Source organism: Mesorhizobium sp. DxT, assembly GCF_058448885.1.
The window spans coordinates 110325-164937 of the sequence record NZ_JBZFLJ010000011.1; the positions used below are offsets into that span (position 1 = coordinate 110325).

At 64.1% G+C, this 54613-nt stretch carries 57 protein-coding genes and 1 tRNA gene (2 of these 58 only partly in view); 15 read left to right on the top strand and 43 right to left on the bottom strand.

All coding sequences use genetic code 11. The features are described 5' to 3' along the window. The 3 genes from ACVJNE_RS19645 to ACVJNE_RS19655 form a co-directional block, all read right to left on the bottom strand. Nucleotides 1–1133 carry the 5' portion of a PepSY-associated TM helix domain-containing protein gene (locus ACVJNE_RS19645; RefSeq protein ID WP_499568320.1) on the bottom strand. It extends 247 nt beyond the left edge of the window, so only the first 1133 of its 1380 coding nucleotides appear in the window; the start codon lies at nucleotides 1131–1133; its stop codon lies off the left edge, out of view. 66 nt (nucleotides 1134–1199) lie between these two features. Then, nucleotides 1200–1598 carry a hypothetical protein gene (locus tag ACVJNE_RS19650; protein WP_173191727.1) on the bottom strand — a complete coding sequence of 133 codons (399 nt, stop codon included), beginning with the start codon at nucleotides 1596–1598 and terminating at the stop codon, nucleotides 1200–1202. Between the two features lie 76 nt (nucleotides 1599–1674). Then, nucleotides 1675–2817: a DUF2336 domain-containing protein gene (locus ACVJNE_RS19655; protein WP_499568322.1), complete on the bottom strand. Its 1143-nt coding sequence runs from the start codon at nucleotides 2815–2817 to the stop codon at nucleotides 1675–1677. Between the two features lie 117 nt (nucleotides 2818–2934). On the opposite strand from ACVJNE_RS19655, the gene ACVJNE_RS19660 reads away from it, so the two are divergent. The 3 genes from ACVJNE_RS19660 to ACVJNE_RS19670 all read left to right on the top strand — a co-directional run bounded on the left by ACVJNE_RS19660 (nucleotide 2935) and on the right by ACVJNE_RS19670 (nucleotide 5486). After that, nucleotides 2935–3387: a MaoC family dehydratase gene (locus tag ACVJNE_RS19660; RefSeq protein ID WP_499568324.1), complete on the top strand. Its 453-nt coding sequence runs from the start codon at nucleotides 2935–2937 to the stop codon at nucleotides 3385–3387. Further along, nucleotides 3387–4244, top strand: a complete 858-nt coding sequence (locus ACVJNE_RS19665) for an HpcH/HpaI aldolase/citrate lyase family protein (protein WP_499568326.1) — start codon at nucleotides 3387–3389, stop codon at nucleotides 4242–4244. Before ACVJNE_RS19660 ends, ACVJNE_RS19665 begins: the two co-directional genes overlap by 1 nt. Before the next feature lie 135 nt (nucleotides 4245–4379). Then, the gene (locus tag ACVJNE_RS19670) at nucleotides 4380–5486 is read left to right on the top strand and encodes a transporter substrate-binding domain-containing protein (RefSeq protein ID WP_499568328.1); all 1107 of its coding nucleotides are present in this window, start codon (nucleotides 4380–4382) and stop codon (nucleotides 5484–5486) included. 18 nt (nucleotides 5487–5504) lie between these two features. Here ACVJNE_RS19670 and ACVJNE_RS19675 read toward each other — a convergent pair whose 3' ends face one another. Then, nucleotides 5505–6125 (bottom strand): TetR/AcrR family transcriptional regulator, encoded by a 621-nt coding sequence (locus ACVJNE_RS19675; RefSeq protein ID WP_499568330.1) that lies wholly within the window; start codon nucleotides 6123–6125, stop codon nucleotides 5505–5507. Between the two features lie 80 nt (nucleotides 6126–6205). On the opposite strand from ACVJNE_RS19675, the gene ACVJNE_RS19680 reads away from it, so the two are divergent. Further along, a complete protein-coding gene (locus tag ACVJNE_RS19680) occupies nucleotides 6206–6826 on the top strand; it encodes an NAD(P)H-dependent oxidoreductase (RefSeq protein ID WP_499568332.1) in 621 nt (206 codons plus the stop codon). 74 nt (nucleotides 6827–6900) lie between these two features. On the opposite strand, the gene ACVJNE_RS19685 is transcribed toward ACVJNE_RS19680, so the two are convergent. Continuing rightward, on the bottom strand, nucleotides 6901–7506 hold the full coding sequence (locus ACVJNE_RS19685) for a flavin reductase family protein (RefSeq protein ID WP_499568333.1): 606 nt from the start codon (nucleotides 7504–7506) through the stop codon (nucleotides 6901–6903). 2 nt (nucleotides 7507–7508) lie between these two features. Then, on the bottom strand, nucleotides 7509–8093 hold the full coding sequence (locus tag ACVJNE_RS19690; protein WP_499568335.1) for a nitroreductase family protein: 585 nt from the start codon (nucleotides 8091–8093) through the stop codon (nucleotides 7509–7511). A 129-nt stretch (nucleotides 8094–8222) separates the two neighbouring features. On the opposite strand from ACVJNE_RS19690, the gene ACVJNE_RS19695 reads away from it, so the two are divergent. Further along, nucleotides 8223–9173, top strand: coding sequence for an RgsD C-terminal domain-containing protein (locus ACVJNE_RS19695; RefSeq protein ID WP_173191738.1), 951 nt, complete (start codon nucleotides 8223–8225; stop codon nucleotides 9171–9173). A gap of 38 nt (nucleotides 9174–9211) precedes the next feature. On the opposite strand, the gene thrS is transcribed toward ACVJNE_RS19695, so the two are convergent. From thrS to ACVJNE_RS19715, 4 genes are all read right to left on the bottom strand, one after another. Further along, complete coding sequence (gene thrS, locus ACVJNE_RS19700) at nucleotides 9212–11209, bottom strand: threonine--tRNA ligase (RefSeq protein WP_499568337.1); 1998 nt, start codon at nucleotides 11207–11209, stop codon at nucleotides 9212–9214. 182 nt (nucleotides 11210–11391) lie between these two features. Then, entirely contained in the window at nucleotides 11392–11577 is a 186-nt protein-coding gene (locus ACVJNE_RS19705) for a YegP family protein (protein ID WP_173191742.1), read from the bottom strand. A gap of 112 nt (nucleotides 11578–11689) precedes the next feature. Further along, nucleotides 11690–12037 (bottom strand): membrane protein insertion efficiency factor YidD, encoded by a 348-nt coding sequence (gene yidD / locus ACVJNE_RS19710; protein ID WP_499568339.1) that lies wholly within the window; start codon nucleotides 12035–12037, stop codon nucleotides 11690–11692. A gap of 9 nt (nucleotides 12038–12046) precedes the next feature. Next, nucleotides 12047–12493, bottom strand: a complete 447-nt coding sequence (locus tag ACVJNE_RS19715; RefSeq protein WP_499568341.1) for an iron-sulfur cluster assembly scaffold protein — start codon at nucleotides 12491–12493, stop codon at nucleotides 12047–12049. 236 nt (nucleotides 12494–12729) lie between these two features. Here ACVJNE_RS19715 and folE point away from each other — a divergent pair, with 236 nt between their 5' ends. From folE to ACVJNE_RS19730, 3 genes are all read left to right on the top strand, one after another. Beyond that, nucleotides 12730–13383, top strand: coding sequence for a GTP cyclohydrolase I FolE (gene folE, locus ACVJNE_RS19720; protein ID WP_499568343.1), 654 nt, complete (start codon nucleotides 12730–12732; stop codon nucleotides 13381–13383). A 19-nt stretch (nucleotides 13384–13402) separates the two neighbouring features. Next, nucleotides 13403–13852, top strand: a complete 450-nt coding sequence (gene hisI, locus ACVJNE_RS19725) for a phosphoribosyl-AMP cyclohydrolase (protein WP_499568345.1) — start codon at nucleotides 13403–13405, stop codon at nucleotides 13850–13852. Between the two features lie 84 nt (nucleotides 13853–13936). Continuing rightward, the gene (locus tag ACVJNE_RS19730; RefSeq protein ID WP_368803202.1) at nucleotides 13937–14902 is read left to right on the top strand and encodes a patatin family protein; all 966 of its coding nucleotides are present in this window, start codon (nucleotides 13937–13939) and stop codon (nucleotides 14900–14902) included. 18 nt (nucleotides 14903–14920) lie between these two features. On the opposite strand, the gene ACVJNE_RS19735 is transcribed toward ACVJNE_RS19730, so the two are convergent. The 5 genes from ACVJNE_RS19735 to ACVJNE_RS19755 all read right to left on the bottom strand — a co-directional run bounded on the left by ACVJNE_RS19735 (nucleotide 14921) and on the right by ACVJNE_RS19755 (nucleotide 19055). Further along, nucleotides 14921–15178 (bottom strand): CopG family antitoxin, encoded by a 258-nt coding sequence (locus ACVJNE_RS19735; protein WP_499568347.1) that lies wholly within the window; start codon nucleotides 15176–15178, stop codon nucleotides 14921–14923. Then, nucleotides 15156–15452 carry a BrnT family toxin gene (locus ACVJNE_RS19740; RefSeq protein ID WP_499568349.1) on the bottom strand — a complete coding sequence of 99 codons (297 nt, stop codon included), beginning with the start codon at nucleotides 15450–15452 and terminating at the stop codon, nucleotides 15156–15158. The genes ACVJNE_RS19735 and ACVJNE_RS19740 overlap by 23 nt, the downstream gene beginning before the upstream one ends. A gap of 59 nt (nucleotides 15453–15511) precedes the next feature. Beyond that, entirely contained in the window at nucleotides 15512–17293 is a 1782-nt protein-coding gene (gene recJ / locus ACVJNE_RS19745; RefSeq protein ID WP_499568350.1) for a single-stranded-DNA-specific exonuclease RecJ, read from the bottom strand. A 117-nt stretch (nucleotides 17294–17410) separates the two neighbouring features. Beyond that, nucleotides 17411–18388 (bottom strand): class II fructose-bisphosphatase, encoded by a 978-nt coding sequence (glpX, locus tag ACVJNE_RS19750; RefSeq protein ID WP_421925444.1) that lies wholly within the window; start codon nucleotides 18386–18388, stop codon nucleotides 17411–17413. Nucleotides 18389–18560: 172 nt separating this feature from the next. Beyond that, nucleotides 18561–19055: a DUF2306 domain-containing protein gene (locus tag ACVJNE_RS19755; RefSeq protein WP_499568352.1), complete on the bottom strand. Its 495-nt coding sequence runs from the start codon at nucleotides 19053–19055 to the stop codon at nucleotides 18561–18563. 113 nt (nucleotides 19056–19168) lie between these two features. On the opposite strand from ACVJNE_RS19755, the gene ACVJNE_RS19760 reads away from it, so the two are divergent. Then, nucleotides 19169–19939, top strand: coding sequence for a LytTR family DNA-binding domain-containing protein (locus ACVJNE_RS19760; protein ID WP_499568354.1), 771 nt, complete (start codon nucleotides 19169–19171; stop codon nucleotides 19937–19939). Nucleotides 19940–19948: 9 nt separating this feature from the next. Here ACVJNE_RS19760 and ACVJNE_RS19765 read toward each other — a convergent pair whose 3' ends face one another. From ACVJNE_RS19765 to ACVJNE_RS19775, 3 genes are all read right to left on the bottom strand, one after another. Then, nucleotides 19949–21262, bottom strand: a complete 1314-nt coding sequence (locus ACVJNE_RS19765; RefSeq protein ID WP_499568356.1) for a homoserine dehydrogenase — start codon at nucleotides 21260–21262, stop codon at nucleotides 19949–19951. Between the two features lie 49 nt (nucleotides 21263–21311). Then, on the bottom strand, nucleotides 21312–22529 hold the full coding sequence (locus ACVJNE_RS19770; RefSeq protein ID WP_499568358.1) for an LL-diaminopimelate aminotransferase: 1218 nt from the start codon (nucleotides 22527–22529) through the stop codon (nucleotides 21312–21314). A 71-nt stretch (nucleotides 22530–22600) separates the two neighbouring features. Next, on the bottom strand, nucleotides 22601–23005 hold the full coding sequence (locus tag ACVJNE_RS19775) for a hypothetical protein (RefSeq protein ID WP_499568360.1): 405 nt from the start codon (nucleotides 23003–23005) through the stop codon (nucleotides 22601–22603). 115 nt (nucleotides 23006–23120) lie between these two features. Between ACVJNE_RS19775 and phaC the strand changes: the two genes are divergently transcribed. After that, entirely contained in the window at nucleotides 23121–24953 is a 1833-nt protein-coding gene (gene phaC / locus ACVJNE_RS19780) for a class I poly(R)-hydroxyalkanoic acid synthase (RefSeq protein ID WP_499568362.1), read from the top strand. Between the two features lie 462 nt (nucleotides 24954–25415). Here the strand turns inward: phaC and tig are convergent, their stop codons facing one another. From tig to ACVJNE_RS19800, 4 genes are all read right to left on the bottom strand, one after another. Then, on the bottom strand, nucleotides 25416–26900 hold the full coding sequence (gene tig, locus ACVJNE_RS19785) for a trigger factor (RefSeq protein ID WP_499568363.1): 1485 nt from the start codon (nucleotides 26898–26900) through the stop codon (nucleotides 25416–25418). Between the two features lie 84 nt (nucleotides 26901–26984). Beyond that, a tRNA-Leu gene (locus ACVJNE_RS19790) sits at nucleotides 26985–27069 on the bottom strand. A 157-nt stretch (nucleotides 27070–27226) separates the two neighbouring features. Next, a complete protein-coding gene (locus ACVJNE_RS19795) occupies nucleotides 27227–27805 on the bottom strand; it encodes a GDYXXLXY domain-containing protein (protein ID WP_499568365.1) in 579 nt (192 codons plus the stop codon). Continuing rightward, nucleotides 27802–28908, bottom strand: coding sequence for a DUF2157 domain-containing protein (locus tag ACVJNE_RS19800; RefSeq protein WP_499568367.1), 1107 nt, complete (start codon nucleotides 28906–28908; stop codon nucleotides 27802–27804). Before ACVJNE_RS19800 ends, ACVJNE_RS19795 begins: the two co-directional genes overlap by 4 nt. Before the next feature lie 250 nt (nucleotides 28909–29158). On the opposite strand from ACVJNE_RS19800, the gene ACVJNE_RS19805 reads away from it, so the two are divergent. The 3 genes from ACVJNE_RS19805 (at nucleotide 29159) to ACVJNE_RS19815 (ending at nucleotide 31571) form a co-directional block, all read left to right on the top strand. After that, on the top strand, nucleotides 29159–29299 hold the full coding sequence (locus tag ACVJNE_RS19805; RefSeq protein WP_173191768.1) for a DUF1127 domain-containing protein: 141 nt from the start codon (nucleotides 29159–29161) through the stop codon (nucleotides 29297–29299). 197 nt (nucleotides 29300–29496) lie between these two features. After that, nucleotides 29497–30921, top strand: a complete 1425-nt coding sequence (trmFO, locus tag ACVJNE_RS19810; RefSeq protein WP_499568368.1) for a methylenetetrahydrofolate--tRNA-(uracil(54)-C(5))-methyltransferase (FADH(2)-oxidizing) TrmFO — start codon at nucleotides 29497–29499, stop codon at nucleotides 30919–30921. A gap of 227 nt (nucleotides 30922–31148) precedes the next feature. Beyond that, the gene (locus ACVJNE_RS19815; RefSeq protein ID WP_499568369.1) at nucleotides 31149–31571 is read left to right on the top strand and encodes a VOC family protein; all 423 of its coding nucleotides are present in this window, start codon (nucleotides 31149–31151) and stop codon (nucleotides 31569–31571) included. Between the two features lie 146 nt (nucleotides 31572–31717). Here ACVJNE_RS19815 and ACVJNE_RS19820 read toward each other — a convergent pair whose 3' ends face one another. The 7 genes from ACVJNE_RS19820 to yajC all read right to left on the bottom strand — a co-directional run bounded on the left by ACVJNE_RS19820 (nucleotide 31718) and on the right by yajC (nucleotide 40032). Then, on the bottom strand, nucleotides 31718–34228 hold the full coding sequence (locus tag ACVJNE_RS19820; protein ID WP_499568371.1) for a membrane-bound PQQ-dependent dehydrogenase, glucose/quinate/shikimate family: 2511 nt from the start codon (nucleotides 34226–34228) through the stop codon (nucleotides 31718–31720). A 131-nt stretch (nucleotides 34229–34359) separates the two neighbouring features. Beyond that, nucleotides 34360–35319, bottom strand: a complete 960-nt coding sequence (locus tag ACVJNE_RS19825; protein WP_499568372.1) for a sterol desaturase family protein — start codon at nucleotides 35317–35319, stop codon at nucleotides 34360–34362. Then, complete coding sequence (locus ACVJNE_RS19830; protein ID WP_499568373.1) at nucleotides 35316–35753, bottom strand: hypothetical protein; 438 nt, start codon at nucleotides 35751–35753, stop codon at nucleotides 35316–35318. The genes ACVJNE_RS19825 and ACVJNE_RS19830 overlap by 4 nt, the downstream gene beginning before the upstream one ends. Nucleotides 35754–35835: 82 nt before the next feature. Beyond that, nucleotides 35836–36681 (bottom strand): phytoene/squalene synthase family protein, encoded by an 846-nt coding sequence (locus tag ACVJNE_RS19835; RefSeq protein WP_499568375.1) that lies wholly within the window; start codon nucleotides 36679–36681, stop codon nucleotides 35836–35838. 1 nt (nucleotide 36682) lies between these two features. Continuing rightward, nucleotides 36683–37072: an Mth938-like domain-containing protein gene (locus tag ACVJNE_RS19840; RefSeq protein WP_499568377.1), complete on the bottom strand. Its 390-nt coding sequence runs from the start codon at nucleotides 37070–37072 to the stop codon at nucleotides 36683–36685. 10 nt (nucleotides 37073–37082) lie between these two features. Beyond that, nucleotides 37083–39641, bottom strand: coding sequence for a protein translocase subunit SecDF (gene secDF, locus ACVJNE_RS19845; RefSeq protein ID WP_499568379.1), 2559 nt, complete (start codon nucleotides 39639–39641; stop codon nucleotides 37083–37085). Nucleotides 39642–39693: 52 nt separating this feature from the next. Then, entirely contained in the window at nucleotides 39694–40032 is a 339-nt protein-coding gene (gene yajC / locus ACVJNE_RS19850; RefSeq protein WP_173191781.1) for a preprotein translocase subunit YajC, read from the bottom strand. A gap of 181 nt (nucleotides 40033–40213) precedes the next feature. On the opposite strand from yajC, the gene ACVJNE_RS19855 reads away from it, so the two are divergent. Beyond that, entirely contained in the window at nucleotides 40214–41089 is an 876-nt protein-coding gene (locus tag ACVJNE_RS19855; RefSeq protein WP_499568380.1) for an ATP-binding protein, read from the top strand. A gap of 92 nt (nucleotides 41090–41181) precedes the next feature. Here ACVJNE_RS19855 and ACVJNE_RS19860 read toward each other — a convergent pair whose 3' ends face one another. The 14 genes from ACVJNE_RS19860 to ACVJNE_RS19925 all read right to left on the bottom strand — a co-directional run bounded on the left by ACVJNE_RS19860 (nucleotide 41182) and on the right by ACVJNE_RS19925 (nucleotide 54422). Continuing rightward, nucleotides 41182–42822: a peptidoglycan DD-metalloendopeptidase family protein gene (locus tag ACVJNE_RS19860; RefSeq protein ID WP_499568382.1), complete on the bottom strand. Its 1641-nt coding sequence runs from the start codon at nucleotides 42820–42822 to the stop codon at nucleotides 41182–41184. A 113-nt stretch (nucleotides 42823–42935) separates the two neighbouring features. After that, nucleotides 42936–43583, bottom strand: coding sequence for a protein-L-isoaspartate(D-aspartate) O-methyltransferase (locus ACVJNE_RS19865; RefSeq protein ID WP_499568384.1), 648 nt, complete (start codon nucleotides 43581–43583; stop codon nucleotides 42936–42938). Nucleotides 43584–43588: 5 nt separating this feature from the next. Further along, nucleotides 43589–44356 (bottom strand): 5'/3'-nucleotidase SurE, encoded by a 768-nt coding sequence (surE, locus tag ACVJNE_RS19870; protein ID WP_499568386.1) that lies wholly within the window; start codon nucleotides 44354–44356, stop codon nucleotides 43589–43591. 2 nt (nucleotides 44357–44358) lie between these two features. Further along, the gene (serS, locus tag ACVJNE_RS19875; protein ID WP_499568388.1) at nucleotides 44359–45660 is read right to left on the bottom strand and encodes a serine--tRNA ligase; all 1302 of its coding nucleotides are present in this window, start codon (nucleotides 45658–45660) and stop codon (nucleotides 44359–44361) included. 100 nt (nucleotides 45661–45760) lie between these two features. Next, nucleotides 45761–46603, bottom strand: coding sequence for a twin-arginine translocase subunit TatC (tatC, locus tag ACVJNE_RS19880; RefSeq protein WP_499568390.1), 843 nt, complete (start codon nucleotides 46601–46603; stop codon nucleotides 45761–45763). Further along, on the bottom strand, nucleotides 46600–47205 hold the full coding sequence (gene tatB, locus ACVJNE_RS19885; RefSeq protein WP_499568392.1) for a Sec-independent protein translocase protein TatB: 606 nt from the start codon (nucleotides 47203–47205) through the stop codon (nucleotides 46600–46602). The genes tatC and tatB overlap by 4 nt, the downstream gene beginning before the upstream one ends. Before the next feature lie 47 nt (nucleotides 47206–47252). Next, nucleotides 47253–47477: a twin-arginine translocase TatA/TatE family subunit gene (locus ACVJNE_RS19890; protein ID WP_499568394.1), complete on the bottom strand. Its 225-nt coding sequence runs from the start codon at nucleotides 47475–47477 to the stop codon at nucleotides 47253–47255. Between the two features lie 59 nt (nucleotides 47478–47536). Continuing rightward, complete coding sequence (locus tag ACVJNE_RS19895) at nucleotides 47537–48631, bottom strand: ABC transporter ATP-binding protein (protein ID WP_499568396.1); 1095 nt, start codon at nucleotides 48629–48631, stop codon at nucleotides 47537–47539. Between the two features lie 139 nt (nucleotides 48632–48770). Continuing rightward, nucleotides 48771–49505, bottom strand: a complete 735-nt coding sequence (gene scpB, locus ACVJNE_RS19900; protein WP_499568398.1) for an SMC-Scp complex subunit ScpB — start codon at nucleotides 49503–49505, stop codon at nucleotides 48771–48773. Beyond that, nucleotides 49498–50310 carry a segregation and condensation protein A gene (locus tag ACVJNE_RS19905; protein ID WP_499568490.1) on the bottom strand — a complete coding sequence of 271 codons (813 nt, stop codon included), beginning with the start codon at nucleotides 50308–50310 and terminating at the stop codon, nucleotides 49498–49500. The genes scpB and ACVJNE_RS19905 overlap by 8 nt, the downstream gene beginning before the upstream one ends. A 42-nt stretch (nucleotides 50311–50352) precedes the next feature. Beyond that, nucleotides 50353–51372: a beta-N-acetylhexosaminidase gene (gene nagZ / locus ACVJNE_RS19910; protein WP_499568400.1), complete on the bottom strand. Its 1020-nt coding sequence runs from the start codon at nucleotides 51370–51372 to the stop codon at nucleotides 50353–50355. 27 nt (nucleotides 51373–51399) lie between these two features. Continuing rightward, a complete protein-coding gene (gene pip, locus ACVJNE_RS19915; RefSeq protein ID WP_499568402.1) occupies nucleotides 51400–52329 on the bottom strand; it encodes a prolyl aminopeptidase in 930 nt (309 codons plus the stop codon). Between the two features lie 112 nt (nucleotides 52330–52441). Continuing rightward, nucleotides 52442–53644: a CmlA/FloR family chloramphenicol efflux MFS transporter gene (cml, locus tag ACVJNE_RS19920; protein WP_499568404.1), complete on the bottom strand. Its 1203-nt coding sequence runs from the start codon at nucleotides 53642–53644 to the stop codon at nucleotides 52442–52444. A gap of 217 nt (nucleotides 53645–53861) precedes the next feature. After that, nucleotides 53862–54422: a TetR/AcrR family transcriptional regulator gene (locus ACVJNE_RS19925; protein WP_499568406.1), complete on the bottom strand. Its 561-nt coding sequence runs from the start codon at nucleotides 54420–54422 to the stop codon at nucleotides 53862–53864. Nucleotides 54423–54512: 90 nt separating this feature from the next. Between ACVJNE_RS19925 and ACVJNE_RS19930 the strand changes: the two genes are divergently transcribed. Continuing rightward, nucleotides 54513–54613: the beginning of an SDR family oxidoreductase gene (locus tag ACVJNE_RS19930; RefSeq protein ID WP_499568408.1), read on the top strand. Its footprint extends 808 nt past the window's final position; only the first 101 of its 909 coding nucleotides appear in the window; its start codon is at nucleotides 54513–54515; its stop codon lies beyond the right edge, outside the window.

Below are 54613 nucleotides of genomic sequence, written 5' to 3' on the forward strand. Positions count from 1 at the left end.
ACGACGAGCAGGAAGAGCTGGTTCGCGAGACCGAACTGCTGGCCCATATGAACGTTGATGCCGAACTCCAGCCATTTGCCGAGCGGGCCGTAGTCGGCGTAGCTCATGTCGATCAGGGGTTCACCGTTATATCGGTCGAGGTGGACGACCCGCTGCTGCGCGAGATCGTCGGGATAGACCGAGCCGGTGAACACGCCGGTCGGCGTCGTCGGGATGTTGACGGCATAGCCGCGATGCAGCCCGAGCCGGTCGAAAGTCGCAACCGCCTGATCGAGACCGATCCCGGCGCCAGCGTCGGGAGCCGGGGATGATTCCGGCACACGAGCCTGCTCAAGCGACCAACTCGTCTGCCCGAGATGATGGAGATGTTCGTCCGACATCGGCACAGCCACGCGCACGCCTGCGGGGTAGCCGAAATTGTTCCCGTTCGCCCATTCGTTGACCTTGCCGCCCCAGACATTGGACCACGGCATACCGGTGATCGCGAGAAACACGATGAAGAATCCGACCAGAATCCCGGTAACTGCATGGGTATCGCGCCAGAACATCCGGTTGCCCGGCCTGCCCCGCACCGTGAGCACGCCGCCCCTGCCCTGCCTTCGCGGCCACCAGAGATAGATGCCGGTGCCGACCAGAAGGATCGCCCATCCGCCGGCAATCTCGATGACGCCGCGTGCGACAGGCCCGAAATAGCGCAGACTGTGAAGATAGCGCACCGTCCACATTACGGTTCCGCGATCGGCAAGCGAGCCGAGCACTTCGCCGCTATAGGGGTCGACATAAACGGCCAGCCGCTCGCCGCCGTCTGTATTGATGGTTATCTCGGCTGAGAGATCCGCGCGGGGCGGATCGGTATACTTGACCGCGGTGCCCGGATGGGCCGCCACAGCGGCGGCCACCATCGCCGACGGCGCAACGGATTCGACGCCCTGCTGAATTTCGACCCTCTTGAGATCGGCATGAAGGATGGCATCGAGCTCATCGCGGAACAGATAGAGCGCGCCGGTAACGGCAAGCGTGATCATGAAGGGCAGAACCAGAAGGCCCGCATAGAAATGCCAGCGCCAAACGGCGCGATACAGATCGGTGGACGAGCGCGCGGCCGTCCCCGTCTCGCTAGATGAAAGTGTCATTGTGGTCTCCAGATGTGCGCAAACGCCGCTGCGTGCCCGATCTGGTCGCAGCGGCCGGTTTGTTCGTCACTGGGAGACGGCAGGAGGTCCGCGCGCTTCTGCGGTCAGTCCGGCCTCGGCCGAAGAGACGACGGTCGACCGAAGCGGAAAGGGTGCCGCAAGACAGAGGTCGCGCGCGTAAGGGAAGGCTTCGGCGATGCCGGCCACGACCGGCCCCGTCGCACAAGCTACCTGGCAAAGGGTCGAACAACAGTCTCGGGCGAGGTTATTGAGAGGATGATCGGTGTCGCCTTCGACCGCCCCGTCCACCGAACAGATCACGAATGCCGGGCCGAATGAATCGGCTGCCATCGTGCTCTTTGCATAGACCGAGACGAGGCCTTGCAGCAGGATCAGATAGACGAGCAGGCCGGTGGCAAGCCATGCCACCAGACGATCGCGCCAGATTGTCCTGATACCCCTCATCAAGGCCGCATGACAGAAAACCGTAGCTGTGTCACTGCGACATCTGTTCAATCGGCGGCGTGGAGCATCCGTCTATTCAGGCTGCCGCGATCGCCAGTGCGTGAGAACGCGCATTCTCGCGCAGAACCTCAAGGTGAATTGCCTTGATCAGGGCGGCCGTTTCGCGGTCGCGCTCGCTCGGGCCCGGCTGCCCTGGCGCTGCGTTGACCTCGCGCAGCATCAGCCAGGTCACCTCCTGCGCCCCGGCGACGCGTTTTCCGGTGGCGACCTCTCGCCATACCTTGAGCGCGCGCAGGAAGACCGCGTGCAGCGTTTCGACAAGGCCGGCCGAGCGAAAGAGCGCCGTCACTGCGACATCCCTGCCCGAGGCCAGGATAGCCCGCACACGTTCCTCGGACTGGCCGGTCAGCGCCATCAGTACGGAACCGAAGAAATCCACCTTGCCATGCGCAATCGCGCGGATGAGAAAGCTGGCCGTGAGCTCGCCGCGAAGACGCAGATGCTCGATGAGCGCGGCATGCTCGCCGCGCGCGGTCTTGTCGAGCAGCGTCAGCGAAGCGCGCTGACACGCCTCGCGGGTAACGCGCTCGGCACGCGCCTGCCCCATTAGCGCAATCACCAGCGGCGACGTCTTCAATGCCTCGCCAAGTTTGACGAGCAGCATGTGCCTGCAATCACCCGGCAGACGCCGGTCGTTCAAAAGTGCTTCGCGCAGCGCGGCCTGATGGCCATGGCGCTCCGCCATCCGGCGGAACGAGAGCGAAGCGATGTCCGCCCCGCCGTTGCGGGCAAGAGCAACACAGGCCTCCAGTTCGCCCACTTCGGCTATCGCCGCCGCCAGGCTCATGGAAACCGACGCACGTCCCGCAATCAGGCTCTGGATCGGGCCGTCGGACGCTGCGACCCGGTCGATCAGATCCGCATCGGTAAGCAACGGCGAACGTACCAGAACCGGGGCCGCAACCTCCTTCTGGTCCGAAGCCAGCGCGGCGATGATCTGCGGCGGCGCGTAGCGGCTCATCGACAACGCGTCGGCCAATGCGGCGCGCACCTTGGGCGACGGGTCGTCGAGCAGGAGCGTCAGCGCCGCCTCTGCCTCGCACCTGTCTTCAAAGGGAAGCTGATGATCGACAAAGGCACGCGCCAGCGCGGCTGCGGCCGCCTCTCGCTCTGCAACCCGCGCACTGCCGACCCATCTGAGAAACTGTCTGATGACCATTTACGCCTGCGCCCGACCTCGCTCAACTCCCGGTGGACGCTAGAGAAAAATGGTTTACGAACGGTTCACCATGCCTTTTAACCGACCGGAAACCATAGCCGCAGGGAGGGAATTTCCATGGCTGGGCTTTATCTGGAGGAGTTCGAGGTCGGGCAGGTCATCCGCCACGCTCTGACCCGTTCGGTGACGGAAAGCGACAATGTGCTGTTCTCGGTCATGACCATGAACCCGCAGCCGCTCCACATCGATTTCGACTACGCGGCGAAGTCGGAATGGGGCCAGCCGCTCGTCAATTCGCTGTTCACGCTCGGCCTGATGATCGGTATCTCCGTTCACGATACCACGCTCGGCACGATCGTCGCCAATCTCGGGATGACGGATACATCGTTCCCGCATCCGGTTTTCCACGGCGACACGATCCGGGTCGAAACGGAAATCCGCTCGGTGCGGGAATCAAAGTCGAAGCCCGACCGTGGCGTGGTCGAGATGGAACACCGCGCCTACAACCAGCATGGCGATCTCGTCGCCCGCTGCCTGCGGCAGACGATGGTGCAGAAGAGGCCTGCCTGATGCGTTCGCTATTGTTCGTCCCCGGCGATTCGGAGCGCAAGCTCGCAAAGGGCCTGTCATCCGGCGCGGATGTGCTGATCGTCGACCTGGAAGATTCCGTTTCAGCCGACAACAAGCAGGCCGCGCGCGAGACTGCGACGGCGTTCATCGCATCGGAAAGAAACGGACCGTCGATCTATGTCCGCGTCAACGATCTGTCGACGGGCCTGACCGACGACGACCTCGCCGCTGTCATGAAGGCCGCGCCCGCGGGCGTCATGCTGCCTAAATCGAACAGCGCCGACGATGTCGGGCGCCTCGCGGTTCGCCTGCGCGTTCACGAAGCCGAAAACGGGCTCGCCGACGGTGTCACGAAGATCATCCCGATCATAACCGAGACGCCGCTGGGCACACTGAACGCCGCGACCTACCGGCAGGCCGGCGCGCGGCTCGCGGGCCTGACGTGGGGCGCGGAAGATTTGTCCGCTGAGATCGGCGCGGCCGACACGCGAAACGACGAAGGCGCCTATACCGACGTGTTCCGCTTCGCACGCGTCTCCACCATTCTGGCCGCGGGCGCGGCGGAAGTGGCGGCGATCGACACCGTGTTCCCCGATTTCCGCAACGAAGAAGCATTCCGGCGCGACTGCCTCGAAGGTATGCGCGATGGCTTCACCGGTCGCATGGCGATCCATCCTGCACAGGTTCCGATCATCAACGAGGTCTTCACCCCGTCGCAGGAGGCGGTCGCTCATGCCCGTGCCGTGGTCGCAGCCTTCGCGGCGGCGGGCAGCCCGGGCGTCGTGGGCATAGACGGCAAGATGTACGACCGCCCTCACCTCAAGCGAGCGGAACGGCTTCTGGCACGGGTGCTCTGACGGGTGACGGCAATCTTCCTGCCGGAAGCCAGGCCCGGTCCATTCGAGCGCGCGGGTTTTATCCGCCCGAGGGTTGGCCCGCCGCAACCTGCCCGTTAGAAAGGCGCGCGAGTCAACCTGCCCGGAGGTATACCGATGAGGCATGAATGTCGCCGCCCGGCCCTCGTCGCGCTTTTTTCGGCCCTGCTCGCATTGGCTTTCGCAAGCATTGCGGCAGCCCAGGAGAGCGAACAATCAAAGCCGCAGACAGGCAGGCTCACCGTCGGCGTCTATGAGAGCCCGCCTTTCGTGATGAAGGATGGCGAGCGTTTCAAGGGCATGTCCATCGACCTTTGGGAGAGACTGGCCGCCGATCTCGACATCGAGGCCGATTACGTCGAACTCGACACCTTGCGCGAATTGGTGTCCGCCACCGCGAACGGTCTGATCGACGTAGCCGTTACCAATCTGACGATCACCCGCGACCGCGCTGAAAGCATCGACTTCACCCATCCCTGGTTCGACGCCGGGCTCCGTATCATGGTCAACGAGGAGCGCACCGCCGGATTCTGGGATATCATCGGCGGGCTTCAGGCATCGGGACACCTACGCGCCTATGGCTGGATCGCCGCGATCATCGTTGTCTCGACCATCCTCCTCACATTCTTCGACCGTCATTTCGACAAGAACTTCCCCCGCCGATGGCGCGAGGGAATCGCCGAAAGCTTCTACACGGTTATGTCGGTGGCAACCTCCGGCAAGCCGCCCTCGCGCAGCAATCTCTTCGGGTGGGTCGGGCGCATATGGCAGGGGCTGTGGCTGGTCTGCGGCGTCGCCGTTCTGGCCTATGTTACGTCGTCGGTCACGAGCGTGATGACGACGCTTTCACTGACGAACCAGATCAACTCGGTCGAGGATTTGCCCGGCCGTCCCGTCGCGGTTTTCTCCGGTTCGGTCGCCGAAACATATGCGCGCCGAGCCGGCATGGATGCGCGCACCTTCGCGCACCTCGGCGAGGCCGTCGATGCGCTGGTGCAAGGGCGTGTCGTGGCCGTCATCGCCGACGCGCCGGTGCTGGAATACTACGCGCACAGCAACCCCCAGCAGCCGGTCACCGTCGTCGGCCCCATCTTTGAGCCGGACAAATACGGCTTCGGCCTGCCGCACGACAGCGACCTTACGCGGCCGCTGACGGTCGAGCTGATCGGAGCCCACGAGCGCGGTGCGATCGAGGAGATCAGGGCGCGTTATTTCGGCGACTGACGCAGATCGGCCATGCTGTCAGTTGCGTTCACGGTTTACGACTCCGTCGATGATCGCAACGAGTTCCTCCTTGGCCTGCGCAGACGAGATCTCGCCCATCGCCGCTGCATGCGACAAGGAATCGGCGGCGCCAAGCATTGCCCATAGCCCAGCCTGACCTAATTCGCCTCCGCTGGTAAACGGGGCAAGCAGGCGCCTGCATTTTTCGATGAAGGCCAGCCGATAGTCATGCTTGACGGCCTCGAGCTCCGGCGAGCCGGCAAGGGCGGCGATCACATCGGGAATCTCGCGTCCCTGCGCCAGCACGCAATCGACGTAAGAGGAGGCGATGACGCCTGCCCTGCCTTCCAGCGTCGCCTCACAATCCCGGAGGGCCACATCCATCAGCACCGTCTGGCGCGCATCGAATTCCTGGTAGAGTGCCGACAGCAAGCCCGCCCTTGTGCCGAAATGGTCATAGACGACAGGCTTCGTCACACCCGCCTGCTCGGCAAGCCGCCCGAGCGACAACGCCTCGGTTCCCTCGTGGCGGATAACCTGCCACGCGGAATCGAGAAGTTGGCGGTGGCGTTCCTCCCGCGAGAGCCTGCGCCGTACCGTGCGCTGTATTTGTCGATTGTCGGTTTCCACACTTGACATCGCTATATACCAAAAGTAACTTACTAAAAGTATATAAGAACACGGAACCTTCCGCAATCACCGCAGCAGGAGTTTCAGCCATGCACGCGCTCGTCGTCGTTGCCCATCCCAAGTCCGTTTCATTCGTTCACACCGTTGCTGCAAAAATTGCCGAAGGTTTCGCACAATCCGACCCGAACAATTCCTGGGAAATCGCCGATCTTGCTGCCGAAGGGTTCGATCCGCGTTTCACGACAAATGACATATGCGTGCATCTGCGCACTGCGCAGCCGTCAGCGGACGTGCTTGCAGAACAGACGCGTATCGACCGCGCCGATGCGCTGATCCTCGTCTATCCGGTCTACTGGTGGTCGATGCCGGGCCTGCTCAAAGGCTGGATAGACCGTGTATTCGCAAATGGATGGGCCTACGACGAAGGCGAGGACGGCCGGCTCGTAAAGCGCCTACGGCACCTGCCGGTGCATCTCGTTGCAATTGGTGGCGCGTCGCAGCGCACCTATGCCCGCCACGGCTATTTCGGTGCGATGAAGACCCAGATAGATCACGGAATCTTCGGCTATTGCGGCGCACCCGTCAAAACGTCCGAATTGCTGCTCCGATCGGATGTCGACAACCTGGCCGAACACCTCGAGAAAGCCCGCACGATCGGCATTAACGCATCCCGGCATCCGGAAGCGGAGACAATGACGCGGGCAGCGTGAAGCCTTGCCCGCAACCAGGCTACCCTCATTGCCAAATCAGCCGAAGACTACCCCGGCAGCCGAAGTCACCACGTTCATTCCTGCCAACGCGGCCGGCGCATCTGGAACGTTTCGGACACGGCGGTGTAATCCATGTAGCCGAGACGGGCCACGGTGCCGGCCTTGACGATGTCGAACAAGCCGTCAGTCAGCGCGGCATCGTCGATATGGACGCCGACAACCTCGCCGAAGACAATGATGTTGCCGGCCGGGCGGCCGTCCAGCCCCTTCGGCTCAAGGATGTCAGTGACCTTGCACTCGAGTGCGGCGAGCGCCTCGCCGACTCGCGGCGGAGCCACCAGTGATGACGGCACCGGAGTGAGGCCCGCATAGTCGAACTCCGAAACGCCGCGCGGCGCATCGACGGCGCTGGCATTCATCTTTTCCGCCAGGTCGCGGCTGACAAGATTGGCAACGAATTCGCGGGTTTCGGCGGCAAAGCTGACGCTGTCCTTCTGCCCTTCAGAGGAAAACATCACGAGATGCGGATGCGTGCCGAGCGCGTTGAAGAAGGAATAGGGCGCGAGATTGAGGGAGCCATCGGCTCCGAGCGACGAAATCCAGCCGATCGGCCTCGGCGCGACGATTGCCTTGAACGGATCGTGCGGCAGGCCATGGCCCTTCGACGGTTCGTAAAACATGCTCACGCCTCCCAGGGGCCGGACCATTCCGAATAAAGCGTGTCCACATCGGGGCGCGGCCGCTCGGGCGCGTCGCCCGAGAAGGTGCCGATATGCACGAAACCGACGACACGCTCCTGCGGCGCGAGGCCGAGAATGCGCCGGCCTTCCTCGTCATCGGAATACCAGTTGGTGATCCAGTTGGTGCCGTAACCGAGCGCGTTGGCCGCGATCACCAGGTTCATCGCCGCCGCGCCGCCCGACAGGAACATCTCCCATTGCGGGATCTTCGGGTTTTCCCGCGGCACCGACACGACCCCGATCACGAGCGGCGCTCGCGAGAAACGAGCAAGCTCCTGCTGGCGGCGGCCATCCGTCAGCGGTCCCTCGCGTTCTTCGGCGCGGGCGGCCAGCATCTCGCCGATGCGGTCCCGCGCCGCGCCGCGATAGAGTATGAAGCGCCATGGCGCCAGCCGGCCGTGGTCCGGCACCCGCGAAGCGATCGTCAGCATCGTCCTGATCTCTTCGTCGGACGGCGCAGGTTCGTTAAGTTCGGGGATCGGCGCGGATTTGCGCGCAAGCATGAAATCGATGACGGAGGAAGACAATCGGATGCTCCTGGAAACGGCTGCAGTGATGGGTACCGACCGGGAGCCGGATGCCTGGACCGGGTGCGGCCATGACGGCACGCAATTATGGCCTTGAAATTGCCATCGCCCTGGGCTTCAACGCAAGCCATGATAGGGGACGTTTCCAGACTGTTCACCAGAACGATTCTCGCCGGCGGCATTGCGCTTGTCGCGGTCTCTGCGGCGGCGCAGGACAATACGGACGTTCTCGATGGGCTGGAGGTTCCCGGCCTTTCAAGTTTCGCCCCGCCGACAACCCAGGGGCCGCTCGCCACCAGCGGCCAGGGAGAGGTGAAGCTTTCGGCCCATCTCACGGAGGGTGGGCCCGAGATCACACGCGGCCTCGTATGGCGCGTATTCCGCCCGCAGGCCGATAGCGAAGGCAAGCTGCCGCTCGTCGCCTCCTCGCAAGGCGGGTCCGGCGTGTTCTCGCTGGAGCCCGGCAGCTATCTCGTCCACGCATCCTTCGGACGCGCCGGCGCCACCAAGCGTATCACCGTCGCGCGCGATGCGGGGGTCGAATCGATCGTGCTCGATGCCGGCGGCCTCAAGCTCGACGCAGTTCTTTCCGGCGGCCTGCGCATCCCCGCCGGCAAGCTGAGGTTCTCGATCTATGACGAACAGCCCGACGCCACCGGCGAGCGTCCGCTGATTATCCCCGACGTCAAACCCAACACGGTCGTCAGGCTCAATTCCGGCACCTATCACGTGGTCTCGACCTACGGGAAGGTCAATGCCGTCATCCGCTCCGACATCCATGTCGAGGCAGGCCGGCTCACCGAAGCGACCGTCGAGCACAAGGCCGCCGAGCTGACCATGAAGCTTGTACGCGAGGAAGGCGGCGAAGCCATCGCCGATACATCGTGGGCGGTGCTGACCGATTCGGGCGACATCGTGCGCGAAAGCGTCGGTGCTTTCGCCTCGATGGTTCTTGCCGAGGGCGAGTACGCGGTTGTCGCCAAGAACCGCGACAGGATCTACCAGCGCGAATTCAAGGTTGTGGCCGGTCACAACCAGGACGTGGAAGTGCTTGCCGTCGAAGACGACGGAGACGGCTAGAAAAGAAGGCGGGCATTGCTGCCCGCCCCCAGCAGCTGTCAGGCGGCTGCCTCTGCAGCCAGCTTCTTGCGCTTCAGGTCCGGCGGCATCACCTCCTCCACCAGCATGGCGGTTGCCGCGTCCAGCGTCATCGATTCCTGATCGCGCGAGCCGAGACGCCGTACATTGACGCTTGCCTCCTCCGCCTCACGGCGGCCGCAGACGAGGATCACCGGAACCTTGGCCAGCGAGTGCTCGCGAACCTTGTAGTTGATCTTCTCGTTGCGCAGGTCGGCCTCGGCGGAAAGCCCAGCGGCCTTCAGCCGCGCCACCACGCGCTGGGCATACTCGTCCGCATCCGAGGTGATGGTGGCGACGACGACCTGCAGCGGCGCGAACCACAGCGGCATGTGCCCGCCACAGCTTTCGATGACGATGCCCAGGAAACGCTCGAGCGAACCGGCGATTGCCCGGTGCACCATGACCGGCTGCTTCTTCTCCGAATCCGCGCCGATATAGAATGCCCCGAACCGCTCCGGCAGGTTGAAGTCGACCTGGGTCGTGCCGCACTGCCACTCGCGGCCGATGGCATCCTTGAGCGTATATTCGAACTTGGGTCCGTAGAACGTGCCCTCGCCCTCGTTGATGCCGGTCTTGATGCGGTTGTCCTCGCGGGCGATCCGCGCGAGCGAGCGGCGCAGTATCTCCTCGGCATGATCCCACATCGCATCGGTGCCGACACGCTTCTCGGGCCGGGTCGCCAGCTTCACCTCGATCTCCTCGAAGCCGAAATCCGCATAGACCGACATCATGAGGTCGTTGATCTTGAGGATTTCCGCCTCGAGCTGTTCCTCTGTGCAGAAGACGTGCGCGTCGTCCTGGGTAAACCCGCGCACGCGCATCAGCCCGTGCAGTGCGCCCGAAGCCTCGTAGCGATGCACGTTTCCGAACTCGGCCAGCCGGATCGGCAGGTCGCGGTAGGACTTAAGGCCGTGCTTGAATATCTGCACGTGACCGGGGCAGTTCATCGGCTTCAGCGCGAAGATGCGCTGATCGGCTTCCGGATCGTTCGGGTGCGTAAAGGCATGCGCCGACTTCACCGCGAACATGTTCTCCTGGTACCAGCCCCAGTGTCCCGAGGTCTCCCACAGGCTCTTGTCGAGAATCTGCGGCGCGTTGACCTCCTGATAGTCATCGCCGAGCCGACGACGCATGTAGGAAATCAGGTTCTGGAACATCTTCCAGCCCTTGGCGTGCCAGAAGACGACACCCGGCCCCTCTTCCTGAAAATGGAACAGGTCCATTTCGCGCCCGAGGCGGCGATGGTCGCGCTTCTCGGCTTCTTCCAGCATGTGCAGATACTGGTCGAGCTGCGCCTGGTCGGCCCATGCCGTGCCGTAGATGCGGGTCAGCATCGGGTTGTTGGCGTCACCGCGCCAGTAGGCGCCGGCCACCTTCATCAGCTTGAAGGCGCTGCCGATCTGGCCGGTCGACGCCATGTGAGGCCCGCGGCACAGGTCGAACCAGTCGCCCTGGAAATAGATCTTCAGATCCTGGTCTTCGGGAATCGCGTCAATCAGCTCGACCTTGTAGGCCTCGCCCTTGTCGGCGAACACCTTGCGCGCGCGATCACGCTCCCACACTTCCTTTGTGAAGGGGCGGTTGCGCGCCACGATCTCGCGCATCTTCTTCTCGATGACGGGGAAATCGTCCGGCGTGAACGGCTCGTTGCGCGCGAAGTCGTAATAGAAGCCGTTCTCGATGACCGGGCCGATGGTCACCTGCGTCCCCGGCCACAGCTCCTGCACCGCCTCTGCCAGCACGTGCGCCGCATCGTGGCGGATAAGCTCGAGCGCGCGCGGATCGTCGCGGGTGACGATCTCGATGTTCCCGGCGGTCACCGGGTCGGCAAGATCGCGCAGCGTGCCGTCGATCGCAATCGCAACCGCCTTCTTGGCGAGCGACTTGGAAATCGACTCGGCAACGTCGCGGCCGGTGGTGCCGGCATCGAACTCGCGCACGGATTTGTCGGGGAATGTCAGGGAAACGGAAGCCATCGGTATTCTCCTATCCAGTCCTGCAAACGAGCGCAGGTGGTGTGGGTGATCAGCCGTGGCAGTCCGTGTCAGGCCAGCCGACGGCAGGCCCGCTACATAAGCGGCGCGCCGGCGCAGGTAAAGTCCCGCGATGCCGGCGCGCCTTGTTGTTGAGGCAGCCCGGTGTCGGGCGGCCGCAGGCGTCAAGCTTCCGCGCTGTTGTCCTCGACGGGCGCGCCGGGGCCATTCTTCTTGATCGAGTCGATCGCGTTCTGCGCACTTGCCTTGGACGTGTAGCCCTCGGTCGAGAACATGATCTCGCTGTTGTATTTGAAGCGGACGCGGAACTCGCCCTTCTTGTCCTTGTAGATTTCGAACTTGTGAGCCATGCAGGCCTCCCCTCTCTCGCTACGTCAATTAACACGCGCAAATTGCCAGCGGCAGGCGGCGACGGCAAGCCACCGGGCGCCTAAACCTTGATTACGGGGCCGTTTTTTCCATCTACTTCCGGCTTATCGCCCAATAGCGCCACGGCAGGTACCAGACGTAACGCCTCTCCAGCCGCTCGGGCACGGGGTCCAGGCCATGCGTTCCGCCAGGCCCGCAGCGCACGAAGCGGAACAGTCCCATCCAGCCGCCCGCCCACAATCCGTGGCGCGCAATCGCCTCGTACGCATATTCCGAGCATGTCGGCAGGTGACGGCACGAATTGCCGATAAAGCCTGAAAGCGTGAGCTGGTAGAATCGGACAAACCCGGTCCCGATCAGGCGACCGGGCGTACGTCGCCACGGACCCGCATAGTTGCGGCTTCGCCGTGCGTTTCCGGCTCCATGCCTGTGATCAGCCATGCAACCGCCTCAGGCGGCCTCGCCGGAGCGCTGCTTCTCGATCTGGCCGATCGCGTCGACCACGGCGTCGAAAGTGAGCATCGTCGATGCGTGGCGAGCCTTGTAGTCGCGCACCGGCTCCAGATATTTCAGGTCCTCGAAGCGGCCTTCAGGCGGGGCACCGTTTTCCTTCAGCATCTTCAGCATGGTCTCGCGCACGGCGCGCAGCTCGGCTGCGGTAGCACCCACCACATGCTGCGCCATGATCGAGGAGGACGCCTGTCCCAGCGCACAAGCCTTCACATCATGGGCGAAGTCCGTGACAGTGTCGCCGTCCATCGTCAGGTCGACCACCACTGTAGAGCCACACAGCTTGGAATGCGCCGTAGCTGTGGCATCGGGACGCTCCAACCTGCCGATGCGCGCGATATTTCCCGCAAAACCGAGAATTTTCGCGTTGTAGACGTCGTTTATCATGGTTTTCCAACCTGACGGCGCGGGGAGAGGATGGTTTGCCGCTTCCGCGTCTTCCATTCGTCGTATCGGCACATATATAATGGAGTGACCCTGCCGCCAACAAGTCGGATGAGCCCGACGGCTGCAGAAGGAATGCACGCCGCTTCCGGAACTTCGGACAGTCCGACTTTTCCGCGAAAGGCTGTGGTCCGTTCAACTCGTCCCTTCGTAGAAAGGGACTACGGGAGACGCCTTTCATGGATGCCATCGTCAAGAACTTCCCCCCTCGCCCGGAAACCTCCCAGCCCGACTACATGGACAAGCCGGTCACCGACCGCCCCTCGCAGGAAGAGGTCGAGGCCGCCGTTCGCACGCTGCTGCGCTGGACCGGCGACAACCCGGACCGCGAAGGCCTCGTCGATACGCCCAGGCGCGTGGCCAAGGCCTACCGCGAGATGTTCTCCGGCTACGACCAGTGCCCGGCCGACGAACTCGGCCGTACCTTCGAGGAGGTACAGGGCTATGACGATATGGTGCTGGTCCGGGACATCCAGTTCCATTCGCATTGCGAGCACCACATGGTGCCGATCATCGGCAAGGCGCATGTCGCCTATCTGCCCAACGGCAAGGTCGTCGGCCTGTCCAAGATCGCGCGCACGGTCGACATCTTCGCCCATCGCCTGCAGACGCAGGAAGCGATGACCGCGCAGGTTGCCGGTGTCATCCAGGATGTGCTGATGCCGCGCGGCGTTGCCGTGATGATCGAGGCCGAGCACATGTGCATGGCCATGCGCGGCATCCGCAAGCAGGGTTCGACCACGCTGACCACCACCTTCACCGGCGCCTTCAAAGAGCAGCCGGAGGAGCAGGCACGCTTCATCATGATGGTTCGCAACGGCCTGACGGCCTGAGCGGCCGGAAAGTCTCATCATGGATTTCCCAGCCCCGTCGGCCGACAAGGCCGAACTCGAGGAAGGCGTGGCCTTCACGCCGCGCTTCGACAGCAACGGCCTCGTAACGGCCGTCGTCACCGATTCTGGTGATGGCGCGCTGCTGATGGTCGCGTATATGAACGCAGAAGCGCTCGCCCTGACGCTGGAAACCGGCATTGCCCATTTCTGGTCGCGTTCGCGCGGCAGTCTGTGGAAGAAGGGCGAGACGTCGGGCAATGTCCAGCGGGTCGCGGAGATCAGAACCGACTGCGATCAGGACGTCGTCTGGCTGAAGGTGAAGGTCGGCGGCCACGATGCAACCTGTCACACGGGGCGGCGTTCCTGTTTCTACAGGACGGTGCAATTCGAGGATGGCAATGCAACGCTCGTCAGCGATGGCGATACGGCACGCTTCGATCCTGAGACGGTGTACGCCCACAAGGCGTAATCGTCCCGGCCTTCTACCGCTAAAAGATTCATCATTTTGATACGACCCGTTAGGTATAATCCACGCGGGATAGGGAGAAGTGCGATGCTCGAATGGGCGTCTTTGCGTAGCAGGCACGAAGGTGGGAACGGCGGAGACCTCCCTGCGGCTCCGATTCCGCCGGAACCGAAGCCGATCAGGAAATCAGGCATCTCGCTGGCGCTCGGCGGCGGTGCGGCACGCGGCTGGGCACATATCGGCGTGCTCCGCGCGCTCGACGAGGCCGGTATCCAGATCGACATGATCGCCGGCACCTCCATCGGCGCACTGGTCGGCGGTTGCTATCTGGCCGGCAAGCTCGACGAACTCGAGGAGTTCGCCCGCTCCCTGACAAAGCGGCGCATCTTCGGCCTTCTCGACATCCATCTGGGCGGCAGCGGCCTGTTTGGCGGCATGAAGCTGACCGCGCGCATGCAGGAACACATGTCCGGCATCACATTTGCCGACCTGCCGAAACCCTTCGTGTGCGTGGCAGCCGAGATCCGAACCGGCCACGAAATCTGGCTGTCGAGCGGCTCGCTGATCACCGCTATGCGCGCATCCTACGCCCTGCCCGGCGTCTTCGAACCCGTCGCCTGCAACAAGCGCGTGCTGGTCGACGGCGCATTGGTCAATCCCGTCCCGGTGTCGGTCTGCCGCGCGCACGAGCAGCCACTCGTCGTCGCGGTGAACCTCCACTACGATCTCTTCGGCCGCGCGGCCGTCATCAAGCACAGCGCCGACGCGCCGGATGGCGAAACGGATACGGCGCTTGTGGTCGACAAGGGGCCGAGCGAGCGGGAAGCGCGTCTTGGCATAACCGGCGTGATGGTCGAGGCCTTCAACATCATCCAGGACCGCATCTCGCGCGCGCGCATGGCCGGCGACCCGCCGGACCTCGCCTTGCTGCCAAAGCTCGGCCATATCGGCCTCACCGAATTCCACCGCGCCGACGAGGCTATCCGCCTCGGCTACGAAGTCACGAAGGCTCAGCTCGGCGAGCTGGAACGGCTGCAGACGGTGCTGGGCTGACGGGCCAGACACCAGCGATCAGACAGCTCGTTCAAGCACTTCCCGAATAAAACGCTGGTATGGGATGCCGCGGGCCTCCGCCTTCTCCTTGATCTTCGCAAGCAAGCCTGCAGACATACGCAGATTGACCTGCTTCGGTTTTCGTTCGAGTTCGAACTGCATCGGCTTGAATCCGGAGAAGTCATACTCTGACAGGTCAGCCTGCTCGACGAACCGCTCCGCCTCCTCATCGCTTTCGAAGCGGGGAAATGATTTAAGCTTTTTTCGAGCGCTCATAGGCTTCGATCTCTTTCCTGTGCATATAGCGGGCACTGATCGGTCTCGCCAACGTCAGGTCCTCGCGGTCACGAAAAGCAAAGACCACGAAAATGTGGCGGCCGGCATCATTCTTTCCAACGGCATTGTAGCGGGCCTCCATCGAGCCGCTGCGGTCGGGAAGAACCAGCGGCGACGACTGAAGCAGCGCGAACTCGATTTCGTCTTTGCTTAAGCCATGTTTGGCACATTTGGGCCAGTTGCCGTCGTCCCAGTCAAAACCGTCGATCCGCATCCTGCCCCCCCCAACAAAAAGGTAGGCACTTTGCTATACAAATGCAAATCAACTCGCTCTCACGCCAGCGCGGCGTCGAGCACCCTGAACTGAACGGAACGCGCACCATTCCACCAGTTGGACGAGATCGTGCCTGCCACATGCACGGTGCGGCCGCGATTGGCGTAGAGAAAATTGCCGAGATCGGTGTCGGCCGCGCGAAACGCCATCGCCTGCATACGCGCGCCAGTCTGAGAACGCAGATCGACCCGAATGTGATTGGTGCCGACCTGCCGCGCATCGGCAATTGTATGGCGTGGCAGCACCAGCACCGGCTGCGCATGCCCCGCGCCGAAGGGGCCCGCACTCTCGATGGCGTCGAGAAGATCGAAATTCGCGCCATCAGCCGACAAGGCCGCGTCGACCTCCAGCGCTTCGCCGTCGCGCAGTTTGGCGACATCCTGCGCCGCCCATTCCTCGAAGAAGGCCCTCAGTTCGCCAAGGCGGGCGCGTTCGACTGTAATGCCCGCCGCCATAGCATGCCCACCACCCTTGAGAAGCAGGCCACGTTCGACGGCCGTCCGCACCATACGGCCAAGGTCGAAGCCGGGGATCGAGCGGCCCGAGCCGGACCCGACGCCATTGGCGTTGAATGCGATGGCAAAGGCCGGCCGGCGCGCATGCTCCTTCAGACGTGCCGCGAGCAGGCCGACCACGCCCTGATGCCAGTCGTCGCTCGCCGTGACGATGACCGCCGGGCCGTTGCCGGAGGCAAGCTCGGCGTCGGCTTCCGCGCGCGCCTGCTCCAGCATCACCTGCTCGAGCGCCTGGCGCTCGCTGTTGAGCCTGTCCAGCGTCTCGGCGATGGTACGGGCCTCGACGGGATCTTCACCGGCCAGCAATCGGCTGCCAAGTGCTGCATCGCCGATGCGGCCGCCCGCATTGATGCGCGGCCCGAGGATGAACGAAAGATGATAGGGATTGAGCGGCTCGCCGATGCGCGAGACCCGCGACAGCGCAGACAGGCCTGCATTGCCCAGCCGCCGCATGGCGAGCAGCCCCTTGACCACGAACGCCCTGTTGACGCCGATGAGCGGCACCACGTCACAGACGGTGGCGAGCGCCACGAGATCGAGCCAGCCCAGCAGATCAGGCGGCGGCGCGCCGTGGCCGCGCTCTCGCAACAGGCCCACGACACGCACCAGCGTGACGAACACGACGCCCGCCGCGCAAAGATGCCCCTGCCCGGAAAGGTCGTCCTCGCGGTTTGGATTGACGATGGCGACCGCCGCAGGCAGCGCACCGCCCACCTGGTGGTGATCGAGCACCACCACGTCGGCCCCCGCCTCGTTGGCGGCATCAATGGATGGCCCGCTGTTGGTGCCGCAATCGACGGTCACAATCAGCCGCGCGCCGCGCGAAACGAGTTCGCGCATCGCTTCCGGATTCGGCCCGTAACCCTCGAAAATGCGGTCGGGTATGTAGATTTCGGCATCGATCCCGTAATGGGCAAAGAAGCGCTTCATCAGCGCGGAGGATGCCGCGCCGTCCACATCGTAGTCGCCGAAGATCGCCACCTTTTCCCGGCGTGCCACGGCATCGGCAATGCGCGCGGCGGCCTTTTCCATGTCGGTCAGCGAGCGCGGGTCCGGCAGGAGGTCGCGGATGGTCGGATCGAGAAAGCGCGCCGCTCCGTCCTGGTCGACACCACGCCCCGCCAGCACGCGCGCCACGATATCGGGCACGCCGTGGCTCTGGGCGATTGCCATGGCGATGTTTTCCTGCCGCTGGTCAAGCCTGTGCGTCCACGCCAGACCGGTCGCCGACTGGCGTATGTCGAGGAAGTATCGCCGTTCCGTCATGTCCGCTCCGGATTCATGACGTCAAATTAGGTGTTGAAGCGTCGGATTCCAAAGGGGAATCGGCCGAAACTGACAAAGCCGCCCGCTTGCGCGCGATCCGTTCCCGGACACCGACGGTCAGAACTTGTCCAGATCCTGATGCCGCGCCTTGATCTCGCGCACGGTGCCGGAGGATGAGCGCATCACGATCGTATGCGTCTGGATCGAATCGCGGCCGAACTTCACGCCAGCGAGCATGTTGCCGTCGGTGACGCCGGTGGCGGCGAAAAGCACGTCGCCGCGCGCCATCTCGTCCATCGCGTAGACCTTGTTGGGATCGGAAATGCCCATCTTGGCCGCGCGCGCGATCTTTTCCTCGGTGTTGAGCTGCAGCCGCCCCTGCATCTGGCCGCCGATGCAGCGCAGCGCCGCAGCAGCCAGCACGCCCTCCGGCGCGCCGCCGGTGCCGAGATAGATGTCGATGCCGGTCTCATCCGGATCGGTGGTGTGGATGACGCCGGCGACATCGCCGTCACCGATCAGCCGGATTGCCGCGCCAGTGGCGCGTACTGCTTCGATGAGCCGCGCATGGCGCGGCCTGTCGAGAATGCAGGCCGTGATCTCGCCCACAGGCACGCCCTTGGCCTTGGCGAGGTTCTCGATGTTCTCCTGGGCCGAAGCGTCGATGTCTACCACGCCGGCCGGATAGCCCGGCCCCACCGCGATCTTGTCCATGTAGACGTCGGGCGCGTAGAGCAGGCTTCCCTTCTCGGCGATCGCGATCACGGCAAGCGAGTTTGGCAGGTTCTTGGCGCAGATCGTGGTGCCTTCGAGCGGATCGAGCGCGATGTCGACGCCCGGTCCCTCGCCCGTTCCCACTTCCTCGCCGATATAAAGCATCGGCGCCTCGTCGCGCTCGCCCTCGCCGATCACCACCGTGCCCTGGATCGGCAGCCGGTTGAGCTCCGAGCGCATGGCGTCCACGGCCACCTGGTCCGCAGCCTTCTCGTCACCACGTCCGCGCAGCCGTGCAGCAGCGACCGCGGCGCGCTCGGTGACGCGCACCAGTTCGAGGGTGAGGATACGGTCGAGACCGGGTGAAGCGGCTTTGGCCATCGTCATTTCCTGCGTGGGATCCTGTATGTACCCGATCGGGCGCACCCGTTCTGTCAAAGCGGAACGCGGGCCGCAAGGGCGTTTCAGCGCGGTTTGAAACATCAATCGATTGAATATTGATGACACTCCGCAACCGGCATCGAAAAACCCGGCCGACCACTCACAGGCCCCGTCACGCGGAAAGACGTCGTGCAAGGAAGCTGCGCCATGCAAGCCAGAGCACAACCGCCGCAATCGCCGCCGCCAGGCTCACTCCCATCCACGGATGAGGTCCGTCGAAGAACACCTCGTGCATGATCCGGCCCGGCAGGAAACTGAAACCGCCTGCAATCACCAGCGCACCAAGATAGAGGCTCTGCATCGTTCTGCGGTGTTCCAGGATGCGCTTCCGTCGCGCCGCGCGGATACCGCTATACAGGGACCACAAGGTGACAATCGAAAGCAGGTGGATTGGGCTCCACGGGCCGACGAGCCGGATGGTGTGAATGAAGAAGGACGTGATGGCCACGACAAGCATCAACACGACCCAGATCTTTCCAGCCATGCGGTGGGCCTTGTCACCCTTCGTCCTGAAAAGAACCAGGCCGCCCAGCAGGAAAGCCAACACGGCAATGGCAACATGAATCTGTATGGCGAAGCTGGCATTCTCAAGCGGTGCGAGGGTCATGGATCAGGTCCTTGTATTCAATGCGTCGCAGGTTCGTCCCTGCGCCACGCTTGACCTGCCCGCCGCGACCGCGTTTCCTCAAATCGAACTTCGTCAAAGGCCGGATCTGCTTCGTGAGAGACAACGCACTGCAATTCACGATGCGCGAAATGCAGCGCGTCGCCACGTCGCCATTGCCATGGGCGGCGCTGGCCGGCGCAGCACTCGTTCTGGGAATGATCGGGCCATTCGGCACCTACGAAAGCCTGCGGCTTCCCGCGAGGCTCGCCTACTGGGCAGCCATCGTCGTTTCGACCTACTTCCTGGGCTTCGCCTTCGTATCCCTGCTGGAGAAGCTCATCTTCACCGGGCGTCCAGGTCCTGCCGGCTTCGCGTTGATCGGTGCCATGGCCGGCGTGCCGGTCGCCCTTTTCGTCTGGGTGCTGAACCGCCTCGTCTACGGCACGGACGTGGTATTCCTGCTGCCGCTGACCCTGTACGTCATGGCCATCGCCGCGGTGTCATCCGGCGTGATAGCCTTCTTCTCCGCGCGACTGGCGCACGCGCCGGCGCCTGCGCAACCCAGCGCCCAACGGCCAAAGCTGATCGAGAGGCTGCAGCCCCGGCTGCGCGGCAAGCTGCTCTATCTTTCCATGCAGGATCACTATGTGGAGGTCGTGACCGACAAGGGTTCCGAACTCATCCTCATGCGCATGTCGGACGCCGTCGACGAGACGGCGCCCGTCGACGGCCTGCAAATCCACAGGTCCTACTGGGTAGCCAGCGACGCGGTCACCGGAACCATTCGTCGTGACGGACGGCTCATTCTGCGCATGTCTGATGGCGCCGAGCTGCCGGTCAGCCGCAACCGTATCGGCGCGGTGAAAGACGCGGGGCTCGCCTGAACCCTCGGCTCAGGCCGCCCGTTCGATGCGGATGACCTGCGGCTTGTCGACGAGATGACCGTCCTTGGTGACCGCGTCGACGGCCTTGCGCACGGCCGCTTCCGTCGTCTCGTGCGTAACGAGGATCACCGTCTTCTGGCTCTCGGTATTCGCGCCGTTGGCGTGCTGGACGATCGATTCCAGCGAAATCTCGTTGTCCGCCATGCGCTTGGCGATAGCGGCGAAGACGCCGGTACGGTCATGCACCGTCAGGCGGATGAAATAGCCGCCCTCATGGGTGCGCATGCGCGCCTTCTTGTAAGGCGTCAGTTCCTTGACCGGCCGCCCAAACACCGGGCCATGCTGGAAACCGGGGCGCGCCTTGGCGATGTCGGCCACGTCGCCGACAACCGCCGACGCCGTCGCGTTTCCGCCAGCGCCGGGGCCTGACAGAAGCAGTTCGCCCAGAATGTCGGTCTCGATCGCCACTGCGTTGGTCACGCCGTGAACCTGCGCGATCACGGACGCCGTCGGCACCATGGTCGGGTGAACCCGCTGCTCGATGCCGCTCTCCGTGCGCTGCGCGACGCCCAGCAGCTTGATGCGATAGCCGAGTTCGCCCGCTGCGCGGATATCGGCCTGGGTGATGTTGGAAATGCCTTCCATATAGATATCGTCGGCCGAGATGCGGCTGCCGAAGGCAAGGCTGGTCAGGATCGCCAGCTTGTGCGCCGTATCGTGCCCCTCGATGTCGAAGGTCGGGTCTGCCTCCGCATAGCCCAGCCGCTGCGCGTCCTTGAGGCAGTCCTCGAACGAGATGCCTTCGGCTTCCATGCGCGTCAGTATGTAGTTGCAGGTGCCGTTGAGAATGCCGAACACACGCGTGACGGCATTGCCGGCCATCGCTTCGCGCATGGTCTTGATGACCGGGATACCGCCCGCCACCGCCGCCTCGTAGTTGAGCAGCACGCCTTTCGCCTCGGCGATCTTGGCAAGCGCCAGGCCATGGCGGGCCAGCAGCGCCTTGTTGGCCGTCACCACGTGGTGGCCGGCTTCCAGCGCCGCGGTCACGCAAGCCAGCGCAGGCCCCTCGTCGCCGCCGATCAGCTCGACGAAAACGTCGATGCCGTCCCAGGCGGCAAGCTCAGCGGGATCGTCGAACCATTGCGCGGCCGAAAGGTCGACGCCGCGGTCCCGACCGCGCGTGCGGGCCGAAACACCGGTGACCGCGATCGGCCTGCCGCATTGCCGGGTCAGTTCGCTGGCCTTCTCGGCAAGGACGCGGGCCACGCTGGCACCGACGGTACCCAACCCGGCAATTCCAACACGCAATGCTTCGCTCATGCCCCCGGCATCCTTCATATTCGGCAGTCAGTTCGGTCGGATATAGCGATCAGCGCCTGGCGTTCAGCGCGACCACGTTGTCGGGCGCCTCCCCGGCAGAACCGAGAAAACGCTTGATGTTGCGGGCGGCCTGACGGATGCGGTGCTCGTTCTCGACCAGCGCGATGCGCACGAAATCGTCACCATGTTCGCCAAAGCCTATGCCGGGCGCGACCGCGACATCGGCCTTCTCGACCAGCAGCTTGGAGAATTCCAGCGAACCGAGGTGGCGGAACGATTCCGGGATCGGCGCCCAGGCAAACATCGTCGCTGCCGGCGCCGGGATTTGCCAGCCCGCACGCGCGAACGCATCCACCATCACGTCCCGACGACGATGGTAGACCCCCCTCACCTCATCGACGTCCGAGCCGTCGCCGTTCAGCGCCGCCGTCGCGGCCACCTGGATGGGCGTGAACGCGCCATAGTCGAGATACGACTTCACCCGCGTCAGCGCCGCTATCAGCCGCTCGTTGCCGACCGCGAAGCCCATGCGCCAGCCGGGCATGGAAAAGGTCTTGGACATTGAGGTGAACTCGACGGCGACATCCAGCGCGCCCGGCACCTGCAGGATCGACGGCGGCGGTGTCCCGTCGAAATAGATCTCGGCATAGGCCAGGTCGGACAGAATGATGATGTCGTTCTTCTTCGCGTAGGCGACGACATCCTTGTAGAAGTCGAGCGAGGCGACATGCGCCGTCGGGTTCGACGGGTAGTTCAGGATCAGCGCCAGCGGCTTCGGGATCGAATGCCGCACGGCCCGCTCCAGCGCGGGGATGAAATCGTTGTCCGGCTCGACCTTCATCGAACGGATAACGCCGCCCGACATGATGAAGCCGAACGCATGGATCGGATAGGTCGGGTTCGGGCACAGAACGACATCACCCGGCGCGGTGATCGCCTGCGCCATGTTGGCGAAGCCTTCCTTGGAGCCGAGCGTGGCGACGATCTGCCGCTCTGGGTCGAGCTTCACCCCGAAGCGGCGGGCATAATAGGCCGCCTGCGCGCGCCGCAGGCCGGGAATGCCGCGCGACGATGAATAACGATGCGTGCGCGGGTCACGAACCACGTCGCAAAGCTTGTCGACGATCGATTTCGGCGTCGGCAAGTCGGGATTGCCCATGCCAAGGTCGATGATGTCGGCGCCATTGGCTCGTGCCGCGCCTTTGAGGCGATTGACCTGCTCGAACACGTAGGGCGGGAGCCGACGAACCTTGTGAAACTCTTCCATGGGGAGATCCCGTTGCATGGGGGGCGTTAGGACGCGGCCTATACACCCGTTTGGGGAATCGGTCGATAGCGTCACTCGCCTTCGATTTCGCGCAGGGCTTCGGCTGCGTGGCTGCGCCCCAGCCGGCGAAGCTCGGCGCTGCTGTTCGGCGCGGAGCCCCGTCCCTGCGCCGCCACCTGCGCGCGCTTTTCGCGAAGTTCGCTCGCGGTTTCGGACCTCTGCCGCGACGTGATCTGGGATGCGGCGGGCTTGGGTATGATATTGAGATTGGGATAGGTGCCTGGCTGCGAAAAAGCAGGCGCCGTATCGGCGGGCGCCACGCCTGCGGCCGACTGCGTTTGGGCGGCAGCAGATTGCGGCTGCAGCGCGGCCTCGGGCACCGCATCGGCGAAATTGGTCGTCGTGCAGCCGGCAAGCGCAATCGCCATAGCGGCGCCGCCGAATGCAAAAATGTCGAGGATACGCCGCGCTGTCATTCTTCCACCTTATGGCACTTATAGATGCTCGGGCCGACACGCACCAGCGGTATGCTGCCCTTGGGTCCCATGGTATTGTGTCAACAAAACGCTCCAGGGAGGACGGACGTATAGCATGGCCAAAAGCGACGATTCGGGCAGCGACCAGAAAAAACAACACTCTTCGGTCGATCAGTATCTGGTCAAGGACCCGGAACGCTTTGCCGTCAACCTTGCACGCGCCGTAGAAGAAGCCGGCAAGGCTGCCGCCGCATGGACCGGACCGCGCGAGAAGGGTGAAGTGCGCGACACCATGGCCGAGCCGATGACCGACATGGTCAAGACCTTCTCCAAGCTGACCGAATACTGGCTCTCCGATCCCGCCCGCGCGCTCGAGGCCCAGACGAGGCTCTTCTCCGGCTATATGGATGTCTGGTCGAACGCGATCCGGCGCATGAACGACACCGAAATCGAGGATGCCGTGAAGCCCGAGAAGGGCGACAAGCGCTTCCAGGACCCGGAATGGGGCCAGAACGCCTTCTTCGACTTCATCAAGCAGGCCTATCTGGTCACCTCTCGCTGGGCCGGCGACCTTGTGGAACACGCCGAGGGGCTGGACGACCACACGCGCCACAAGGCGCAGTTCTACGTTAGGCAGATCACCCAGGCGATCTCGCCGTCCAACTTCCTGCTCACCAACCCGGAAATCTTCCGAGAGACGGTGGCGAGCAACGGCGAGAACCTGGTGCGCGGCATGAAGATGCTGGCCGAGGACATCGCCGCCGGCCATGGCGACCTCAAGCTCAGGCAGGCCGATAATTCCAGCTTCGAGGTCGGCAGGAATATCGCGACGACGCCCGGCAAGGTGATCGCGCGCAGCGACGTTGCCGAGATCATCCAGTACGAGCCGTCGACCGACAAGGTTCTCAAGCGCCCGCTGCTGATCTGTCCGCCCTGGATCAACAAGTTCTACATTCTCGACCTCAACCCGGAGAAATCCTTCATCCGCTGGGCGGTCGAACAGGGTCATTCGGTCTTCGTCATCTCCTGGGTCAACCCCGACCAGCGCCACGGTCGGAAGGATTGGGAAGCCTATATCCGCGAAGGCATCCAGTTCGGGCTGGACACGGTCGAGGAAGCGACCGGCGAGCGCGAGGTCAACGCGATTGGTTATTGCGTCGGCGGCACGCTGCTGGCGGCCGCTCTCGCACTGATGGCACGTGAGGGCGACGAGCGGATCAAGTCGGTGACCTTCTTCACCACGCAGGTCGATTTCACCTATGCCGGCGACCTCAAGGTCTTCGTCGACGAGGAACAGATCGCAGCGCTCGAGCGGTCGATGGAAGGCAAGGGTTTTCTGGACGGTACGAAGATGGCGACGGCCTTCAACATGCTGCGCGCCGGCGATCTCATCTGGCCCTATGTCGTCAACAACTACATGCGCGGCAAGGAGCCGATGCCGTTCGACCTGCTCTACTGGAACGCCGATTCCACGCGGATGAGCGCGGCAAACCACTCCTTCTACCTGCGCAACTGCTATCTCGAAAACAACCTCATCCAGGGAAAGATGACGCTTGCCGGCCGCACCCTGTCGCTGGCCGATGTGACGATCCCCGTCTACAACCTCGCCGCGCGCGAGGATCACATCGCCCCGGCCCGCTCGGTGTTCCTCGGCTGCCGCTTCTTCGGCGGCGAGGTCGACTATGTGATGGCGGGCTCCGGCCATATCGCAGGTGTCGTGAACCCGCCCGCCGCGAAGAAGTACCAGCACTGGACCGGCGGCAAGCCGGAAGGCGACTTCGAAACCTGGGTCGCCAACGCCACGGAGAACCTCGGCTCGTGGTGGCCGCACTGGCAAGCCTGGATCGAAAAGCAGGACGCCCGCACCGCCAAGGCGCGCAAGCCTGGCGGCACGAAGCTGAAGCCAATCGCCGATGCGCCGGGCGAATACGTCCGGGTGCGGGTGTAGCCGTCATTACCTGCCGGCCATTGCCGCTTGCATGCCTTGGAATGCGACCGCGTATTCACCGTTCCGGCATGGATCCTCGGGTCAAGCCCGAGGATGACGAACCGGAAAAGTGACCTACCAAGCTCGCGTCCGCTGGCGATTGTCACGACTCTCAATGTCGTCATCCTCGGGCTTGACCCGAGGATCCATGCCGGAACAGCACATCTGGCACGAGGGACACGGAAATCCGGGCGGCGGTGAAGCCGAACCATTCGACCAAACCTCATCTCGAGGCGGGGTTGAGGCAAGCTGCAACGCGCCCCTTGTTTCCAGAAGATTGCGCCGCTTTGCCAGTGCGTCCTTCGAGGCTCGCGGAGCCTCGAAGGACGCACCAACAAGAAGCTTGGCGGCCACGCGAATGCAGTCCTGAAACGAAAAAGACCGCCCGGAGGCGGCCTTTTCATTGTCGGATGACAGCGCCGGTTATTCGGCGTCCTTGTCCTTCGCTGCAGCCTTCTTCTTGGGCGCGGCCTTCTTCTTTTCGGTCTCGCCGGCGTCGTCGCCAGCATCCGCGGCCTTGGCCTTCGAAGCCTTCTTGGCCGGCTTCTTCTCGGTCTTTGCAGTCTCTTCCTCGTCGTCGGCCAGAAGCTCCTCCTTGGAGACCTTCTTGTCGTCGACGGAGACGACGCCGAGCAGGTGGTCGACCACCTTCTCCTCGAACAGCGGCGCGCGGATGTTGGCCAGCGCCTGCGGGTTTTCGCGGTAGAAGTCGTAGACCTGCTGCTGCTGGCTCTGCGGAACGCGGCGGATCTGCTCGAACAGCGCACGCTGCAGTTCGTCGTCGGAAACCTGCACGCTGGCCTTCTCGCCGATGTCGGCAAGCACGAGGCCGAGGCGGACGCGGCGCTCGGCAAGGCGCTGGTATTCGGCGCGCGCTTCGGTCTCGGTCGTCTCTTCGTCCTCAAAGGTGCGGCCGGCCTGCGCGAGATCGGCGTTCACCTGGGCCCATATGTTGTTGAACTCGGCCTCGACCAGCTTGGACGGCGCCTCGAACTTGTAGGCCTCGTCGAGCGCATCGAGAAGCTGGCGCTTCGCCTTCTGGCGGGTGACGGCGCCGAACTGGCTCTCGATCTGGCCGCGCACGATCTCACGCAGCTTGTCGGCACTTTCCAGGCCGAGCTGCTTGGCGACGTCGTCGTTGATCTCCAGCTTGCCGGGAGCGGCAATCGCCTTCACCTTGATGTCGAACTTGGCTTCCTTGCCGGCCAGATGGGCGGCCGGATACTGCTCGGGGAAGGTAACGGTGATCGTCGTCTCGTCGCCTTCCTTGACGCCGACGAGCTGCTCCTCGAAGCCGGGAATGAACTGGTTGGAGCCGAGCACGAGATCGGAATCCTCGGCCGCACCGCCCTCGAAGGCTTCGCCGTCGATCTTGCCGAGATAATCGAAGGTGACGCGGTCGCCATTCGCGGCCTTGCCCTTCTTAGGCTCGTAGCTGCGCGCCGAATCGGCAACGCGCTCGACCTGCTCGGTAACTTCCTCTTCCGGCACGTCATAGACGAGGCGGCTGATCTTGAGCGACGAAAGGTCTTTTTCCTCGATGGGCGGCAGAACCTCGTAATCGAGCGAAAACTCGAAATCGGCATTGCCGGCCAGGATCTTCTCGGCTTCCTTCTCGTCCTCGGTCATGGTGACCTCGGGCTGCATGGCCGGCTTCTCGCCGCGCTCGTCGAGGATCGACCGGGAGGAATCCGACAGGATCTCGTTCACGACTTCGGCCATGAAGGACTTGCCGTACATCTTGCGCAGGTGCTGCATGGGCACCTTGCCGGGCCGGAAGCCATTGATCCGGACCTTGTCCTTCGCCGAGGAGAGCCGCTCCATGAGCCGTGCTTCCATGTCCTTGGCGGGCACGGTCACCTTGATCTGGCGCTTCAGCCCATTGTTGAGCGTTTCGGTTACCTGCATCTCAAAACCTTTGTCTTCATCGACGCCGCCGGGGCGGCATACTGCCGTCCTGACCGCTGCAAACTCTTGGCCGGGGAGTGGCTCTGGTGCGGGTGAAAGGACTTGAACCTTCACGACTTGCGTCACGGGAACCTAAATCCCGCGTGTCTACCAATTCCACCACACCCGCTTCACGGGCCCTTCCGCCCTTGAAAGCGCGTGGTTCTATATCACCGGGTGCGAAGGGTTCAAAGGAAAATTGCCGCAAAAGACGGCTATTTTTTGCCGGTTTAGGCCGGACCGCGCATATAACCATATCGGAGCCGGCAAAGCGGCGTGGGAAGGCGTCAATAAAGCGGCTCCGCGTAGAGCATGGTTTCGCCGTCATGCAGCGACTTGATCTGCGCCGCGCCGTCGCTTGCGACCGCCACCGTCATGGTGAAGGCGCGCTCGCGAAGATTGGCTTCGATCGCCCGCCCCTCACCTTCGGGAACGTAGAAGCGCTCTATGCCGTAGCTGACATTGATCAATGTCGCCTCGTCATACCAGGACGATGTGGCAATGCCCCTGATGTCGAGTTCGCCATCGGCAGGCGCCGGCTCCGGTTTCTGGTCATAGCGAGCCGCGACCGCTTCCCATATGCCGTCCTCTCCGGGCCTCAACCGCACGAAGACGGTGCGGTCGCGGCCGTTACGCTCATCCTGCGGACGCTCGGCGAACAGCTCGGTGGGTACGGAAGAGATATTGTAGCCGATGGTGACATAGTCTCCACGCAGCAGGTCACGCGGGTCGACCGGCTGGACCGACAGCAGCACTTCCTGCCCCTTGCGCAGGATTGCGGCCCGCCCGGCAATCATCGAGGCGAGGAAGCCGATCTGCAGCGCGCCGACCACGCCGGCGGCGATAAAGAGCGTACGGCGGTTCACAGCCACTCTCCTTCAACGACCGGCGGGCCCGAGAGCCGCCGCTCCAGCCGCGTGATGACGAACGCGAGCGCCGAGAGCACCAGCCCGCCGACGACGAAGAAGCCGGCGGTGCCGAGCATGGTGCCGAGCATAACGAGGTATATGAAGCATATCTGGAAGATGAAGGCCGCATAGGCAAGCCAGCGCAGCGTCCGGCTTTCGCGCCCTGCCAGCAGCAGGACGACAATGATGCCTGCAAAGGCGACGATCGACACGGCAAGGAAGCCGGATTCGTCGATCAGCTCCACCTGCATGATGCCGACACCGGTAAGGAAACCGACCAGCGCCTGAACCGGCAGCGCCGAACCAAGACCGAGCATCCGCTCGGCCTGGGCCGGCTGCAGTCGGCCAAACGCAAACAGTGCAACGCTGAGCGCTATCAGCACGATTGGCGCAACGAAGGTCTCGTCGCGCGCATAAAGAAAGGCTGCGAACAGGAACAGCGACAGAAGCACCAGATGCCGCGCCGGCGCGCTTCGGGTCCAGAACGACAAAAGATAAAGCACGGCCGCGACCGCCAGATAGGCGGATGGCAATTGCAGCGCCCAGTCGTCGACCGCGTGCATGACCATCCAGGATGCGGCCAGAAGCACCGCGCCGATCGTCAGCGCGCCCGAACGCAACACGGCAGCGGCAAGCGCCGTGCCCGCGCACCACACGAAGATCGCCTGCCTCTCGTCGCCGGACATATGGTACATCTGACCGATGAGCGCGATCGACGCGCCGAACGCGGCCGCAGCCACCACCCACGCCGCCTCGCCGAAGGCTTCGCGACCGCGCAGTTTCATTTCCGCACCGCCCAAATAGCCGGCAGCAATGACGACAAACAGCATCGCCACCCGCACCAGCCGGGGAATCGCTTCCCAGTTCGCTGCAATGAAGATCAGGATCGCGGCGGCAAACAACGCCGCGGCCATCATCGACAGGATGGAGCCGAACGAGATGGTTCCGCCGCCGTTTCGCTCCACATCAAGCGAAAGTGCATCGGCTGTTGCGGCATCGATCATGCCTGCGTCTCGCCAGCGCGCAATCTCACGTTTGACTTTGGTCGCATAAGACGCCATCGGCCACTCCTTAGCCGGCAGGATACGCACCTCGGCACCGCGGCACAAGCAGGCCGAATTGTGCCCGAATTCCGGCAACATAGACGAATCGGCCACGCTTCGGCCGCATAGGCTTAAATCCATTAATGTTGCATTGCACAAAACGCATTGGTGCTATGCAGCATCGTCACTTCAAAAGCCGATCGGGCGCGACTATCTTCCAACCATCGCAAGAACAAATGAACTCGAAGAAACGCTTATAGGTGACAAAATGAACCTGGTCCGCAACTACCGCAACTGGCGCCGCTACCGCGAAACCGTCAACGAGCTGAGCCGCCTGTCCAACCGCGAACTCAACGACCTCGGCATTGCCCGCGGCGACATCCCGTTCGTCGCCCGCAAGTCGGTCTAAAAAGAATTCAGGAATTTCGCCAGGGTCTACCTCCTCCCAGACCCTGACGGATACGGCCCGAGACTACCTCCTCCCAGTCGAGGGCCACCATAAAGACACCCGCCGGACCTCCTCCCCCGGCGGGTGTTTTTTTTTGCGCGCAGATAGGTAAGGGCCCGATCCTTGCATTCGCCGCGTCCGCGGACTAATTCCCCTTCATGACAATCGAACCCGTTCACGTCGTCGGCGGGGGCCTCGCCGGCTCCGAAGCTTCCTGGCAGATCGCGCAGGCGGGCGTGCCCGTCATCCTGCACGAGATGCGCCCGGTACGCGGCACCGATGCGCACAAGACGGAGGGGCTGGCGGAGCTCGTCTGCTCCAACTCCTTCCGCTCCGACGACGCCGAGACCAACGCGGTCGGCGTGTTGCACGCCGAGATGCGGCTTGCGAACTCGCTCATCATGGCTTCCGGCGACGCCAACCAAGTGCCGGCCGGCGGCGCGCTCGCAGTTGACCGCGACGGCTTCTCGGATGCGGTGACGGCGAAACTCGAAGCGCATCCGCTGATTACCATCGTGCGGGAGGAAGTTTCGGGCCTGCCGCCCGTCGAATGGGGCAAGACCATCATTGCCACCGGGCCGCTGACCGCCCCGTCTCTGGCCGAAGCCATCGCCGCCGAGACAGGCGCGGACGCGCTGGCCTTCTTCGACGCCATTGCGCCCATCGTGCATTTCGACACGATCGACATGGATGTCGCCTGGTTCCAGTCCCGCTACGACAAGGTCGGCCCCGGCGGCACCGGCAAGGACTACATCAACTGCCCGATGGACAAGGCACAGTATGACGCCTTCATCGCCGCCCTGCTGGAAGGCGGCAAGACCGAATTCAAGGAATGGGAAGGCACGCCCTATTTTGACGGCTGCCTGCCGATCGAGGTGATGGCCGAGCGCGGTCCCGAAACCCTGCGCCATGGCCCGATGAAGCCGATGGGCCTCACCAACGCCCACAATCCGTCAGTCAAGGCTTACGCAGTCGTGCAGCTCCGGCAGGACAATGCCCTCGGCACGCTCTACAACATGGTCGGCTTCCAGACGAAGCTGAAGCACGGCGAGCAGGTGCGCATCTTCCGCACCATTCCGGGGCTGGAAAACGCTGAGTTCGCGCGTCTCGGCGGGCTGCACCGCAACACCTACATCAACTCTCCCACCCTGCTGGACGGGACGCTGCAGCTGAAGTCGCGCCCCGGCCTGCGTTTCGCCGGACAGATCACGGGCTGCGAGGGCTACGTGGAAAGCGCGGCTATCGGCCTGCTCGCTGGCCGCTTCGCCGCAGCCGAGCGTCTGGGGCAGCAACCGACCCTTCCGCCGGTCACCACCGCCTTCGGCGCGCTGCTCGGCCACATCACCGGTGGACACATCAGCTCCGACGACGAACCCGGCAAGCGCTCGTTCCAGCCGATGAACGTCAATTTCGGCCTCTTTCCTCCGCTTGAGCCCGGTACCAAGCTCAGGCCTGACGACTTCGAGGGCCGGTTCCGCGGCAAGGACAAGTCGATCGCCAAGAAGAAGGCCCTTTCGGCCCGCGCACTTGCGGATTGCCGCGCGTGGCTGGGTCTTTCGCCGAGAGCCGAAGCGGCCGAATAAGCAGACGATCGATAAGGGAGCAACTGTCAGGAGCAGGCAGCTTGCAGCACTAACCGCGGTTGATGCGCCTCGATCCGGCTGCTAGTTCCTGACTGTCGAAAAAGGAAAGGTCGGTGCGGTTAGCCCGGCCCCCGCGAAAGCGGGTCCTGGCCTTCGCCCTCGGGCGCTGAGTCCCAAGACCTTGAACGCCGATGCATGGTGCATCGGCAAAGGTAGGGACTTGAAACATGCAACAACAGATTTCCATCATCACCATCGGCATCGAGGATCTTCCGCGATCGCGCCGTTTCTACGTCGACGGCTTCGGCTGGACACCCGTGTTCGAAAACGAGGAAATCATCTTCTACCAGATGAACGGCCTGGTCCTCGGCACCTTCGCGAAGGAGTCATTGGAAACGGACATGAACCGGCCCGGTCTGCTGACGCCCGGCGCGTTCTCGCTGGCGCACAACGTTGCCGAACAGCAGGGCGTCGTTCCGCTGATGAACACGCTTCTGGAAGCCGGCGGCCGACTTCTGCGTGAGGCCGACGCACCACCGCATGGCGGGTTCCGTGGCTATGTCGCGGACCCGGACGACCACGCCTGGGAAATCGCATGGAACCCGGCATGGCGCATCGATGCACGGGGGCTCGTCGAATTCGGGCTGTAGCTAAAGCATGTCTCCCGAAAGTGTGAACCGGTTTCGGGGAAAAGACATGGGTGAAAACAAGAACCTAAAGCGCGCGGAGCGAATCTGAAAGATCGCGACGCGCTTCAGAGCGGCGGCGCATCGCGTGATGCGCCGCCACGATTTCTTTATTCGCCGGCCGCGTCGGGCAGTGCGAAGGCGATCACGTAATCGCCCCGCTCCGGCGAGGTACGCGCACCGCCCGCCGAAACGACGATGTACTGCTTGCCCGTTTCGGGCGAGGTATAGACCAGCGGCGTGGTCTGCGCGCCCACCGGCAGCCGGTGCTTCCACACTTCCTTGCCGGATGCCAGGTCGAATGCGCGGATATTGTAGTCGAGTGTTCCCGCATAGAAGATGAGCCCGGAGGCGGTCGTCACCGGGCCGCCGACGGTCGGCATGCCCGTTGGCATCGGCACACCCATCTTGATGCCGAAAGGACCATTGTCCTCGACCGTGCCGAGCGGCACCTGCCAGGCGATCTGCTGGGTCTTCAGGTCGATCGCAGTCAGCGTGCCGTAAGGCGGCTCCTGGCAGGGAACGCCGAGCGGTGACATGAAGGTGACCTTGGCCGCGCCATAAGGCGTGCCGAGCTGGCCGGAAAGCCCCTCATGCGAGCTGCGCGCGTCCGCACGGTCCGCCTCTTCACGCGCGACGAGCTGGATGCGGTGCGGCGAGCGGGTGTCGTTGAACACCAGATAGCCGGTCGGCTCGTGGATCGACGAGCTGCCCCAGTTCATGCCGCCATAGAAACCCGGCCACTGCAGCGTCGGCTCGAGCCCGGGCGGCGTGAAATCGCCATCGTAGCGCATCTTGCGGAACTCGATGCGGCAGTAGAGCTGGTCGAAAGGCGTCGTGCCCCACATGCGCGCTTCCGTCAGCAGGTCGGCCCCGATCGTCGGCATGCCGACCGAATAAGGCTGCGTTTCCGCTGTCCAGTCTCCTTCGACCGCACGCTGCGGCACCGGCCGATCCTCGACCTCGAACACGGGCTCGCCCGTCTCGCGGTCGAGCACGAAGATCTGGCCGCGCTTGGTCGTCTGGATCAGCGCCGCGCGCGTACCGCCCTGCCCGTCCGGAATGTCGTAGAGCGCGGGCTGCGACGGCACGTCATAGTCCCACAAATCGTGGTTGACGGTGCGGAAATGCCAGCGCTCACGGCCGGTCTGGATGTCGAGCGCGACCACTGCGGCGGTGTACTCCTCCGCGCGCTCGGAGCGATGCGCGCCGTAGAAGTCGGGCGTCGCGTTGCCGGTCGGCAGATAGACGAGGCCGAGTTCGGCATCGAAGGCAGGCGTGCTCCACACGTTCGGCGTGCCGCGCGTGTAGGTTTCGCCCTCCGGCGGGAAGCGGGTGATGTCGGGATTGCCGAGATCCCAGGCCCAGACGAGCTCGCCCGTTTCCGCATCGAAGCCGCGCACCACGCCCGAAGGCAGGCCGACGGCGACGTTGTCGACGACCCAGCCGCCGATGACGATGATGCCGTTGGCGACCGTGGGCGCCGACGTCTGGAAATAGAAGCCGGGGCGCACCTCGCCCATGCCGACCTTGAGGTCGACCGTTCCGTTTTCGCCGAATTGCGGGCAGAGCTCGCCGGTTTCGGCGTCGAGCTGTATCAGCCGGGCGTCGATCGTCGAGAGCACGATGCGGCGCTGGCAGATATCCGTCTGCTGGGCGACCTCGGTCTCCTCCGGCTCGGCCGGGGCGGGTGCCGCCGCCTGTTCTTCGCCTTCCGGTGCCGGCTGCTCGCCTTCGGCGAGTTCCTCGGCAGCTTCGGCTGCCTCGGCATCGCGGATCGTCTGCAGGCCGGCCGAGATGTTGCCGGTCGATTCGTAGTAGCCGACGCTGCGGCAACGCTGCCAGAGCGGCGATTCCGCCTCCGGATCGAAGCTCCAGCGCTCCTCGCCGGTATCGGCGTCGAGTGCGTGCACCACGTTGCGCACGGTGCAGACATAGACGGTGTCGCCCACCTGCATCGGCGTGTTCTGGTCTTCCGCGCCCGAACCGGTTTCGTTGACGGGGAAGTCGCCGTGGCGGAATTCCCACGCCACCTCAAGCTGGCCGACATTGTCGGGCGTGACCTGGTCCGAAGGCGAATAGCGCGTACCGGCCGGCGTGCGCCCGTAATGCTGCCAGTTTTCCGGCACGTCCGCGCTCTCGGCTACGACTTCCGGCGCGCCTGTCGCGGCAACGTACGGAACAGGCTGGAAAGCCCGATAACCGGTGGCGGCAAGCGCCAGAACCAGCAGCGCGGCAGCGACGTAGGATGGCGCGCGGCCCGGCCGCCCACCGCCGCGCTTCAGCGAGGGTGCTGCCAGGAAGATGAGTATGCCCAGCACGGCCGGCGCGACAAGGCGCGAAACCAGCGGCCAGAACTGGAGCCCGACCTCCCAGATCGCCCAGATGACCGTGCCGAGAAACACTAGCAGGAAGAGATAGAGGCCGAGAACATGGTTGCGCGCAAGGAACCACGCCGAAAGCAGGAGTCCGGCGCCGGCAATCGCGAAATACCAGGAGCCGCCGAGCGAGATGAGCTGGATGCCGCCGACCAGTAGGTAGCCGCCACCGACAAGCATGACGAGGGAGAGAAGAAGGACAGGCCAGGCGGCCCATCGCGATTGGACTGTTGCGTCAGCCATCAGTCGACCTTTCAGTTTGGCGCGCGCAGGCGCGCACTGCATTCCCTCCCATGGGGCATGCAATTACGCCGCTCATCCGGTGATGTCTATCGCAGCGCCAGGTTGTGGACAGACAAGCGACCTTGCGTGGCTCAATCGGCTGACGAAGCGGAAACCGCCGCTGACGAGGGCAATCCCGGCTTCCCCGCCTCGGCAGGATTGCGGCGCACATACGCTGCTTTCAGGCTTTCGGATGTCTCGCGAGAGCCGTCATGGCTCCAGCCGGGCGGCTGGAAAAGATAGCCGAGCCGCTGGCGGACTGTCAGACCGGGCGACAACGCGTCCCTGAACATGCCGATCCATTCGTGGAACGCCACCTTCAGCGGGTTGAATGTGCCGATATTCTTGACGATGCCGTAGCGCGGGCGGTCTTCCTCGAGTTCCTCGACAAAGGTGCCGAACATGCGGTCCCAGATGATGAGCGTCCCGGCATAGTTCGCGTCGAGATAGCGCGGGTTGGTGGCATGATGAACGCGGTGGTGCGACGGCGTGTTGAAAACCAGTTCGATCGGCTTCCACATCTTGCCGATCGTCTCGGTGTGGATCCAGAACTGCCAGACGAGATTGAAGCCGAACACGAAGGCGATGACGGCCGGGTGGAATCCCAGCAGCACCAGCGGCGTCTGCAGCACGAACATGCCTGTGAAGAGGCCGGTCCACGACTGCCGCAACGCCGTCGACAGATTGTAGTGCTGGCTGGAGTGGTGGTTGACGTGTTCCGCCCACACCCAGCGCACGCGATGCGCGATGCGGTGATACCAGTAATAGCGCAGGTCATCGAGCAGGAAGGCGACAACGAACACCCAAACCGATAGGCCGAGGTCGAAGAACCGGAACTGCCACAGCCACAGCAATGCGGTGTAGGAGACGATGCCCAGCAACAGGCCCGAAACGACGTTGCCCGTTCCCATCAGCAGGCTGGTGAGCGTGTCGCGCGTTTCGAACTCCCCACGCGCGCGCCCGGTGCGCACAAGCCACAGCTCGATGAGGATGGCGGCGACGAAAAAGGGGATCGCAAGCTGCGTGACGGCCGGAAACTGGTATTCGTTCATCGGTCCTTCTCCCAAAGCGCGGCCTTGCGCAGCGCTGCGAACGCGGCCTCCACCGCCCTCGCCTCCTCCACATCGTCGAATGCCAGGACACCGCCTCGCCATGTGAAGTCGCGCAATCGTACCCTCACGATAGCGTCGTTTGCGCGCGGCGTGCCGACAAGATCGTCGGCGGTCACCAGTCGTGTTAGAAATTTGCCGCCCAGCGCGTGGACTATGCCGATCCGGCCGCCATTCAGGCCGAGGATCGCAGCGCACCGATCCTTGGTCAGCCAGACGGACGCAGGAACGAGATCGGGGAAATCCTCTGCAAAGCGCTTTCGCGCCGCATCTTCGCCGTCCAGTTGCGCCCGAGCGCTGCCGCCGGTCAGGTGCACGGCAATCACGACGGCCGCAATGCCGGCGACGACGATGATGACGAGCAGCGTCAGGCTCATCCTGTGCGTTCCCTCCCGGAGCCCGGCTCCACGCAGAATGCTAGCTTGGCCGGCGACACGACGTCAAAGAGGGAATCATAACCTATCCCCAACCGCGCATCGCGCAGCGCAGCAGCGTCCAATGCCGGCGCAATGCCGAAATGTCCGCCGGCTGCGTGGCCGCTTCATCGCCGAGCGCGGCCACCCGGTCGAGATAGGCTGGCGCCAGCGTGGCAGGCAGGAAGGCAGGCCGCAGCGCGGATGGCATGCCCCTCGCCTCCGCTTCAAATTGTGCCGCATGCTCGCGGCCGAGCGCAACCATCGCGGCAATCGCGCGCACGGTCCCAGCCCGGTCGCTGCCGGCGAGGAAATTCTCACGGCTCGTGCCGGCAGCGGCCAGGATGTCGGCAGGAACATAACACTGTCCGCGCGACCGATGCAGCGGCAACAGCCGCAACAGGCCGGCGATGCCCTGCGCACAACCGGCATGGCCGGCCGCCGACGCAAAAGCCGTGGCGGCCTCTGGCGCAAGCACCAGCCCCGCAAGCTGAATGAGGGCCGAGGCCGTCTCGCCGCAATAGCCTTCCAGGTCCGTGCGGCTTGGCATCGGGTCGTCGTAGAGATCGAATATCCGAGCTTCCAGATAGCGGTCGAAGGCGTCCAGCGGCAGCCGGTAGCGGGCGATGACGTCCGAAAGCGCCGAGGCGAGCGGATGGCCGGCCGTCGCTTGCGCATCGCCTGCCAGCGCGTCGCGCCACCATTGGATGCGTATTTCGCCGGGCAGCGGCTCGTGGATACGGTCGCGGATGCCGGCGATCTCTGCATTGAAGCGATAGAGCACGGACAGCGCAGCACGCTTGTCGGCAGGCGCGTAGAGCGTCGACAGGTAGCGGTCGGGGTCGTCCCGCCGAAGCGCTGAAAGGTCTGCGTCGGTATTCTCGCCCGTCATCTCAATCGACGGCGATCAGCGCGGCCGCAACCCGCCTGTCTTCGGCAAGAAGAACATTGTAGGTCCGCACGGCCGATCCCGTCGACATGGGGTCGGCGTGGATGCCCGCCTCGCGCAGCGTTGCTTTCAAAGCGGCCGGCAATGGCCGCATCTCCATGCCGGTACCGACGAGCAGGATGTCGATCTCCGCTGCCTGCTCGACGACGGCCTTGAAGTCTTCCTCGCCAAGACCCGACGCATCGGCCGGCTCCCAGCCATGGATGCCCGACGGCAGGCACAGGATCGAGCCGCGATGCGACATCTCGGCAAAGCGGAAACCGCCATTTCCATAGGCTTCTATCGACGCACGCCCGGGATAGTGGGCGTCGCGGATGATGATGCCGCTTTTCATGCCGTCCGGCTCAGGCCTTCGTCGGCGTGGCGGCTGCGTCTGCCTTGGCTGCCTCAGCCTCCGACCCGAAGATGTCCGGGCGCAGCTTGAACAGGATCAGCATCGGCCCCGCCACGAACACCGAGGAGTAGGTGCCGATGATGATGCCGAAGATCATGGCCAGCGTGAAGGAGGAGATGACCTCGCCACCGAAGAGATACAGAGCGATCAGCGCCAGCAGCGTCGTCACACCAGTCATGACCGTGCGCGACAGCGTCTGGTTGACCGTCAGGTCGATCAGATCGGCGATCGGCATCTTCTTGTATTTTCGCAGGTTCTCACGGATTCGGTCGTACACGACAACCGTGTCGTTGATCGAATAGCCGACCACCGTCAGAACCGCCGCGATACTGGTCAGATTGAACTCCAGCCCCAGCACCACGTAGAAGCCAACCACCATAATGACGTCGTGGATCGTCGTTACAACGGCGCCGATGGCGAACTGCCACTCGAAGCGCAGCCAGATATAGACCAGCATCGCGATCAGCGAGATGACGACCGCGATGGTGCCGGCGCGCGCCAGTTCCTGCGAGACCGTCGGCCCCACCACCTCAACCCGGCGGAAGTCGTAGTCGTTCTGGAGCTCATCCTGGACGAGCTGGATTGCCGACTGTTCCGCCGTATCGCCGCCACCCTGCGAGCCGATGCGGATCAGCAGTTCGCGCGGCGTGCCGAATTCCTGCACCTGGACCTCACCGAGGTTCAGCGTTTCCAGTCGCCCGCGCACGTCACTGACATCAGCCGCTTCGGCCTTCGCCTGGACTTCGATCATCGAGCCACCGCGGAAGTCGATGCCGTAGTTCATGCTAACTGTGAAGAACAGCACCACCGCCAGGACCGAAAGTATGGTCGATGCGCCAAAGCTGAAGTTCCGCAGAAACATGAACTTGAACTTGGTGACTTCCGGAATGAAGGAAATCAGTCCCTTGGGGAAGTCCTTGGGCTTGCGGGTGCGGATCCAGAAGGCAACCATCCACCGCGTCACGACGAAGGCCGTGAAGACGGTCGTGATGATGCCGACGCCGAGGGTGACCGCGAAGCCGCGCACCGGGCCGGTGCCGACATAGAACATGATGGCCGCGGCGATGAAGGTCGTCACATTCGCGTCGACGATGGTCGACACGGCATGGCGGAAGCCCGAATCCATAGACTGGATCAGCGAACGGCCGTTCGCCCGCTCCTCGCGCACGCGTTCGAAGATGATGATGTTGGCGTCAACCGCCATACCCATCGTCAGCACGATGCCGGCGATACCGGGCATCGTCAGCGTCGCTCCGAGTGCCGACAGGATCGCGATGATCATCACCATGTTCGCAATCAGCGCGAGATTGGCGATGATGCCGAGCGTGCTGTAGCCAAACGTCATGAAGCCAAGCACCAGAACGGCCGCGATGATCGCCGCGATCTGACCCGCCTCGATCGAGTCGGCGCCGAGGCTCGGTCCGACAGTACGCTCCTCGATGATGTTCAGGTCCACCGGCAGCGCGCCGGCGCGCAGCAGCACCGCGAGGTCGTTTGCGGTCTGCACCGTGAAGTTGCCGGAAATCTGCCCCGAACCGCCCAGGATGGGCTCGCGAATCTGCGGCGCCGAGATCACCTGTTCGTCGAGGATGATGGCGAACAGCCGGCCTACGTTTTGCTGCGTGGCCTGGCCGAAGCGCGTCGCGCCCTGATTGTCGAAGCGGAACGACACGACCGGTTCGTTGGTGCGCTGGTCGAAACTGGTCTGCGCATCGACGAGGTTTTCGCCCGAAACGATCACCCGGTTCTCGATGATGTAGGGAACCGGCGGATCGTCGGTCGAATACATCACCTTGGTGCCCGCCGGCGGCCGCCCCTGCACGGCCTCGGCCGCGGGCATCGACTGGTCCACCATCTGGAAGGTGAGCTTCGCGGTCTGGCCGAGAATGTCCTTCAGGCGCTGCGGGTCGTCGAGGCCGGGCACCTGCACGAGAATGCGGTCGTTACCCTGCTGCTGGATGATGGGTTCGGTCGTGCCGAGCTCGTTGACACGCCGGTTGACCACCTCGACCGACTGCGAGAGCGCGGTCGACAGGCGGTAATCGATACCCTCATCCGTGAGCGTGAACCGCAGGAGGCCGGGCTCCGGCTCCTCCAGCGCCAGCTCTGTCACGCTGCCCGCGCCGAAGAGGCCGGACGAAACCGGCTCGATCAGGCTCGCTACCGCCTGCTTCGCCGCATCGATCTGGTCCGCGTCGCGCACCCGCACCTGAACGCTGCGGCCGGCACTGGACAGCCCCGTATAGCCGATGCGCCCGTCGCGCAGCGCGATGCGCACATCGTCCCGCGCGGTCTCCAGCCGGTCGGCGATCATGTCGTCGCGGTCGATCTGCAAGAGGATATGCGAACCGCCCTGCAGGTCGAGGCCAAGCGTGAGCTGGCGCTTCGGCAGCCAGTCTGGCATCGAGGCGAGTGTCGACTGCGGGATCACGTTCGGCGCGGCGGCAACGAATGCGATGAGCACGGTCAGCCAGATCGCAATCGTCTTCCAGCGCGAGAAATAGAGCATCAGGTTACGTCCAGGTCAGACGGAAAAAGAACCGCTTCCGTCCCGAATACGGTTATTTCTTGGCGTTCTGGTTGGCGACGGGTTCGCCCTTCACGCGCACGTCGGCGATGGTGGAGCGCAGCGCCGTCACCTTGTTGCCGCCACCCAGGTCGATCTCGAGCTCGTTATCGTCGATCACCTTGGTCACCTTGCCGATAAGGCCGCCGCCGGTCACCACCGTATCGCCGCGCCGCACGGCCGCGAGCATTTCGCCGCGCCGCTTCATCTGCTGGCGCTGAGGCCTGATGATGAGGAAATACATGATGACGAAGATGAGGACGAACGGCAAAATGCTTATGAAAACATCGGGGCCGCCGCCCATCGCCTGGGCGTATGCCGGGGTAACGAACATGGTCAAACTCCTGAGACAAATGCGCGAAGGGACCGGCGAGCCGGCCCCCGTGAAGCTGGCCGGAATATAATCGCTGGCTGCGCCAATGCAACTGTAACCGCCCGGCCCCGCATGGCTTTTCCGCCCATGACACCCGTGCTAGGCGATGTCGGTGACCGCATAGCATGAAAAGACAGCAGAAATGACCGATAAACTGCCTGAAACGCTTGAACAAAAGCTCGATCGCCTCATTGAAGCCGTTTCCCGGCTAAGCCCTCGCGAACCGGCCGCGACCGATCTGACGATCGCCGATTGCTTCGTCTGGTCTGCCGAGCGCAGCCTGTTGGAACCCGTGCCGCATGTGAATCGCGTCGAGATCGAGCTGATCCGTGGCATCGACCGTGTGCGCGACATCCTGATCGACAACACGCGCCGTTTCGCCGACGGCCTTTCGGCCAACAATGCGCTTCTGTGGGGCGCGCGCGGTATGGGCAAGTCGTCGCTGGTCAAGGCAGCGCATGCGACGATCAACCGCGACCGCGCCGACGGCGAAGCACCGCTGAAGCTGATCGAAATCCACCGCGAGGACATCGACACGCTGCCGCGGCTGATGAGCATCCTCAAGGTCGCCCCGTTCCGTTTCATCCTGTTTTGCGATGACCTATCGTTCGACCACGACGATACGTCGTACAAGTCGCTGAAGGCCGCCCTGGAAGGCGGGGTCGAGGGCCGGCCCACCAACGTCATCTTTTATGCGACCTCGAACCGCCGCCACCTGCTGCCGCGCGACATGATCGAGAACGAGCGCTCGACGGCGATCAATCCGGCCGAGGCGGTCGAGGAAAAGGTCTCGCTGTCCGATCGTTTCGGGCTGTGGCTCGGCTTCCACAAATGCTCGCAGGACGATTATCTGGCGATGATCGATGGCTATGTGCGCCACTACGGTCTTGAGGTCGATCCGGAAGAGCTGCGCCGCGACGCGCTCGAATGGGCCACCACGCGCGGCAGCCGCTCGGGTCGCGTTGCCTGGCAGTTCACGCAGGACCTCGCAGGTCGGCTCGGCAAGCGGCTGGATTAGCAGCGAGCTCCAAACAAACGCCCGCCTCGTGAGGCGGGCGTAAGCGAACGGTCCGGACTGGAGACGAAACGGACCGCGTCGTCTCGCGAGTTCTATTCGAGATAGCCTGACGGATCGACCGGTGCGGAGTCCTTGCGCACCTCGAAGTGCAGCTTCGGTGTATCCGCGGAACCGCTCATACCGGCCTTGGCGATCTCCTCGCCCCTGCGCACCTTCTGGCCGCGCTGGACGTTGATCTCGCTGGCATGGCCGTAAACGGTCACCAAGCCGTTTTCGTGACGCACCAGCACGGTATTGCCGAATTCTTTCAGCCCGTCGCCGGCATAGATGACGACGCCGTTCTCGGCGGCGCGCACCGAGGTGCCCGTCGGCACGGCAATGTCGATGCCGTCGTTCTTCTTGCCACCCGAAGAACCGCCGAAACCTGAGATGACACGACCCCGCGCCGGCCAGCGCATGCGCGAGATACCGGTGGCATCGGGCGCGCTTTCCGGGTTCAGCGAGGCCTGCTGAATGACCTTTTCCGCCTGCTGCGACTGCTTGGGCGGCGTGTAGGCCGCCACGGGCTCGGGTGCGGATGGCTTGACGGTGCCGGTCGTGGTCTGGTCCGTGCGCTGCGCGACCTGGACCGGAGCGCCGGCTGCCGGGATCGTCAGCGTCTGGCCGATGCGGATCAGGCCGCTCGAAAGGCCGTTGGCCTGCTTGAGCGCGTCAGTGCTGACGCCGGTGCGGCGTGCGATCGCGTTGAGCGTGTCGCCGGATGCGACTGTGTAGCTGCGGCCGTTCGCGGCGCCACGCTGCGTGTCGTTGGCCGCTGTCTGCGTTCCCGGCTGTTCTTCCTTAAGCTTGGGCTGCTGTGGCAACACCGCCAGCCGCTCGGTGGGCGCCTTGCCGGGAACCGGCACACGGTCGGAAGGCACGTCGAAGCGCGTTCCCGTCGAAGACCGCGCATCCGCCACATTGCGATTGGCATCGGGCGCGCTGACAGGCGCCTTCGCCGAATGGACGTAGGTGGGGATGATGACCTGCTGGCCGGCCGCAAGCGCGTCGGCGCTCGAAAGCCCGTTCGCCTTGAGGATCGCATCGACGGGCACGCCGAAACGGCGCGAGAGGTTATAGACCGTCTCGCCCTGGCGGACAGGCACCTGCGTGCCCCCTGCCCGCGACCAGCCACCCTCATTATCGCGCGACGCGATCTCGGGCTGGCGCGGAGCAGCCGGAACCGGCTGGGCAGCCTGCACGACCGGAGGCTGGACGGCTGGCGCAGCAGCCTGTGGTGCGCGTGCTGGCTGCGGAGCCGGCAATGTCGAACCAGTGACCGACGTATCCAGGCTGGCGCGCTGGACGACCGGCTGCGGAGCGGGGGCTGCGGGAGCGGCATAAGTCGGCTGTTGTTGCTGCCAGGTGCTGTGCATCGGCGTGGCCGCGACCTGCGCGGCACCGCTGCGAACGTCCCCATCCGGACGCGGCGCCCTGCCGAAACGATTCAGAATGCCGCTGCCGCGCCGTGCCGGCGCTATCGAGGCGGTCGTGGTCTGATCGAGCTGCGCCGTGTCGCCAGGATAGGGCTGGTTGACCGGCGCGATCTGCTGCTGGCGAGCCGAACCCGTGAGGATCGAATCCTGAAAACGGCTGACGTCGGAGCTGCAGCCCGCAGCCGTGCCGCCGATGAGAAGCACCGCGGCGCCGCGCGCCAGGGTGCGCCGATATGTGCCTGAAACTCCGATACGCATCAAACCAACCCGCGCTACTCGATACCAAAGACAGGCTTGATTAAAGCGCGTTAATGTTACTGGTCGGTTAAACCGAATACGGCAAATTTCAGGTCGCGCGGTATTTGCAACTTTTAAAGTGCTGCAGCCACGCCTGTCGCCATCGGCTGCAGCCGCACCTGGGCAACTTCCGTCCGCTCGAAGCGGCTGCCGAGCTTGGCGAGCTTTTCCATGACTTGCACGCCCTCGGCCGGCCCGATCGCGGCGACCATGATTCCGCCTGTCGAAAGCTGGTCGACGAAGCCGCGCGGCAGCTCCTCATAGGCGGCCCACGCGATGATGCGATCGAACGGCCCTTCGGCAGGCGCGCCATTGGCCGCATCGGCCTGCCGCGCCAGCACGTTGGAGATGCCCAGCGCCTCGTGGCGCTGACGGGCGAGCTGCACCAGCGTCTTGAACCGGTCGAGTGTGAGCACGCGCGCCGAAAGCCGCGCCATCACCGCGGCCGTGAAACCCGACCCGGTACCGATCTCGAGCACCCGGCAGCCGGGCTGCAGGTCGAGAGCTGCAAGCGCGCGCATCTGCAGGTCGATCCCCTCGACCGCCTCGCCGCATTCGATCGGCACCATGCGTTCGGACCACGCATCGGCCCGCCATTGCGCCGGCACGAAACTGGCGCGCGGGGTTGCCTCGAAGGCGGCGATCAGGCCCCGGTCTGTAAAGCCGGCAGCGCGCATGCGCAGCAGGAAGGCGGCAAACTTCTCGCGTTCCGCCTCGTCCATGCCCGTCATCCCGCCTTGGCCAATGCGTTGGTGATCTGGTCCTTCACGGCATAGGCGGTCAGGTCCATGTGCAGCGGCGTCACGGAAATCTGATCGGCCCGCAGGGCTGCGATGTCCGTGCCGTCGCGCACCTCGCCCGGCTCGCGCCCGAAGCGCAGCCAGAAATACGGAAAGCCGCGGCCGTCCTTGCGCTCGTCGAGCCAAAGCCCGTGGACGAGCTTGCCCTGGCTGGTCACGGCCACGCCCTTGACGTCGTCGGGCCCGCAATTGGGGAAATTCAGGTTGAGGAAGACGTTTTCGGGCAGAGACAGCCCCATCAGCTTCTTGAGCACCGCCGGCGCGTGATGCTCCGTCGTCTCCCACCGCACCGTGCGGCCTTCCTCCGTCACCGAATAGCCCTGGCTCAGCGCGATCGAGCGTATGCCGAGCAGCGTGCCCTCCATCGCGCCCGCGATCGTGCCGGAATAGGTAACGTCGTCGGCGACGTTCGAGCCGGAATTGACGCCCGACAGGATCAGGTCCGGCGGCTCCGGCATCAGCTTGCGCACGCCCATGATGACGCAGTCGGTCGGCGTGCCACGCACCGCATAGTGCTTGTCACGCACCTTGCGCATGCGCAGCGGCTCCGACAGCGACAGCGAATGCGCGAAGCCCGACTGGTCGGTCTCCGGCGCGACCACCCACACCTCGTCGGTGAACTGCCGTGCGATCCGCTCCAGAACCTGGAGCCCCTCGGCATGGATGCCGTCGTCATTCGTCAGAAGGATACGCATCGTCAGGCAGCCTCGATCTTCTCGATGCCACCCATATAGGGCCGCAATGCTTCCGGAATGCTAATCGAGCCGTCCTCGTTCTGGTAATTCTCCATGACCGCGATCAGTGCGCGGCCGACGGCGACGCCAGAGCCGTTGAGCGTGTGCACGAATGTCGCCCCCTTGCCCTCCGGCGGGCGATAGCGCGCATTCATGCGTCGTGCCTGGAAATCGCCGCAGACCGAGCAGGACGAGATTTCTCGATAGCTGTTCTGGCCGGGCAGCCAGACCTCGATGTCGTAGGTCTTGCGCGCCCCGAAGCCCATGTCGCCGGTGCAGAGAACAACCGTTCGGAACGGCAGGCCGAGGCGCTTGAGCACCGTCTCGGCGCATTCCGTCATCCGCTCATGCTCGGCAATCGAGCTTTCCTGATCGGTGATCGAGACCATCTCGACCTTGTAGAACTGGTGCTGTCGCAGCATGCCGCGCGTGTCGCGCCCCGCCGAGCCGGCCTCGGAGCGGAAACACGGCGTCAGCGCGGTGTAGCGCAACGGCAGCTTGTCCGTCGCCACGATCTCCTCACGCACGAGGTTGGTCAGCGAAACCTCGGCGGTTGGGATGAGCCCGAGCCGGCCGTCGCCATGCTTTACGAAAAACAGGTCGTCCTCGAACTTCGGCAACTGGTTGGTGCCGAACAGCACCTCGTCGCGCACCAGCAGCGGCGGCTGCACCTCGGTGTAGCCATGCTCGGTCACGTGCAGGTCGAGCATGAACTGGCCGAGCGCCCGTTCCAGCCGCGCGAGCTGGCCCGAAAGCACAGTGAAGCGCGCGCCGGAAAGCTTTGCCGCGCGTTCGAAATCCATCTGGCCGAGCGCCTCGCCGAGCTCGAAATGCTCCTTCGACGAGTTCGAGCGCTTCGGTTCGCCCACCCGGCGCACTTCGACATTGTCGGCCTCATCCTTGCCGACCGGCACGTCGTCGAGCGGCAGGTTGGGAATGACCGCGAGCGCGTCGGCGAGCGCCTTGTCGAGCTCGCGCTCGGTCGCCTCGCCCGACTGGATGAATTCCTTGATCCCGGCGACTTCTGCCTTGAGTTCTTCGGCGCGCGCCGAGTCTCCCGCCCGCATCGCGTTGCCGATCTCCTTGGAGGCGGCATTGCGGCGTTCCTGCTTCTCCTGCAGCGCCACGAGATGCGCACGCCGCGCCTCGTCCCTGGCGATCAGATCCTCGACCACCGATCGCGCGGCCTCGCCGGACTGCCCACGCTTCTCCAGCGCCTGGGCAAGGGCCTGCGGGTTTTCGCGAATCCATCTGATGTCGAGCATGGTGTGGCAACGTCCTCGGTGAGCCATGAAAGGCGTCCGAGGGGGTAAACCGCAATTGGATTCGAAGCAAGCGTCAAGCGGTGGGCAGCGCCCGCGCCAGTCACTCAGCCGGGTTCGGCTCGCCCGACTCTTCCTCGCTCGCGTCGCGTTTCGCCGCTTCGCGCGCCCTCGTCCTTTCGATGCGCTTCACCAGCCAGATCGAGATCTCGTAGAGAATGATTGTGGGTAGTGCGAGGCCGATCTGGCTGACCGGATCGGGCGGTGTCAGCACGGCCGCCACCACGAAGGCGATGACGATTGCCCATTTGCGCTTGTCGACCAGCGTCGCGGCCGAGATCAGTCCCACGCGAGCCATCAGCGTCGTGACCACCGGAAGCTGGAACACCAGCCCGAAGGCCAGGATCAGCGTCATGATCAGGCCGAGATATTCGGAAACGCGCGGCAGCAGCGAAATCTGGATTTCCTGGTCGGGACCTACCTGCTGCATCGACAGGAAGAACCACATCACCATCGGCGTGAAGAAGAAGTAGACGAGCGCCGCGCCGATCAGGAACAGGATCGGCGAGGCCACCAGGAACGGCAGGAACGCCATGCGCTCGTTGCGATAGAGCCCCGGCGCCACGAACCTGTAGAGCTGCGTGGCGATCAGCGGGAAAGCGATGATCAGCCCGCCGAACATGCCGAGCTTGATCTGCGTGAAGAAGAATTCCTGCGGCGCGGTATAGATCAGGTCGACCTTCGATGCATCGAGCCCCGCCCATTCGGTCGCCCACTGGAAGGGCAGCACCAGCAGGTTGAACAGCCCCTTGGCGAAATAGAAGCAGATCAGGAAAGCGATGAAGAACCCGCCCAGCGACCACATGAGCCGCGAGCGCAGTTCGATGAGATGCTCGAGCAGCGGCGCCGAGGACTTGTCGATCTCGTCATCTTCAGGGGTGGTCATACTGCGTTTCCGCCGCTCTTGGGCTTTGTTGCCTTCTTCGGCGCTGCGGTCGCTTTCGCAGATGAAGCAGCAGGCTTCTTGGCCGCGGTCGTCTTGGCTGAGGGTTTGGCTGCAGCCTGCTTGGGTGCCGCTGCCTTTTTGGTGGCCGGCGCGGCTGCGCCGTTGGCCTTCGCAGGCGCCTTGGGCGACGGTTTCGTTGCGGCTGCCGCCTCGCCGGGCATTGCGGTTGCAGCCGACTTGAGCGGCTCGGCCGCCTTCGCTTCGGCAGGTGCGGGCTCCGCCGCGGCGGGCTTGGTCGGCTTCATCGCCGCATCGAGGCCGGATCGCACGTCCTGCGCCGCCTTTTCCATAGGCGACAGCGCCTTCCTGATCTCGTTCTTCGGATTGAGCGCGCGCACGTCGTCCGCGACCGATTTCAGGTCGTCGAGCTCTGCCTCCTTGAGGGCCTCGTCGAACTGCTTGCGGAAATCGCCCGCCATGACGCGCAGCTTCGCCGTCGTCTTGCCGAACGTGCGCAGCATCCTGGGCAAGTCCTTGGGCCCGACGACCACGATCATCACGACCGCGATCACAAGCATTTCGGGCCAGCCGATGTCAAACATCGTTTGTCAACTCCGCGACGGAAAGGGCAGCGGCGCGCCGGGGCGCGTCAGGACGTCTTGCCGGCCTTTTCCTTGGCGGACGCAACCGTCTCGTCGGGACGGTGTTCGACCGTCTTGGCGGAATCCGCCTCGTCCTCGTCGGACATGCCCTTCTTGAAGCTCTTGATGCCCTTGGCCATGTCGCCCATCAGTTCCGGAATCTTGCCACGGCCAAACAGCAGCAGCACCACGACCAGAACGATCAGCCAGTGCCAGATAGAGAAGGTACCCATTAATTCGCTCTCTTTTCGAATGTTTCCCTCAGCCGCCTCGCTGCGGCCTCAGGGTTGATTTATGCGCTTTCGCTCGTTCTTTCAAACACAAGCACATCGGCTTTCCTCACCGTGAGCCAAATTTCACGCTCCGGGCTGGACAAAGCGCCGCACCTGATCCGCGCCCGCAGGGGGCGATCGGCGCCGGGAACGGCAAGTTCAAGCAGTTCCACGACACCCAGAAACCGGCGCGACACGATCCGTGCCGGTATATCGCCATCCGTCGGCGAAACGTCGAAAGCAGACAGCCGGAACGCAACCGATGCCTCTGTGCCGTCGGGAAGGCCGGAAGCCTCGAAGCGGCCCAGCGGCGTATCGACCGCACCGTCGGCCACCCTGCCCTCGAAGACGTTGATCTCCGAGAAGAAGCCGGCGGCAAACAGGCTGGCCGGCCGGTTGTAAAGCTCTTCGGCGGTGCCGAGCTGGACCAGTCGTCCATCCTTCAGGAGCGCGATGCGGTCGCCCATTCGCATCGCCTCTTCTGCATCATGCGTCACGACTATGGCGGTTGCACGACTTTGGCGCAGGATCGCCAGAGTCTCGGCGCGCACGGAATCCTTCAACCGTGAATCGAGCCCGGAAAACGGCTCGTCCATCAGAAGCACGGCCGGACGCGGGGCAATGGCGCGCGCCAGCGCCACGCGCTGCTGCTCGCCGCCGGAAAGCACGTGCGGATAGGCGTTCGCATAGTCCTGCAAGCCGACACGGCCGAGCGAAATCATCGCTTCCCGTTTTGCTTCCTCGCGCGAAAGAGCCGTCAGCCCGAACCGGACATTCTCCAGGATCGTCAGATGCGGAAACAGCGCGAAATCCTGGAAGACGAGGCCGATTGACCGCTGCTCCGGCGGCAGGAACACATTGGGACCGGCGATCTCCTGGTCGTTGAGATAGACACTTCCACGCGTCTGCGCCTCTATCCCGGCGGCAATCCGCAGCAGCGTCGTCTTGCCCGACCCCGATGGTCCGAGCAGGCACAGCACCTCGCCGGGTTCCGCCGCAAGCGAGACATCATGCAGCGTTGCAGCAGATGGCGAGAACGCGTGGCTGATCCGGTCGAACGCAAGGCGCGCGGCGAATGAAACGCCTGCCGTCACCCTTGTCGCCGCTACCGCCATCACCGATCTTCCCTTGCCGCCAGCATCCCCTTAGCGTTTCGGGACGGCTGGCAGCAACTCGCACAAAAAAAAATGCCGCGCAACCGATCGGCTGCGCGGGAAAGCATGTAAGCCATGTTCCACCGGTTTGAAAGCGTTCTCAGTCGTCCGTCACGCGCGGCGTCAGCAGACCCAGCTCCTCGAGGTCTATATCCGTCAGCGGATCCTCGTCGTCGGTGAGCGCGTCAGGGTCGGCCGCGGGCTGCGGCACGGCGAAGTTCGACGGCATCCGGGCAGAGAGGAGGCCCGCCCCCTTGAGCTCGTCCATGCCCGGCAGATCCCGAATTTCCTCCAGCCCGAAATGGTCGAGGAAACTTTCGGCTGTGCCGTATGTGACCGGGCGTCCGGGCGTGCGCCGCCGCCCGCGCATGCGCACCCAACCGGTTTCCAGCAACAGATCGAGCGTGCCCTTGGAAGTCTCGACGCCGCGGATTTCCTCGATTTCCGCGCGCGTCACCGGCTGGTGGTAGGCGATGATCGCGAGAACTTCGAGCGCGGCGCGCGATAGCTTCTTCTGCTGCACCGCGTCGCGGCTCATCAGGAATGCGAGATCGCCAGCGGTGCGGAACGCCCATGCGTCCCCGACCCGCACGAGATTGACGCCGCGCCTTTCATATTGCCTGCGCACTTCTTCCATCACGGCGGGCACGTCGGTGCCTTCGGGCAGGCGCGCCGCAAGCGCCTTGTGCGACACCGGCTCGGCAGACGCGAAGACGATCGCTTCAGCCATGCGCACAGCCTCGGCCAGATGCAGGCGCCCGGCCGGATTGTCCATTTCCGCCTCGTCTCCGGCTTCGGGCGCGAATGGAATGACGTTGGCGCCTCGTTCAGTCATGGATCATGTCTCCGGGTGCCGGCTCGGCAGCAGCCTTGGCCCGCCCACGCAGGAACAGCGGCGCGAAAGGCGCATCCTGCCGAACCTCGATCGCGCCCTCGCGGACCAGTTCGAGGCTGGCCGCGAACGAGCTGGCAATCGCCGTCGCCCGCTCCTCGGGCGTTGTCATGTAGCGGATCAGGAACGTGTCGAGCGCTGTCCAGTCGCGGATCTCGCCGACAAGGCGGGTCAGGATCTCGCGCGCTTCCTTGAGAGACCACACGCCCCGCTTTGCGATGCGCACATTGGTGATCGCCTGCCGCTGGCGCTGCGCTGCATAAGCCGTCAGCAGGTCGTAGAGCGAGGCCGAATATTCGTTGCGCTTGTCGATGATGACCGTTTCCGGCATGCCGCGCGCGAAGACGTCGCGGTCGAGCCGGTTGCGGTTGACAAGACGCGCCGCCGCATCGCGCATCGCCTCCAGTCGCTTGAGCCGGAACTGCAGCACCGCCGCCAGTTCCTCGCCGCTCTCGCCTTCATCGCCCGGCTGCTTGGGGATCAGCAGCTTCGATTTGAGGAAGGCCAGCCACGCGGCCATCACCAGATAATCGGCGGCAAGCTCCAGCCGCAGCCGCCGCGCGCTTTCGACGAAGGCGATGTACTGCTCGACCAGCGCCAGCACCGAAATGCGGGCAAGGTCCACCTTCTGGTTGCGCGCCAGGTGCAAGAGCAGATCGAGCGGCCCCTCGAAGCCGTCAACGTCGACCACGAGCGCAGGCTCGGAGACGCCACGACTCTCGTCGGCGTCGGTCCAGAGCCGCTCCATCGGCGTGGCCTTGTTGTCTGCGCTCGCGCTCAAATCCGTTTCCTATGCCACCGCTTCGAACCAGGCGGCGAATTCCTCTCTGATGGCTGCCTCGGCCAGCTCGCCCCGCACGCCCAGCCCTGCCAGCGCCCTGTCGGCACGCGCCAGCGCCTCGCCCGAAAGCGCAGGAACGCGCCCCACAACGGCGCGCATTTCGTCCATCACGCCGTTGCAGTGAAGAACAACATCGCAGCCCGCTGCAACAATTCCATCCGTGCGATGCGCGAAATCCCCAGAAAGCGCGTTCATGGAGACGTCGTCGCTCATCAGCAGCCCCTCGAAACCGATTTCCCCGCGGATGATCTCCTCCACGACCTTGGCCGAAGTGGTGGCCGGATTGTCGGGATCGATGGCGGTGTAGACGACGTGCGCCGTCATCGCCATCGGCGCGTCGCGCAGCGCCTTGAATGGCGCGAAGTCGTGCGCGCGCAGTTCCTTGAGGGAAGCATCCACGGTCGGCAGGTTGTGATGGCTGTCTGCGAAGGCGCGGCCGTGGCCGGGCATGTGCTTGATGACCGGCAGCACGCCGCCCGCCTGCAATCCTGCCATTGCGGCGCGGCCCATCGCCGTGACGGTCTCCGGGTCCTTGCCGTAGGCCCGGCTGCCGATGACGTCGTGCGCGCCTTCGACCGGCACGTCCAGCACCGGCAGGCAATCGGCATTGAGACCGCATTTCAGCAGGTCGAACGCGTGCAGGCGCGACATCAGCCATGCCGCCCGCAGCCCGGCCTCTCGGTTGCTCTTGTAGAGCGCGCCCAGCGCCGAACCGGAGGGATAGGCCGGCGCCAGCGGCGGTCGCAAGCGCTGAACGCGCCCGCCCTCTTGGTCGACGAAGACCGGCGCATCCGGCCGGCTGACGCAGTCCCGCATCGCGGCGGTCAGGTCGCGCATCTGCTCGACCTCGGCGACGTTGCGGGCAAAGACGATGAAGCCCCACGGCCGCTCGTCGCGGTAAAAGGCTTTCTCGTCGGCGGTGAGCGTCGTACCCGACGCCCCAAGGATCACTGCTTTTGATTCGCTCATGCGCGGAATCATATCCGCTCGCGGGCCTCAGCGCACCTTGGCTAACACGTCGAGCGCATCGCGCAGGATCGCAAAGGACTCCGGGCCACCGTGGCCTTCGCTTTCGACGATGTGCAGCCGGCTTGCCGGCCATGACCTGTGCAGTCGCCAGGCGGTAATCGCTGGCCCGCTGATGTCGCGGCGACCATGGATCAGCACCGCCGGAATATGCCCGATGTCGGCAATGCGAGACACGATCTCGTCGCCATTTCGCAGAAACCCGTCATTTGCCCAGTAGTGCGTGACGAGCGTCGCGAAGGCTAGTCCCCGCGCCTCGTCGAAGCGGCTTTCAATCGGTGTCCAGTTCGGGTCGAGCGAGATGTGTACCGATTCCCAGGCATTCCAGGCGCACGCTGCCGCCTGTCGTTCGTGCGGCTCGCCGGTCGCCAGCCGCCGCGCATAGGCTTCCACGATCCTTTCGCCGGCCGTTCTTCCAGATTCTGCCTCGAATCGCAGCCAGGCTTCCGGGAAAACCCGGCCCATACCCTCGGTGAGCCAGTCGACCTCTTCGCGACTGGTGGTCGTCACCGCCACCAGCGCAAGTTCCGTCACCCGATCCGGATGCGCCAGGGCGTAGGCGAGCGCGAGCGTCGTACCCCACGAGACGCCGGAAACAAGCCACCGGGCGACGCCAAGATGGCCCCTCACCGCTTCGATATCTTCAATCAGTGCCTGCGTGGTATTTGCATGCAGGCTTTCCAGTTCATCGTTGACCGAGGGGCGGCTGCGGCCGCAGCCACGCTGGTCGATACCGATCAGAAAATAGCGTTCGAGATCGAAGTAGCTTCGATAGCTGCCGGAACGAAGACCACTGCCGGGGCCGCCATGGAGATAGAGGGCGGGCTTGCCGCGAGGATTGCCCGACGTCTCCCAATAGATTTCGGCACCATCCCGCATTCGCAGCAGGCCGGAATCCAACGGCTCCCTGGAAGGTTCCTTCGTCATACCCGCTTGATATAGCGCCGGGCGGCACGGTCAATCGCCCAGAGGCGCCCGACCGGGCGGCGGCCGAACCGCCGCCCGGCTCGTATCACCGTTGCGCCTTGCCGCGCCGCGTCAGCCCGCCGATGGCGGCCAGCGTCACGATCGCCATCGCGGCGGCATAGCCGACCAGCGGCCAGGCGGTGTCGCCATCCAGCAAAAGCACGAACAGCGTTCCCACCACGCCGACGATAAGGTTCTGGATGCAGAAATGCAGCGCCACGGCCGTTCCCGCAACGTCGGAGAATTCCTGCAGCGCACCATTCGCCGTCACCGCGGCGGTGACGACGATGCCCACGGCCACCAGCCACATCGGCAGTATGAACGAGGCGACGGACGGCTCCAGCCAGAGCTGGCCGGCCAGCAGCAACCCCGCGCCGGCGAGCAACAGGATCATGCCACGAGCGACGCTCCCCGGAATCCCCCAGCGGGCGACGAAGCCCTTGGCAAACCGCGCCGTCACGATCATTGCCAGCGCCACGGTGGCGAAGGCGAGGCTGAATTGCAGCTCGCTCATGCCTGCACCGCCCATCAACACCCGCGGCGCTGTGGAGAAGAAGACGAAAAACGTGCCCATCGCCGTGCCAAAGGCGCAGGTATAGGCCCAGAAGGCCGGACTGCGCAGGATTGGCAGAAAACCGCTCCCCGCACCCGCCCGCTGCATTGGCCGGGTCTCGTGCCAGGCGGGCCACGCGATCACCAGCATGGCAAGCGCCGGCACGCCCAGCGCCACGAAGATGCCGCGCCAGCCGAAGCCGCCTGCGATCAATGCCCCGACGATGGGACCGAGCGCCGGCACGGATGCGAGCATCGCGCTCATCAGGCTGTAGATGACCGTGCTTTCCGGACGTTCCGCATAGACGTCGCGGATGGTAGCAAAGAGCGCGACCAGCATGGCCGACGCGCCGATCGCCTGCAGGAGCCTCCACGCGAGAAACGGCCAAACGGTGCCTGTCGCAGCCAGGGCAAAGGACGCCCCGGCAAACAACAGCGCCCCACACATCAGTACAGGGCGGCGGCCGATCCGGTCCGACAACGGCCCGAACAGCAGTTGCCCTACGCCGAGCACGATCATGTAAAGCGTCAGCGTGAGTTGAACCACGCCCGGCGTGGTGCCGAGTATCCCGGGCATCGACGGGACGACCGGAAGGTAGATATCCATGCCCAGTGAAGCGAGCAGGTTGAAGGGGGCCAGCAGCGCAAGCGCCACCGGCAGGCTGTAGGTCCACAGCCGTGGTTGTTGGATAGGCATATCGAAAATCCGCACGAATGAATGAGATTCGGCGGCGATCTGCATCGCTAAAGTGGGGTTGGGATCGAACAGAACGCCGCAACAACAGGAAGGCTGTTGCGGCTTACCGGTCTGCTTTTTTCGAACCCATGGCGACTACTCGGCTGTTCTGGCAGCGATAGATGCAGGGCTCATAACAGCAGCCGGCAACACCCGCAAGCGCGCGGCGCTGGACCGGCTAGCGGAGGAGCGTTCGCACGCAGCGTTCCAGATGTTCGCGCACGAAAAGGTCGACCGCCCCGTCCGGTGAGAAACCCCACAGCAGCAGCGCTCCCTGCCATTGGGCGACCATCAACCGTCCGACACCTTCAGGCGCATTCGGAGCCGTCGAGAAGCAGCGTTCGAGCGCTACCACAAGTGTCTCGATCCACGCCGCGCCCCGCGCGCGCAGCTCCGGATCGCGCAAATCCTCGCGCAATATCTGCAGGTTATCGGCGTAGGTGTCGATGTCACCATAACCACCCGAAAGCTTCTGAAGCAGCCGCACCGCCCCCTCAGGCGAGTGCTCTGCCTCTTCCGCGAAACGCATCGTGCGCTCCTCGAGCCCCTCCCACGCATGAACCAGGGCGGCATGCACCAGCTTCTGTTTGGTTCCGAACCGCTGGACCAGGCTCGCACCCGAAAGCCCGCTGCGTTCGGCCACCGATGCGAATGTCACGCCTTCCGCGCCACGCTCCTGCATCAGCGCATGAACATGGTTGAAAATCGCCTCGTCGGGCATCTTCCGGGGTCTTGCCATGCTGCCTTCACATTAGTAAACGAATGTTTGTTTATAAATAATCGAACCGCGCGGAGCAACCTTCCGCGACTGATGAATGAGGAAATCACGATGAAACTGCAAGGCAAAGTCGCTCTCGTCGCCGGCGCCACCCGGGGTGCCGGACGCGGCATCGCAGCCGAACTCGGTGCGGCCGGCGCGACTGTCTATGT

Bases quoted from the DNA above. Each gene is read 5' to 3' on its own strand.
- ACVJNE_RS19775 (WP_499568360.1), bottom strand. From the start codon at position 23,005: ATGACAGCGCGGCGTATCCTCGACATTTTTGCATTCGGCGGCGCCGCT.
- ACVJNE_RS19865 (WP_499568384.1), bottom strand. From the start codon at position 43,583: ATGGACGAGGCGGAACGCGAGAAGTTTGCCGCCTTCCTGCTGCGCATG.
- secDF (WP_499568379.1), bottom strand. From the start codon at position 39,641: ATGCTCTATTTCTCGCGCTGGAAGACGATTGCGATCTGGCTGACCGTG.
- ACVJNE_RS19805 (WP_173191768.1), top strand. From the start codon at position 29,159: ATGAACCTGGTCCGCAACTACCGCAACTGGCGCCGCTACCGCGAAACC.
- ACVJNE_RS19800 (WP_499568367.1), bottom strand. From the start codon at position 28,908: ATGGCGTCTTATGCGACCAAAGTCAAACGTGAGATTGCGCGCTGGCGA.
- folE (WP_499568343.1), top strand. From the start codon at position 12,730: ATGGATGCCATCGTCAAGAACTTCCCCCCTCGCCCGGAAACCTCCCAG.
- ACVJNE_RS19655 (WP_499568322.1), bottom strand. From the start codon at position 2,817: ATGGTCATCAGACAGTTTCTCAGATGGGTCGGCAGTGCGCGGGTTGCA.
- ACVJNE_RS19755 (WP_499568352.1), bottom strand. From the start codon at position 19,055: ATGACCCTCGCACCGCTTGAGAATGCCAGCTTCGCCATACAGATTCAT.
- ACVJNE_RS19925 (WP_499568406.1), bottom strand. From the start codon at position 54,422: ATGGCAAGACCCCGGAAGATGCCCGACGAGGCGATTTTCAACCATGTT.
- ACVJNE_RS19770 (WP_499568358.1), bottom strand. From the start codon at position 22,529: ATGGAAGAGTTTCACAAGGTTCGTCGGCTCCCGCCCTACGTGTTCGAG.
- ACVJNE_RS19825 (WP_499568372.1), bottom strand. From the start codon at position 35,319: ATGAACGAATACCAGTTTCCGGCCGTCACGCAGCTTGCGATCCCCTTT.
- ACVJNE_RS19820 (WP_499568371.1), bottom strand. From the start codon at position 34,228: ATGGCTGACGCAACAGTCCAATCGCGATGGGCCGCCTGGCCTGTCCTT.
- ACVJNE_RS19660 (WP_499568324.1), top strand. From the start codon at position 2,935: ATGGCTGGGCTTTATCTGGAGGAGTTCGAGGTCGGGCAGGTCATCCGC.
- thrS (WP_499568337.1), bottom strand. From the start codon at position 11,209: ATGGCTTCCGTTTCCCTGACATTCCCCGACAAATCCGTGCGCGAGTTC.
- yajC (WP_173191781.1), bottom strand. From the start codon at position 40,032: ATGTTCGTTACCCCGGCATACGCCCAGGCGATGGGCGGCGGCCCCGAT.
- ACVJNE_RS19830 (WP_499568373.1), bottom strand. From the start codon at position 35,753: ATGAGCCTGACGCTGCTCGTCATCATCGTCGTCGCCGGCATTGCGGCC.
- ACVJNE_RS19650 (WP_173191727.1), bottom strand. From the start codon at position 1,598: ATGAGGGGTATCAGGACAATCTGGCGCGATCGTCTGGTGGCATGGCTT.
- ACVJNE_RS19840 (WP_499568377.1), bottom strand. From the start codon at position 37,072: ATGAAAAGCGGCATCATCATCCGCGACGCCCACTATCCCGGGCGTGCG.
- ACVJNE_RS19890 (WP_499568394.1), bottom strand. From the start codon at position 47,477: ATGGGTACCTTCTCTATCTGGCACTGGCTGATCGTTCTGGTCGTGGTG.
- scpB (WP_499568398.1), bottom strand. From the start codon at position 49,505: ATGACTGAACGAGGCGCCAACGTCATTCCATTCGCGCCCGAAGCCGGA.
- ACVJNE_RS19895 (WP_499568396.1), bottom strand. From the start codon at position 48,631: ATGGCGGTAGCGGCGACAAGGGTGACGGCAGGCGTTTCATTCGCCGCG.
- tatC (WP_499568390.1), bottom strand. From the start codon at position 46,603: ATGACCACCCCTGAAGATGACGAGATCGACAAGTCCTCGGCGCCGCTG.
- ACVJNE_RS19905 (WP_499568490.1), bottom strand. From the start codon at position 50,310: ATGGAGCGGCTCTGGACCGACGCCGACGAGAGTCGTGGCGTCTCCGAG.
- ACVJNE_RS19675 (WP_499568330.1), bottom strand. From the start codon at position 6,125: ATGTCAAGTGTGGAAACCGACAATCGACAAATACAGCGCACGGTACGG.
- ACVJNE_RS19665 (WP_499568326.1), top strand. From the start codon at position 3,387: ATGCGTTCGCTATTGTTCGTCCCCGGCGATTCGGAGCGCAAGCTCGCA.
- ACVJNE_RS19695 (WP_173191738.1), top strand. From the start codon at position 8,223: ATGATAGGGGACGTTTCCAGACTGTTCACCAGAACGATTCTCGCCGGC.
- cml (WP_499568404.1), bottom strand. From the start codon at position 53,644: ATGCCTATCCAACAACCACGGCTGTGGACCTACAGCCTGCCGGTGGCG.
- nagZ (WP_499568400.1), bottom strand. From the start codon at position 51,372: ATGAGCGAATCAAAAGCAGTGATCCTTGGGGCGTCGGGTACGACGCTC.
- tig (WP_499568363.1), bottom strand. From the start codon at position 26,900: ATGCAGGTAACCGAAACGCTCAACAATGGGCTGAAGCGCCAGATCAAG.
- yidD (WP_499568339.1), bottom strand. From the start codon at position 12,037: ATGGCTGATCACAGGCATGGAGCCGGAAACGCACGGCGAAGCCGCAAC.
- trmFO (WP_499568368.1), top strand. From the start codon at position 29,497: ATGACAATCGAACCCGTTCACGTCGTCGGCGGGGGCCTCGCCGGCTCC.
- surE (WP_499568386.1), bottom strand. From the start codon at position 44,356: ATGCGTATCCTTCTGACGAATGACGACGGCATCCATGCCGAGGGGCTC.
- ACVJNE_RS19680 (WP_499568332.1), top strand. From the start codon at position 6,206: ATGCACGCGCTCGTCGTCGTTGCCCATCCCAAGTCCGTTTCATTCGTT.
- ACVJNE_RS19730 (WP_368803202.1), top strand. From the start codon at position 13,937: ATGCTCGAATGGGCGTCTTTGCGTAGCAGGCACGAAGGTGGGAACGGC.
- ACVJNE_RS19715 (WP_499568341.1), bottom strand. From the start codon at position 12,493: ATGATAAACGACGTCTACAACGCGAAAATTCTCGGTTTTGCGGGAAAT.
- phaC (WP_499568362.1), top strand. From the start codon at position 23,121: ATGGCCAAAAGCGACGATTCGGGCAGCGACCAGAAAAAACAACACTCT.
- hisI (WP_499568345.1), top strand. From the start codon at position 13,403: ATGGATTTCCCAGCCCCGTCGGCCGACAAGGCCGAACTCGAGGAAGGC.
- ACVJNE_RS19765 (WP_499568356.1), bottom strand. From the start codon at position 21,262: ATGAGCGAAGCATTGCGTGTTGGAATTGCCGGGTTGGGTACCGTCGGT.
- ACVJNE_RS19860 (WP_499568382.1), bottom strand. From the start codon at position 42,822: ATGCGTATCGGAGTTTCAGGCACATATCGGCGCACCCTGGCGCGCGGC.
- ACVJNE_RS19735 (WP_499568347.1), bottom strand. From the start codon at position 15,178: ATGAGCGCTCGAAAAAAGCTTAAATCATTTCCCCGCTTCGAAAGCGAT.
- ACVJNE_RS19685 (WP_499568333.1), bottom strand. From the start codon at position 7,506: ATGTTTTACGAACCGTCGAAGGGCCATGGCCTGCCGCACGATCCGTTC.
- recJ (WP_499568350.1), bottom strand. From the start codon at position 17,293: ATGACGGAACGGCGATACTTCCTCGACATACGCCAGTCGGCGACCGGT.
- serS (WP_499568388.1), bottom strand. From the start codon at position 45,660: ATGCTCGACATCAGATGGATTCGCGAAAACCCGCAGGCCCTTGCCCAG.
- glpX (WP_421925444.1), bottom strand. From the start codon at position 18,388: ATGGCCAAAGCCGCTTCACCCGGTCTCGACCGTATCCTCACCCTCGAA.
- ACVJNE_RS19815 (WP_499568369.1), top strand. From the start codon at position 31,149: ATGCAACAACAGATTTCCATCATCACCATCGGCATCGAGGATCTTCCG.
- ACVJNE_RS19740 (WP_499568349.1), bottom strand. From the start codon at position 15,452: ATGCGGATCGACGGTTTTGACTGGGACGACGGCAACTGGCCCAAATGT.
- ACVJNE_RS19705 (WP_173191742.1), bottom strand. From the start codon at position 11,577: ATGGCTCACAAGTTCGAAATCTACAAGGACAAGAAGGGCGAGTTCCGC.
- ACVJNE_RS19670 (WP_499568328.1), top strand. From the start codon at position 4,380: ATGAGGCATGAATGTCGCCGCCCGGCCCTCGTCGCGCTTTTTTCGGCC.
- ACVJNE_RS19835 (WP_499568375.1), bottom strand. From the start codon at position 36,681: ATGACGGGCGAGAATACCGACGCAGACCTTTCAGCGCTTCGGCGGGAC.
- tatB (WP_499568392.1), bottom strand. From the start codon at position 47,205: ATGTTTGACATCGGCTGGCCCGAAATGCTTGTGATCGCGGTCGTGATG.
- ACVJNE_RS19855 (WP_499568380.1), top strand. From the start codon at position 40,214: ATGACCGATAAACTGCCTGAAACGCTTGAACAAAAGCTCGATCGCCTC.